We start from the raw sequence: 57244 nt of genomic DNA on the forward strand, positions 1-57244 counted from the left end.
GCAGTTGTACATCGGATCGCTCACGGGAGACGCGGAGCAGGTCGAGTCCGAGGGCGGGCTGTCGAATCTGCGGCGGAAGGCCGAGTGGCGGTCCGCCGGTATCCCCTACGACGAGTTGCCGGAGGCGCTCCAGCAGAAGCTGTCCGTGCAACACGACGTCGTCGACCTGACCTCGGTGCTGGCACTCGTCGAGGGACTCGGACGGAGCGACGAGGAACTCGCGCAGGAGGCCCAGGCCATAGAACGGGACCCGAGCGTCGAGGTCCCGGCGATCATCGCCCGCCGCGAGCCCGAGCTGCCCGGCCCCACGGAGGAACTGGCGGCCGAACTCCTCGTGCACGACACGGCGTGGCTGCGCGAGGTACGCGATCTGCTGGCCGACGACCGCCAACTGGTGCTGTACGGGCCGCCAGGCACCGGCAAAACGTACCTGGCGCTGAAGCTCGCCGAGTTCCTCGGCGGCGGGCCCGAGCAGGTCAAGCTCGTGCAGTTCCATCCGTCGTACGCCTACGAGGACTTCTTCGAGGGCTTCCGGCCGCAGGAGGACCCGCAGACCAGGGAGGTCGCCTTCCGGCTCACCGCGGGCCCGCTGCGCGAACTCGCCGACCTGGCCTCCCGCGAGGGCAACCGGCACATCCCGCACTTCCTGATCATCGACGAGATCAACCGGGCCAACCTGGCGAAGGTCTTCGGCGAGCTGTACTTCCTGCTGGAGTACCGCAACAAGTCGGTTCGGCTGACCTACTCCGGCGACGACTTCGCGTTGCCGCCGAACCTGTTCGTCATCGGCACGATGAACACCGCCGACCGGTCCATCGCCCTCGTGGACGCGGCGATGCGCCGCCGCTTCGCCTTCGTCGAACTGTCGCCGCGTACCGAGCCGACACGCGGTCTGCTGCGCCGCTGGCTGGCCAAGGAGGGCAAGGGCGCGGAGCCCGCCGACCTGCTCGACGCGCTCAACTCCCGTATCGACGAGGCCGACTTCCGTATCGGGCCCTCGTACCTGATGAAGAAGGGCGTGTACCGGGAGGGCGGCCTGGAGCGGACCTGGCGGACGAAGCTCCTGCCCCTGATGGAGGAGCATCACTACGGGGAAGGCGTGGACGTCGAGAAGCGGTACGGGCTGGCCGCACTGAGGGAGTCACTGGGGTGACGTCCGCAAGTGACGCGTCCGCGGTGGACGCCCCGCGCTCCGTCGAGGACGCCCCGCGTTCCGTCGAACTGGTCGAGCACGCGCCGGCGACCCGTCTCGTCCTGCCGGATGCCGTCGGCCGTGCCCTCGCCGCTTCCGGCATCGTGGACGCGACCCCCGACCCGTACACGCCTGGGCACTGGTTGCTGCGGGCCGGGAGCAAGGTCGGGGCCGTGGCCGTCACGGGACCGGGCGGCGGCGAACCGGTCACCGTACGCATCACCCCCAAGGTGCCCATCGTCCGGCTCTTCTTCCTGCTCGGCTACAGCCTTGATCCGAGAAGGAGTTGGCGAGACGGCGAGGTCGAGGTCGCCGAGCACCGCGATCTGCTGCCCGCGCTCGCCCACGCCGTGGAACGGCTGGCGGACCGGGCACTGCGACAGGGCCTGTTGCAGGGCTATCGGGCGACCGAGGAATCCGCGCTCGTCGTCCGCGGCCGGATCAGGGAGGCCGAACAGATACGGCGGCGGTTCGGGGCGATGCTGCCGATCGAGGTGGCGTACGACGAGTTCACCACCGACATCGCGGAGAACCGCATCCTCCGTGCGGCCGTCGAACGTCTCCTACGCCTGCCCGGCATACCCCGCGACGTACGCCGCAGGCTGGCGCACCAGCGCGCCCGCCTGACCGACGTCACGGCGATCATGCGCGGGCAGCCGATCCCCGACTGGCGTCCCACACGCCTCAACTCCCGCTACCACCGGGCCTTGCGTCTCGCGCGCGTCATCCTGGACGGTGCCTCCGCCGAGCACGGCCCCGGCGATCTGCGCATCGACGGCTTCCTCTTCGACATGAACAAGCTCTTCGAGGACTTCGTGACAACCGCCCTGCGGGAGACCTTCCAGGGACGGGGCCGGGGTTCGGGCGGCCACACGGCCCGTCTCCAGGACTCTCACCACCTCGACGAGGCCGCCGCGATCCGCATGAAGCCGGACTTGGTGCTGTACGGGCCGGACGGCACCCCGTGCGCGGTGGCGGACGCCAAGTACAAGGCCGAGCGACCGGGCGGTTATCCCGACGCCGACCTGTACCAGATGCTGGCGTACTGCACGGCCCTCGGCCTGCGCGAAGGGCATCTGGTGTACGCGAAGGGCAATGCTCCGCACGCCGCACACCAGGTGCGCCACGCGGGCATCGTCATCCATCAGCACGCCCTCGACCTGGACCAGGAACCCGTCGGACTGCTCATGGACATCGAGGAGGTGGCCCAGCGGCTGGCGAACACCCCGCGCGTATGATCGACTGCGGAGTGTCCGTCCAGGGTGGGGAGTTCGCCTCGTGCCGCAGCTCGCGTTCGCCAACAGCTTCTGGGAGAGCTACGACGTCCTCGAGAAGCCCGTCAAGGCAGGCGTACGCAAGGCGATGCAGAAGTTCCAGCTGCTGACCGTGCCCGAACTGCACGCGGACAAAGGGCTCCACCTCGAGTCCGTGCAGAACGCGCAGGACGCACGCATGCGGACCATCCGCATCAACGACTTCTGGCGCGGTGTCGTCCTCGCCCCGGACGACGGCAGTGATGTGTTCCTGCTCGTCAACGTCGTACGGCACGACGACGCGTACACCTGGGCCGCCAAGCGGCTGTACACGACGAACTCCGCGACGCGCGCGCTCGAAGTCCGCAACGTGGTCGCCATCGAGCAGCTGACCCCGGCCCTGGAGAAGGCGGCTGCCGCCGCCGTGTGCGCGTGCGGCCGACCTCCTGGCCGCGTCGGCGCCCACGCACGACCACGTCGTGGTCGACGAGGCGCAGGATCTGCACCCCGCGCAGTGGCGTGTCCTGCGCGGCGCGGTGGCACCCGGCAGCGACGACCTGTTCATCACGGGTGACCCGCACCAGCGCATCTACGACTCGAAGGTGTCGCTCGGCTCCCTGGGCATCTCGGTGGCCGGCCGCACCCACCGTCTGCGCATCAACTACCGCTCCACGGAGGAGATCCTCGGCTGGTCGACCGGCATCCTCAGCCCGGTGTCGGTCGACGATCTGGGCGGTGAGGGAAGCGACAGCCTGGCCGGTTACCGCTCCCTGCTGCACGGCCGGAGGCCCCACGTGGACGGGTACGGCACGGAGCAGGCGGAAGTCGCCGCGCTTGTCGAGCGCGTCGAGGGCTGGATCGGCCAAGGCATCCGGCCGTCGGAGATCGGGGTGTGTGCCCGCTTCAACGTGCTGCTCGACAAGGCGTACGACAAGCTGACCGCGGCCGGGATCCCGGTGGTCCGGGTCAGGGACAGCCCGGGGCCCGGCGCGGACGGGGTGCGGCTTGCCACCATGCATGCCATGAAGGGGCTGGAGTTCCGCTGCGTCACCGTCCTGGGAGTGACGGCAAGCGCGGTGCCGTTCGCCCGCGAGGTGACGCCGGCCTCCGTGGACGCGCTGCAGCGCGACTCGGATCTGCTGCGGGAGCGGTGCCTGCTGTTCGTGGCGTGCACGCGTGCGCGGGAGGCGTTGGCGGTTACGTGGAGCGGGTCGGCCAGTTCGTTCGTGCCGTAACCGCATCGGCGTACAGGGCAAGCGATGTGACGGCTCTCCGTCAGCTGTCCGGGGCGAGCGCGCCGTTGCCGAGCCCGTCCCTTGCCAGTGTCGCCGCGTCCCGGCTCAGCTCCACCACTCTCCGCGCTCGCTCCTCGAACTCCTGAAGCGCGCGGAAGGCTGCCCCGTACCGCCGTTGCTCGGTGATGTCCATCTGCGGGATTCGGGCGCCCTTGCCGTCGAGGCGGTAGGTGCCGCTGGTGCTCGTGGAGCGCCGGGTGTTGGCCGCGCTGCGCAGGAAGCCCTGAAGGTAGTCGGTGTCGAGCTGGTCGCTGATCGAGACCGGTTCCGGATCGCCGTACTCGACGAGCCCTGCGCGCGCGAGGTCAGCGACGCTGACGGTGGGTCCGTCCAGAGAGCTGGGGCCGTCGCCCGCGACCAACGCCGGCAGCAACTCCGCCAACAGCCTCACCTGCACGGTCAGCTCCCGTCGCAAGGTGTGATATTCGACCGCGTAGTCGCGCTGGGAATCCTCGACATGGCGGCCGGGCGTGAGGTCCACGGCATCGTCCAGCAGATCGATCAGGGGTACTTCCGCCAGCTGCTCGGGGTCCGGTTCCAGTGAGCCGTCCGGATCGCCCGCCGTCAGATCGACCATGCGGACACTGGTGACGGCATCCCCCGGGGTCAGCGGGCGCCGCAGCTGCCAGAGGTGGACCGGAAGCGCATGCGAGGCCGCCGTGCCGGACGGAAGGGCGGTGACCTGGGTGAGGATGCCCCGTCGTACGAGCTCGGCGCGGATACGGCGGCCCGCCTTGCGGTAGGCGACCGAGGCGGGCAGGACCATGAGGACACGACCGCCGGGCGCGGTGTGCGCATAGGCGTGCTGCAGCCAGGCGAGTTCGCCTTCGGCACGAGACGGGGTGCCGAACTCCCAGCGCGGGTCGAGCAACAGATCCTCACGTCCCCAGTCGGGTTCACCGACCGGGGGATCACAGACCACCAGGTCGGCCTTGAGGTCCGTCCACCGGTCGGCGCGCAGGGAGTCCCCCGTGACGATCCCGGCACCGATGTGCCCGGTGAGGTCGGCCCTCAGTTGCGCGAACACGGCCCTGCGGGCGTCGGACTCCTGCCCGCAGCGCCTGGGGCCCTGCTCGGGACCGACGGCGAGCAGGAGGGAGCCGATGCCGCAGGCCGGGTCGAAGAGGGTCGCCTCAGGGGCCACCTCACCGGCGAAGTGGCGTACGGCACGGACGATCCGCGGTGAGGTGACCTGGTCCGACCCGGCCCGGCGTACGGAGTCGGTGAAGCGCTCCGCGAGGACGCTCACCGCCTCTGCCGCGCCCCCGCTCTCGGCCAGATCCCGCGCGAGCCGGACGATGTCCGCCGGAAGCACCCCAGGTGCCTCTCCCTCGGTGAGGAGACGGGCTACATCCACGAGCCCGCCGAGCATGTCGTCGCCGTACACTCCGCGCAGCGCCTGCCACAGCTGCACCTCCACGGAGACTTCCTGCCCCTTGCGCTGCCTGTCCAGCCAGGCCTGCACCTGGGCCAGGTCGAACAGCGGACTGTTGACACCCCCGCCGGTCGGCGTGGGGAAGTCGTCGTAACGTCGCCGCCAGTTGGAGACGGCGGCGCGGGTGACGCCCGCAAGCCTGGCGATCTCGGAGCCGGTGACCAGCGGGCCGGCCTCTGGGGCGGGAGTGTCCGTCATACGGGCAACCGTACACAGAGTCCCCCCTTCCATCAACGCTGCATTCGTTGACGGCGTTAACGATAGAATGCAGGTACCTACCCCGTGTACGAGTGTCGTAGCTATTTTCTGGGGCCAGGCGTCCAAGGCCGCGGTCGACGAGGACCAGCAGCCCGCTGCTCACCTCGCGTGCCGCGTCCGCCCCGGCCAGTACCTCGTCCGCGTCCCGCTGCACGCGTTCCTGCCGTGCAGGTCAAGGGCTCATGGTTCACGGGCGGGGTCCAGGGTACGGAAAGGGGCCCCGGCCGCGCACCGAGACCCCCGTCACTCCGTGGCGCCGGTCAGTCCACCGCGGTGGGCCGCCGCGATGCCGTCATCGCCTGCCCGACGTTCCGCAGCGGCCGCAGCCGGTACGTGTACGCGTAGTCCCGGTTGGCGAACAGCTTGTACTCGTCGTGGGTGTGGGCGCCCCAGCTGTTGTCGCCGCCCACGCCCATCTGCCGGTACGCGAGCCGCAGGACGACCTCGTCGCGCGGGGTCAGCTGGTAGTCGTGCCGGGCGCCGACGGACAGGTCCTCCGGGGTGAAGTGGGAGGCGTTGACCTCCAGCAGGGGTTCGCCGGAGACGAGGAGGCCGGTGCCGGTGCCGTCGGTCAGGGCGATCCAGCGGACGTCGGTCCTGCCGCCGTTCTCCTGCGGGCGGATGTAGGGCTCCCACTGGCCGCAGACGGTGCCGGAGTAGCGGCCGACGTCGGTGCCGTTGTTGCGGTCCCACTGGTTCTCTTCGGGGCCGCGGCCGTAGTAGTGCAGTTTCTCCAGGCGGCCGGGCAGCAGGAGCAGGGTGCCGACCTCGGGGATGTACGGAAGTGAGGACGCGCCCGGGTGCAGGGTGTTGTCGACCTTGATCTCGCCGTTGCCGAAGACCGTGTAGGTGGTGGTGTACGTCGACTCCGTGGTCGTCGGCAGGGTGCCGCCGACCTTGATCTCGACCGCCCTGTCCCGCAGTGCGCGCACGTCGACGGACGTCACCTTGCGGTTCGTGCCGGCGTCGCGCCAGGTCTGGTTGCGGATGTGCTGGCCGTTGCCGTGGTCGTTGTCGGTGGGCGCCCGCCAGAAGTTCGGGGCGGGGCCGGAGGTGATGAGCTGTGTGCCGCGGGCCTTGTACGAGGTGATGACGCCGGTCTTCTTGTCGACCGTCACGGAGAAGCCCCTGCCGGTGACGGTGACCGTCGTGTCGCCGTCCTCGTGGGTGAGCGCCGGGACGCTGTCCAGCGGTGCCGGCGTCACGGCGGGGCTCTTCGCCTCTACGGCGAGTTGCGCCCTGCCCACCTCGAAGCCGGCCCTCGCCCACTTCGTGGATTCCTTGGTGGTGAAGGACAGTTCGAGGAAGTACTCCGTGCCCGGCGCCGGGGCGGCCGGAACCTTGAACGGCACGGTGATGTCCTTGGTGGACAGCGGCGGCACGTCCAGCTGCGCGCGGCTCAGCCTTCCGCGCTGCACGGCCTTGCCGTCGGCCACGAGGGTCCAACTGCCGTTTAATTCACGGAGGTTGGTGAACAGGTTCTCGTTGGTGAGGGTGACCATCCCCCAACCGCCGGAGGTCCATGCGGCGTTGACCGTCTGGTGGATCCGCTTGATCTCGGCGGCCTTGCCGGTGTGGCCGCGGTCGGCGGTGACGATGCCGTCAGCGACGAAGTTGCCGTCGTTGGGGTTGTCGCCCCAGTCGCCGCCGTACGCGAAGAAGGTCTTCTCGCGCGGCCGCTTCTCGGTCAGGCCGACCGTGGCCGCGTCGAACCAGAACCGCACCGCGTCGTCCCCGGGACCGCGGCCGTCGGAGGACAGTTCGGCGGCGCTCAGGGCACGGGCGTAGACCCGCGCGCGGCGGATGGTGCCGCTGAACTCGCGGCTGGGGTTGTCGACGTCGGTGGCGAGGGCGAGCGGTGCGGTGTTCCTGCTGGGGCGCTGGGTGGTGGTCCGGGTGGCCTTCGCCTCGCCGTCGACGTAGAGGGTCAGCCTGCCCGCGTCCGCGTCGAAGACGCCCGCGATGTGGTGCTCGGTGCCGGTCCAGTTGTCGGGCACGGCCCAGCCGGCGGTGATCCACTGGCCGCCGCCGTGGATGAAGAACTCGACGCTCTTGTTGGTCTGCTTGAGGGCGTACTGGGTGTCGCCCTTGGCGAGGATGGGCTGGTGGTAGCCGGTGACATGCGGGGTGATCCACGCCTCCAGCGTCAGGGAGCCGGTGAGGTCGAGGCTCGCGTCGCGGGCGAAGACGGTGCCGCCCAAGACGCCCTTGGCGCGGTCGAAGGTGCCGCTGGGGGCCATGATCTCGCCGCGCAGCCTGCCGGGGCCGGTCTCGGTGAGCAGCCTGCGGGTGGGGGTGGGCCAGCTCAGGGACTGGTCGACGAAGTCCCAGATCCAGCCGCCCTGGAGGACGGGGTAACGGCGGACGAGGTCCCAGTACTTCTTGAAGTTGCCGTTGGAGTTCCCCATCGCGTGGGAGTACTCGATCATGACGTACGGCCGGGTGTCGGCGGTGTCCTTGGCGCGGGCCTCGACGCGTGCGGGGCTGTCGTACATCTCCGAGCGGATGTCGCTGATCGTGGGGCGGTCGTCGCCCTCGTACTGGATGACGCGGGTGGTGTCGTACGACTTGATCCAGTCGTGCATGGCGACGAAGGTGCTGCCGCCGCCCGCCTCGTTGCCGAGGGACCAGATGACGGCCGAGGCGTGGTTCTTGTCGCGGTGGACCATGTTCTGGGCGCGGGCGACGCAGGCCTCGGTCCAGTCGGCGTGGTTTCCGGGGTACTCGCCGCGGATGCCGTGGGTCTCGAGGTTGGTCTCGTCGACCAGGTAGAGGCCGTACTCGTCGGCGAGTTCGAGCCAGACCGGGTTGTTGGGGTAGTGCGAGGTGCGGACGCTGTTCATGTTCAGCCGCTTGATGATCGTGATGTCCTCGATCATGTCGGCGCGAGTGAGGGACATGCCGCGGTCGGGGTGCATCTCGTGCCGGTTGGTGCCGCGGAAGGAGACGGGCTTGCCGTTGATCCGCATCAGGCCGTCCTTCAGGGCGAACTCGCGGAAGCCGACCCGGTGCGAGAGGGTCTCGATCACCTTCCCGGCGGGGTCGCGGAGGCGCAGGACCGCCGTGTAGAGGTTCGGGTGCTCGGCCGACCAGAGCCTGGGCGCGGGTACGGCCTTGACGGACTGGACGGTCACGTCCTTGCCGGCTTCGTCCACTTGGGCCTGCTGCTGCAGCGGGCGCGACCAGACGGCGTGTCCGGCCGCGTCGTACAGCTGGGTCTCGACGGTGTACCGGCCGGCGCCGCTCCCGCCGTAGCCGCGCACGCTCGCGGTCACCGACAGTTCGGCGGACTTGTAGTCGTCGCCGAGCGGGGTGTCCAGGCGGAAGTCGCGCAGGCGCACGGCCGGGGTGGAGTACAGGTAGACCGAGCGGAAGATGCCGCTCAGCCGGATCATGTCCTGGTCCTCGAGCCAGTCGCCGTCGGAGTAGCGGTAGACCTCGACGGCGATCTGGTTGGTGCCGGGCTTGAGGTGCTCGGTGATGTCGTACTCGGCGGGCGTGAAGGAGTCCTCGTGGTAGCCGACGAGTTCGCCGTTGATCCACACGTAGTGGGCGGACTTGACGCCCTCGAAGTGCAGGAAGGTCCGCCGTCCCGACCAGTCCTTCGGCACCGTGAAGGTACGTCTGTACTGGCCGACGGGGTTGTAGCGGGTGGGCGCGGCGGGCGGCTGCGGCTCCTCGCCGAGGCCGTTGGGGCCCCAGTAGGGGTAGGTGATGTTGACGTAGATCGGGAAGTCGTAGCCGTGCAGCTGCCAGCAGGAGGGGACGGGGATGGTGTCCCACTCTCTGTCGTCGACGTCGGTGCGGTGGAAGTCGGCGTCCCGGTCGTCGGGGCGGTCCGCGTAGGCGAACTTCCACTTGCCGTCCAGGCTCAGCCGGTACGGGGAGCGGGTGCGGTCGGCGGCGAGGGCCTGCCTGACGTCCGCGTACGGCATGAGGGTGGCGTGCGGCGGCTCGGTGCCCAGTCGGAAGATGTCGATGTTGCCGTTCCACTCCGGGGAGCCGGCCGCTGTCCCGGCCCCCTCGGCCCCGTGCGCGGCGTAGGACGATCCGGACAGGGCGAGCGCGCCGAGGACGGCGGCTCCGCCCTCCAGGAGACGACGTCGGCTGACGGCCACGCCCTGGGGGCGGATGGGGTGACCGGCGGGAGACTCGGGAGAGTGCGACATGACCGTGGCCTTCCTCGCAACGACTGTGCGCTGCACGGCTTGAGGGAGCGTCAGATCTTGTGCGGTGCTGTTGGTAAACCGAACGAACCCTAGGATGCGAACCCGAGTGAAGCAATGATGCTGTCGTTCTTTGTGTGATCCTGCGGGGTTGACTCGCGTCCCTCGAACTGCGTCCGGTACAGCTCGGCGTAACGGCCGTCGGCCGCGAGGAGTTCGTCGTGGGTGCCGCGCTCCACGATCCGGCCGGCCTCGACCACCAGGATCAGGTCGGCCGAGCGCACGGTGGACAGCCGGTGGGCGATGACTACGGCGGTCCGGCCCGCCAGGGCCTCGGTGAGGGCCCCCTGGACCGCGGCCTCCGAGGTGTTGTCCAGGTGGGCGGTGGCCTCGTCGAGGATGACGACGCGCTGGCGGGCCAGCAGCAGCCGGGCGATGGTCATCCGCTGGCGTTCACCGCCGGAGAGCCGGTAGCCGCGCTCGCCGACCACGGTGTCGAGGCCGTCGGGCAGGGACCGTACGAGGTCGTCGAGGCGGGAGCGGCGCAGGGCGTCCCAGAGTTCCTCCTCAGTGGCGGTGGGGCGCGCGAGGAGGAGATTCGCCCCGACCGTGTCGTGGAACAGATGGCCGTCCTGGGTGACCATGCCGACGGTGCCGCGCAGGGACTCGGCGCTCAGGTCGCGGACGTCGACGCCGCCGACGCGTACGGCGCCCTCGTCTACGTCGTAGAGACGCGGGAGCAGGCCGGCGACGGTCGACTTGCCCGCGCCGGAGGAACCGACCAGGGCGATGGTCTGCCCCGGTTCGGCGCGGAAGGAGATGCCGTGCAGGACCTCGTCGCCGCCGCGTGTGTCGAGGGCGGCGACCTCCTCCAGGGAGGCGAGGGAGACCTTGTCGGCGGCGGGGTAGCCGAAGCGGACGTCGTCGAACTCGACCGCGACCGGGCCGTCAGGGACCTTCTTGGCGTCCGGCTTCTCCGCGATGAGCGGCTTCAGGTCGAGCACCTCGAAGACCCGCTCGAAGCTGACCAGCGCGCTCATCACCTCGACACGCGCCCCGGCCAGTGCGGTCAGCGGCGCATACATGCGGGTCAGGAGCAGCGCCAGCGCGACGACGTCGCCGGGCTTGAGGGTGCCGCGCAGGGCGAACCAGCCGCCGAGGCCGTAGACCAGGGCCAGCGCCAGGGCGGACACCAGGGTCAGCGCGGTGATGAAGACCGACTGGGCGGTGGCCGTCCGTACGCCGATCTCCGCGACCCGCCGGGCCCGCGCCGCGAACTCCTCCGACTCCTGCTCGGGGCGCCCGAACAGCTTGACCAGCGTGGCGCCGGGCGCGGAGAAGCGCTCGGTCATCCGGGTGCCCATCGCCGCGTTCAGCGTCGCCGCCTCCCGCTGCATCCTGGCCATCCGGCTGCCCATGTGCCGGGCGGGGATCACGAACACCGGGAGCAGCACCAGCGCGAGCAGGGTGATCTGCCAGGACAGCGTGAGCATGACGGCCAGGGTGAGCACGAGCGTGACGAGGTTGCTGACGACTCCGGACAGGGTGTTGCTGAAGGCGCGCTGGGCGCCGATGACGTCGTTGTTGAGACGGGAGACGAGCGCTCCCGTACGAGTGCGTGTGAAGAACGCGACCGGCATGCGCTGCACATGATCGAACACAGCCGTCCGCAGATCGAGGATGAGTCCCTCCCCGAGCGCCGCCGACAGGCGCCTGCCCAGCACGCCGAGCACCGCCTCCACGACCGCGATGAGGGCGATCAGCAGGGCCAGGCATACGACATTCCCCGCGTCGCCGCCCGTCACGATCGCGTCGACGACCAGTCCGGCCAGTACGGGCGTGGCGACCGCGAGCAGTGCGGTCAGCACCCCGAGCACCACGAACCGTGTGATGCGCGCGCGGTGCGGGCGGGCGAACGCGCCGATGCGGCGCAGTGTGGCCCGCGCGAGCGGGCGGCGCTCCTGCTCGGCGTTCATGACGCTGTGCAACTGTGTCCACGCTGTGGTTTCCATGCTCATGTGGGAGAACGTAGAACCTCAAGCATCATTGAGGTCAATGCCCGGCCCCCGTCGCCCACCCGACCCTCCCTGCGTTGCCCCCACGCGAAGGACCCGATGACCGTACGTAACGCACTGTCCCCGCTTCCGCAACCCGCAGTTGGCGCGGGGCGGAAACCCTCTTCTGATGTGACTGCGGTACACCTCCCCGATGCCTCCGACGTCCCCAAGGGGCGACTCCCCCGTCGCGTCCCGGTCCGGCAGATCCTGTGTCTGCTTCCGCTCCTGCTGGTCGCCGTGGTGGCGGTCCAGCACCGCGCCGTGCTCGCCGACGGCTTCGCCCACCTCGGCACCGCCGAGTGGCCGTGGCTGCTGGCGGCGGTCTGCGCCACCTGTCTGACCTGGGTCGCCGCGGCTTGCACCCGGCAGGGCGCGGTCGTCGAAGGTCTGCCCAAACTCCGGCTGCTGGCCACCCAGTTCGCGGCCGGCGCGGCCAACCATCTGCTGCCGACCGGGCTGGGTGCGAGCGCGGTCAACCTGCGCTTCATGACGGTGTGCGGGCTGCCGCTCGCCCGCTCCTCGGCGGCCCTCGCGCTCTATCTGCTGGCGGAGACGATCGGCCGCCTGACCCTGCTGGCGGCGCTGCTCATCGCGTTCCCCGAGGCGCTGCGGCTCGGCACGCTGATCCCCGAGGGGGCGATGGGCCCGCTGCTGCTCGGCGCCGCCGCGCTCGTCCTGGTGGCGGCGGTCACTCTCGTCGTCGTGCGGCGCCTGCGCGCGACGGTGATCTCCTTCCTGCGCACCGCGCTCGGCGAGGCCCGCTCGGTGCACACCCGCCCGTCCCGGGCGCTCGCGCTGTGGGGCGGTTCGCTGGCCTTTCCCGCGCTGCAGGCGACCGTGCTGGTCACGGTGGGGCAGGCGTTGGGGCTGCCGGTGCCGCCGCTGCACATGGCGGTCGCGTATCTGGCCGCGACGGTCGCGGTCGCCCTCGTCCCCACCCCGGGCGGGATCGGCTCGGTCGAGGCGGCGCTCGTGGTGGCCCTGGTGGCGGCGGGCGGTCCGGCGGCGGTGGCGACGGCGGTGGTCCTGGCCTTCCGGATCATCACGGTGTGGCTGCCGCTGCTGCCGGGCGCGCTGACGCTGGGCGCGCTGGTGCGCTGGAAGGTCATCTGAACCGCTGGGTAGCGTGCGGGGTCCGACGCCACGGAAAGGGGCCCCGCCATGCCGGTCCGAGTCGAACGCCAGGGCCACGTCACCACCGTCGTCCTCGCCCGCCCCGAGGTCCGCAACGCGGTCGACGGCCCGACCGCCACCGAACTCGCCGCCGCCTTCCGTGAGTTCGAGGCGGACGGGGAGGCCCGGGTTGCGGTGCTGTGGGGCGAGGGCGGCACGTTCTGCGCGGGCGCCGACCTCAAGGCCCTCGGCACCGACCGCGGCAACCGTGTCACGGAGGACGGCGACGGTCCGATGGGGCCGACCCGGCTGCGGCTGTCCAAGCCGGTGATCGCCGCGGTCGCCGGGCACGCCGTGGCCGGAGGCCTCGAGCTGGCGCTCTGGTGCGACCTGCGGGTCGCCGAGGAGGACGCCGTCTTCGGGGTGTTCTGCCGCCGCTGGGGCGTTCCGCTGATCGACGGCGGCACGGTACGGCTGCCCCGGCTGATCGGCACGAGCCGCGCCCTGGACATGATCCTGACGGGCAGGCCGGTGCCGGCCCGCGAGGCCTACGAGATCGGCCTCGCCAACCGCGTCGTCCCGACCGGCACCGCCCGCGCCGGGGCCGAGCAACTGGCGGCCACGATCGCCCGGTTCCCGCAGGCGTGTCTGCGCGCCGACCGGGCGTCCGTGCTCGACCAGGAGGGGCTGGACGAACCGGCGGCGATGCGGGGTGAACTCCGTTACGGCATGGAGGTGTCGGCGGAGAGTCTGGAGGGTGCGGCGCGGTTCGCGTCCGGGGCCGGGCGGCATGGGTCGTTCAGGGACGTGTGATGACGCCCGGCGGGGTGCGCGGGTGCGGTGACGTCGGATCCAGGCCATTTTCGGCGCGGCGGAGTACGGGGCGAGGGGCAGGCCGGTCGGCTGCCGTACCTCCTCGGTGTGCGGGGCGGGTTCGGCGCGGCGGTCCGGCCGGACGAGGGCGCCGGTCAACGGGCGGCCGGTGCCTGGGTCCCGGGCGAGTACGGTCTCGCCCGGGTTGGCGAGGCCCAGCGGGGAGTGCGCGGGTAGCCGGCGTCGACGACCGAGGCGTACAGCTCGTGCGGGTCGGCCTCCGCCGGGCGCCGGGGAGATGGCGGGGGTCGACGGCGAGTAACTCGCTCGTCACCGCGCCTCCTCGTCCCGTCGAACGCGCCGGCGATCACCGCACGCCGGCCCGCCGCCGAACCGCGCACCGCGTCAAGCGGCTCCGGCCGAGAGGCGCTATCCGGACTCGGCGCTGGTACGAACTCCTGTGCGGGATACCGCAGAATGAACCGGCGTGCCGGCCTCGGGGGCAAGGGGTGGTCGGCGCGACGTTACATCCCGGAATTCGAGCAGGTGACGACGTGACGAAACTTCACATGCGGCTGTCGGCGAAGGTGTTCGCCGCCGCTTTTCTCCCCGGGGGTGACCGGTGAAGCGGGCGCTCACCGTGGATGACCTGGTCATCGCCGGAATCTGGCTGGCCGCGGGCCTGGTGGCGGCGTTCCTGCTGCGGATGCTGCTGCGCTGGCTGCGCAAGCACGCCGACCGCACCCGCTGGAGCGGCGACGACGTCGTCGTGGACGCGCTGCGGACGGTGGTGCCGTGGGCTGCGGTGGTGGGCGGCGTGGCGTCCGCGGGGGCGGCGCTGCCGCTGACGAAGGCGGTCCAGCACACCGTCAACCAGATCCTGACCGTGCTGCTGATCTTCGTGGTGACGGTGGCGGCGGCCCGGGTGGTGGCCGGTCTGGTGCGGACGGTCACCCAGTCCCGTTCCGGGGTCGCCGGGTCGGCGACGATCTTCGTCAACATCACCCGGATCCTGGTCCTGGCCATCGGTTTCCTGGTGGTGCTGCAGACGCTGGGCGTCTCCATAGCGCCGCTGCTCACCGCCCTGGGCGTGGGCGGTCTGGCGGTCGCGCTGGCCCTGCAGGACACGCTCGCCAACCTGTTCGCGGGCATCCACATCCTCGCCTCCAAGACCGTCCAGCCCGGTGACTACATCCGGCTGAGCAGCGGCGAGGAGGGCTATGTCGAGGACATCAACTGGCGTCAGACGACGGTCCGTTCGCTCTCCAACAACCTGGTCGTCATCCCCAACGGGGAGCTCGCGAAGACGAACATGACCAACTTCATGCGTCCCGAGGAGCAGTTGACGATCCTGGTGCAGGCGGGCGTCGCCTACGACAGCGACCTGGACCAGGTCGAGCGGGTGACCTGCGAGGTCGTCGCCGAGGTGATGACCGAGATCACCGGCGCGGTCCCGGAGCACGAGCCGCTGGTCCGTTTCCACACCTTCGGCGACTCCCGGATCGGCTTCACGATCATCCTGGGCGTCGGCGAGTTCAGCGACCAGTACCGGATCAAGCACGAGTTCATCAAGCGCCTGCACAAGCGGTACCGCGAGGAGGGCATCCGGATCCCGGCGCCCACGCGGACGGTGTCCCTGCAGCAGGGGCCGCGCCAAGGGACGACGGCGATCCCGCAGCAGCGGGTGGGCGGCGACGAGGCCGTGCAGGGCGGGCAGGCCGCCGCCCTGCACGACTGAGAGGTCAGAGCGTCGCCGAGTTGCCGTGGTGGTGCCCGCCCCGCAGGCTGTGCGGGGCGGCCAGGGACGGGTTCACCGGCGTGACCGCCCAGTCGGGGTGGCCGGGCATGCGCGGCGGCGAGGAAGACCCGCTCGATCGCGTGGAAGGTGTCCTCGCCGACGAACCGGCGCAGCGCGTACAGGACGAGGACGCCGCCCAGATAGCGCTGACTGTCGAACAGGTTCGTGGCGTCGGGCGCGGCGACCGGCCCGGAGTCGTGACGCCACTGGTCGCCCTTGGCGTAGGTGTCCTTCATGCGGGCTTCCATGGTGGTCAGGCCCAGGGAGTCGGCCCAGCCGCGCTCGTAGCGGTACAGCAGCCCGTAGAAGTCGGCGTGGCCCTCGTTGAGCCACAGGTCGGCCCAGGTGGCGGGGCTGACGCTGTTGCCGAAGTAGGAGTGGACCAGCTCGTGCATCATGTGCGAGCCGATCTTCTTCTCCTCCTGGAGCAGGAAGTTCGGCTTGTACAGGGTGAGGGTCTGGGTCTCCAGGCCCGTGAAGTCGAAGGCCTGCGGATTGTCGGAGTTGCAGGGCAGCAGTCCGTACGTCTCGAACGGGTAGGCGCCGAGCCGCGTCTCCAGCCACGCGACCAGCCCCGGGGTGAGTGCGAGGGCGGGTTCGAGGGCCTCGGCCCGCGTGACCGGCACGACGTCCCGCAGCGGCAGCCCATGCGGGCCCTGCCGGTCCTTCACCACGTAGTCGCCGACCGTGATCTGCACCAGCTCGGTGGCCATCGGTTCGCGGGAGCGGTAGGTGTACGCCGTACGGCCGCCGTCGAGGATCTCGGTGCGGACGAGGAGGCCGGTCGCGACGCCGCGCAGACCGTCCGGGACGGTGAGGCGGAAGGTGAAGTCGGCCTTGTCGGACGGGTGGTCGTTGCACGGGAAGACGGTGTGCGCGGAGTCCGGCTGGCAGCACACCGCAAACCCGTCCGGTGTGTCGACCCAGCCGGTGTGCGCGAGCTCGCGGCGCGGGTCGGCCGAGTACTCCACGCAGACGGTGACCCGGGCGCCTGCCGGCAGGGTGCCGGCGGGGGTGATACGGAGCTTCTCGGCCACCTGCTCGCAGGTGGCCGTACGGCCGTCGACGCGGACGGCGTGGACGTCCAGGCCGAGGGCGTCGAGGGAGAGGCGGGTCAGGGCCCGGGTGGTGCGGATCCGCAGGGTCGCGGTGGCGTCGACGAGCCCGGTCGTGGCGTCGTACGCGAAGTCGAGGTGGTAGGCCGAGACGCGGTAGCCGTCGTTACCGAGGTCCGGGAAGACGGGGTCACCGAGGGTCTCGGGGCCGGGGGTGCCGTGGTGGGCCGGGGTCGCGTGGGCCGTCGGGGCGAGGGTCAGGGCCGCGGCGGTGCCGATCAGCGCGGCCGCGGGAGCCGTCACTCTGCTGCGATATCTCATGGTCAGCTTTCGGTCAGGCGGCCGGGTGGTCGGGTCCGGCCGCCGGATCAGTGGGCGATCGTGGACGATCTCCCTCCATGACCGCGGAATCGCGCGGACCGGTTGCCTGGAACCGTCAATTCCGCACGCGTCCTGGACGTCTGTGCGGACCCCTGTCGAGCAGGGGCCGGTCACGAGATATCTTGATGTCGAGCAATGTTGCAGACGTGGAGCGGAGCACCCGGTGACTGACTCGACCATCATCTATACGCACACTGACGAGGCCCCGGCCCTGGCGACGTATTCCTTCCTGCCGGTGGTCCAGGCGTACGCCTCGCAGGCGGGTGTCACTGTGGAGACCCGTGACATCTCGCTGGCCGGCCGCATCATCGCGGTGTTCCCGGAGTACCTGACCGAGGACCAGCGCATCCCGGACGCCCTGCACGAGCTCGGTGAGCTCGCCAAGACGCCCGAGGCCAACATCATCAAGCTGCCGAACGTCTCGGCGTCCATCCCGCAGCTCAAGGCCGCGATCGCCGAGCTGCAGGCCCAGGGCTACGCGCTGCCGGCCTACCCGGACGACCCGAAGACCGACGAGGAGCGGGACATCCAGGCCCGCTACGACAAGATCAAGGGTTCCGCGGTGAACCCGGTGCTGCGTGAGGGCAACTCCGACCGCCGCGCCCCCGCCTCGGTCAAGAACTACGCCAAGAACCACCCGCACCGCATGGGCGCCTGGACCCCCGAGTCCAAGACGAACGTGGCGACCATGGGCGAGAACGACTTCGCCAGCACCGAGAAGTCCGCGGTCATCACCGAGGACGGTGCGCTCCGCATCGAGCTGGTCGCCGAGGACGGCACCACCACCGTCCTGCGCGAGTCCGTACCGGTCCTCAAGGACGAGGTCGTCGACGCCTCCGTGATGCGCGTCGCCGCGCTGAACGAGTTCCTCAAGGCGCAGGTCGCCCGGGCCAAGGCGGAGGGCGTCCTGTTCTCCGTGCACCTCAAGGCGACGATGATGAAGGTCTCCGACCCGATCGTCTTCGGCCACGTGGTGCGCGCCTTCTTCCCGAAGACCTTCGAGCAGTACGGCGCGGCCCTCGCCGCCGCCGGTCTGTCCCCGAACGACGGTCTGGGCGGCATCCTCAAGGGCCTGGATACGCTGCCGAACGGCGCCGAGATCAAGGCGTCCTTCGAGGCGGAGATCGCCGAGGGCCCGACGCTGGCCATGGTCGACTCCGACAAGGGCATCACCAACCTGCACGTGCCGTCCGACGTCATCGTCGACGCCTCGATGCCGGCCATGATCCGCACCTCCGGCCACATGTGGGGCCCGGACGGCCAGGAGGCCGACACCCTCGCGGTGCTGCCGGACTCCAGCTACTCCGGCGTCTACCAGGTCGTCATCGACGACTGCCGTGCCAACGGCGCCTTCGACCCGTCGACGATGGGCACGGTCCCGAACGTCGGTCTGATGGCGCAGAAGGCCGAGGAGTACGGCTCCCACGACAAGACCTTCGAGGTCCCGGCCGCGGGCACGGTCCGCCTGGTCGACCAGGCCGGGAACGTAGTCCTGGAGCAGGCCGTCGCCGCCGGTGACATCTTCCGCGCCTGCCAGGCCAAGGACGCGCCGATCCGCGACTGGGTCAAGCTCGCCGTCACCCGCGCCCGCGCCACCGGCGACCCGGCGGTGTTCTGGCTGGACGAGAACCGCGCCCACGACGCCGTGCTGATCGAGAAGGTCAAGCAGTACCTGCCGGAGCACGACACCGAGGGCCTGGACATCCGCATCCTGTCGCCGGTCGAGGCCACCAAGCTGTCGGTGGAGCGCATCCGCCGTGGCGAGAACACCATCTCCGTCACCGGCAACGTGCTGCGTGACTACCTGACCGACCTGTTCCCGATCCTGGAGCTGGGCACCAGCGCCAAGATGCTGTCGGTCGTCCCGCTGATGGCGGGCGGCGGCCTGTTCGAGACGGGCGCCGGCGGTTCCGCGCCGAAGCACGTCCAGCAGCTGGTCAAGGAGAACTACCTGCGCTGGGACTCCCTCGGTGAGTTCTTCGCGCTGGTGCCGTCCCTGGAGCAGTTCGCGAAGACCACCGGCAACGCCCGCGCCCAGGTCCTCGCCGACGCCCTCGACCGCGCCACGGCGACCTTCCTCAACGAGGACAAGTCCCCGACCCGTCGCGTCGGCGGCATCGACAACCGCGGCAGCCACTTCTTCCTGTCCTTGTACTGGGCGCAGGAGCTGGCCCGGCAGACCGACGACGCGGAGCTGGCCAAGGCCTTCGCCGCGCTCGCCGAGACGCTCGCCGCCAACGAGCAGAAGATCGTCGACGAGCTGCTCGCCGTCCAGGGCCAGCCGGCCGAGATCGGCGGCTACTACCAGCCCGACCCGGCGAAGGCCTCCGCGGTCATGCGCCCGTCGGCCACCTGGAACGAGGCGCTCGCGTCCCTGAGCTGACGCGAGCGGCCCGACAGGGCCGTATGAGCGATCCCGCCCCGGTCGGCACACTGCCCGGCCGGGGCGGAGCCGTGTCGACCGCCTACTCGGGCCGTATCAGCTCCAGGTCGAGCCAGCGCGCCAGGTCCGCTATCTCGTGTCCGACCTCCGCGGTCATGTCCTTGCTGAACGGTTCGTCCTCGTGTGTCGCGTTGACCTTGAATATCCCGGCCTTGCGGTCGGCGGTGGCGTCGAGCTTGCCCACGAGCCTGTCGCCGTACAGTACCGGCAGTGCGAAGTATCCCCACCGGCGCTTGGCGGCCGGCTTGTACATCTCCAGCTGGTACTCGAACCCGAAGAGTTCGAGGGTGCGCCTGCGATCGTGGATCAGCCGGTCGAAGGGCGACAGCAGGGCCGCCCGCCCCTCGAACGGCTGCCCCAACTGGGCTGGATCGACACGCCACTTGCCCCGCACGCCCTCGACGACGGCGGGTTCGCCGGCCTCGCCGACGTCCGCCGGTTCGACCGGGCACTCCGGTCCCCGGGCTCGGGCGATGCCGAGGGCGCGCAGCCGCCGCTCGTCGCGGACGCGCAGCGCCTCCGTCACCGGGACCGCCGGGGTGCCGGGACAGACCCGTGCGGCCAGGTCCCACAGCCGGTCGCCGTTGCGCCGTCCCGCGACGGCGACCTCGCCGCGCTGCACCATGAGCTCCAGGAGCTTGGTGACGTTGCGGTTGTTGGTCCACCCGCTCGACCGCCACGGCAGCTCGCAGGTGTCCGGGAGCTCGCGGGAGGGCAGCGGCCCCGAGGCGCCGAGCCGGTCGAGGATGTCCCGGCGGCAGGCGTCGTTGGCGGCCACCCACTTGCCGTGGTACTCCCGCCACGAGGAGGGCGTCCCCCGCTCGGGCCACTCGGCCATCTCGGCGCGGTACAGCGCGAGATCCTCGGCGGGCCGGATCATCGCCTGGAGCTCCAGCAGCGTCCGGTCCCGCAGCGCGGCGGTCAGGTCGGCCGGTGCGTACGCCGAGGATCCGAGCCGGCTCCACGCCACGAGGTCGGCGGTGGGCGCGACGGCGGCGGTCGGGTCGATCTGCAGCAGGGTCAGCCGGCGTACGACGTCGAGCAGCCCGGCCGGCCGTGCGGCGTCGAGCAGCTGGGCACGCACGGCGATACGGCGGGCGTCGGTCCGGGAGAGCTCGTGCACGGTCACGCTCCGAGGCTGGGGGGACGGCATGACAACGTCCGTCCGTTCACCAGTCCCGGGTGGCGATCAGTTCCTCCACGTCCGCGTCCACGAATCCGTAGGCGCTGGCCACGAACCAGAAGTTCTCGGCTATCTCCTCGCGGGCCACCGTCTCGATCTCGCTGCCCGCGGCGTCGAACTCGCCCTCCAGGTCGTTGAACTCGTCGGTGGCGGCCTGGGTCAGGACGTACAGCGCGGCCAGGTCGGCAGGGTGCTCGGTCTCGATGCGCTCGCACAGCCTCAGCAGGATCTCCCTGCCTCGGTCCACCACGTGGTCGGGGTAGTAGTCGTCCTCGTACATGGCGCGCAGAAACGGGTACGCGGTCACCTGCTGGTTGCTGATCGGCATGGTGCTCCCCTGCCCCTTGCTGTTCGATATGGCACCTTGATCATGCCGCACCCCACTGACAACGCCCCCGGAGCAGCCTCATGACCGACGCCCCGTCCTCCTTCGAGCTGCTTCCCGGCGCCGCCCGCTCCCCCGTGATCCTCCATGTGCCGCACTCCGCACGGGAGGTACCGTCCGCCGTCCGTGCGGGCATCGTGCTGGACGACGCGGCGCTGGAGCGGGAGCTCGATCACATCACCGACGCGCACACGGCAAAACTCGCCGACGTCGCGGCCGAGTTGTCCGGCGTGACGCCCTGGCGGTTCGTCAACCGGCTGTCGCGGCTGGTCGTCGATCCGGAGCGGTTTCCGGACGAGCGGGAGGAGATGCTCGCCGTGGGGATGGGCGCCGTGTACACCCGGACCACGCACCTGGCCGAGCTGCGGCCCGCCGATACCGATCCCGAGCCGTTGGTCCAGCGGTACTTCCGGCCGTACGCGCGCGCGATGTCCGCGGCGGTCGCCGACCGGCTCGCCGCCACCGGGCGGGCCGTGATCATCGACGTCCACTCCTACCCGACCGCCCGGCTGCCCTACGAGCTGCACGGCGAGGGCCCGCGCCCGCCGGTCTGTCTCGGCACCGACGCCTTCCACACGCCGCCCGAGCTGTTGGCCGCGGCGCGGAAGGCGTTCGCCGCGTGCGGGGAGACCGGGCTCGACAGCCCGTTCAGCGGGACGTACGTCCCGCTGGAGTTCCACGGGACCGAGCCGAGGGTCGGCGCCCTGATGGTGGAGATCCGCCGGGACACGTACATGACCGAGCCGGGCGGCCCCGCCGGGCCCGGGCTCACCCGGCTCGCGGAAGCCCTGGCTGCCCTGGTCGACGCCGTGGCCGGGTGACCTCGGCTGGAGCACTCCCGCACGACCGGCGGCCGGGGCGCGGTGAGGAGTTGGGGCATGACCGAGGAGACCACCACCCTGACCTGGACGGGACGGCGAGGGCTGGGCGTGGCCGGCCACCCGCTACGACGACGTCAGGATGATCACCAACGATCCGCGGTTCGGCCGTGCGGAGGTCACCACACGTCAAGTGACCCGGCTTGCCCCGCCCTTCAAGCCCGGCCGGGCTCGCTCACGTTCGCCGACCAGCCCGACCACAACCGGCTGCGGCGGGCGGTCGCCGGCGCGTTCACCGTGGAGGCGATCGAGTGGCGGCGCCGGACGATGATCCGCGGGCCGCGGACCCTGCCCTGCATCTGGTAGTTCAGGCCCGCAGCCACTCCGTGACGACGACCTCCCCGCCGGTCCGCAGGCGCAGCGCGAACGGGCCGGACAGCGGTGCGTCGGTGGTGAAGCGGCCCATGTCGTCGGCCAGCAGCGGGGCGGCCGACTGCGGGCCGCTGAGCACCTCGATCCGGGCGGGCTGCGGCGGCAGCACCTGCCCCATCAGCCCTTGTGCGGTCACCTCTACGTCGACGGTCACCTCGCCCGCCCGGAAGGTCAGCATCCGGGGCACGTCCCCGGCTCCCCGCACCGGGATGGCGTCCACCACCGAGTCGAAGGTCAGCTCGGCGATCCGGGCGTCGAGATCGTGCAACGCGTAGGCCTCGACCGCGATCTGCCGCAGCTCCGCCGGGAGCGGGTCCAGGATGACGGCGGCCCGGCGGAGCTCCTCCTCCAGCAGTCCGGCGTCGAACTCCTCGTCGTCCAAGGGAACTTCGTCGTTCATGGCGTCGTCGTTCACAGTGCACCCCGTGCGTCGAGTCGGGCCCGCAGGCGGCGCAGACAGCGCTGGCGCAGCGGCCCGATGCTGCCCACGGCGATGCCCAGCGCGGCGGACACCTCCTGGTAGCTGGGCGGCGGCGAGGCCATCAGGACGCGCAGCAACTGCCGACAGCGGTCTCCGAGTTCCTCGAACTCCTGCCACAGCCGCCGGATGCGCTCGCTCTCGGCGGCCGCCTCCTCCGAGTCCAGCAGCGACTGCTCCGGCGTACGGTCCTCGCTGATCCGGTCGAGCACCTCGGGATCGCTCGTGACGGTCAGCCGCCTCAGGCTCTTGAGCACCTTCAGGCTCTCGTGCCGTGCGGTGCTCGCCAGCCAGGACCCGGCCTTCTCGGGTTCGCGGATGCGCCCTAGATGCTGGGCGAAGCGGAACCACACGGTCTGGTACACCTCGTGGCCGTCGGCGTCGGACAGCCGGTGTGCGCGCACGACGGACCACACCAGTGGGCTCAGCCCTTCCACGAGCGCCTTCCAGGCCGCCGCGTCCCCGTCGACGGCGGACCGGACCAACGCGCCGACATCTGCACGGTCCACAGCCCCACCCCTCGTGTACGGCAAGTCATCGTACGCCGCGGAGGGGACGGTTCCGGCCGTCATGCCGGAGGAGTGAGCTGAACGACGGGGACCGGGCGCCAGGTGGCCGGACGGAGCGCCGGTACGTGCGCTCCTCGCACCTCGGCGAACTCGGTGTTCCCGGAGAGGAGTTGGGTGCGGGCGGCGCGCGGGTCGGTCTCCTTGTGCGCGGTCATGTGGGCGGCGATCATGCCGGCCACGACGGGGGTGGCGAACGAGGTGCCGCTCCAGTGCGCGAAGCCCTCGAACATGACCTGGTCCGGCTTGGCCGTGGTGGTCTCCCGCTCCTCGGTCAGCACGCCGGTGTGACGCGGGGACTGGCAGGTGCAGGAGTAGGCGAAGCCGAACCGGCAGGCGTCGTACGTGGAGTGCTGGTACACGTACGGGACGGGTGCGTCGAAGCCGGTGAGGGCGCTGGTGAGGCGCTCGCCGGGGGCGTAGGCCTTGACCCAGGAGCCGTGGTTGCTGAAGCAGGCGCCGTACTCGCCGTCGCCGCGCAGCGCGCCGACCGACAGGACGGCGTTCTCGTACTCGGGCAGGGAGGCGTAGGCGGCGGGCCAGAAGGGCGTGGCGCTGGCGTTGTTGCCGGCCGCGGCGACCAGCAGGGTGCGCTGGTCGCGCAATTCCTGCATGAAGGCGTCGACGCCCAGCAGGCCGTCCGTACGGCCGTTGGAGGTGCCCGCGGAGAGGCTCATGACGTCCGGCCAGCCGTTCGCGTCGACGGACTCGAAGAGCTTCTCGCCGAACTCGGACTCGAGGATGGCGCCCGCGTCGTTGAGGGTGTTGCGGACCGTGATGTCCGTGTTGGGTGCGACGGCGGCGACGAGTCCGGCGATGAACGTGCCGTGGCCGACGTACTGCTGGAGGATCCCCTGGTCGTCGCACTCGTTGAGCTGGGCGTCGCCCTGGGCGCGGGCCAGCGGCGGGTAGGAGCGGTAGTCGCGCATCAGGCCGGTGTCGACGACGAGGACTCCGATGGCGGTGTCCGCGTCATAAATGCCGTCCACGAGCGCCGGGTTGGGCGCGCCGGTGATCGGGGCGGGCACGGGTTCGTCGCCGGGGCAGCAGTTGACCGCGATCGACACGACGTGGTTGCGGCTGACCAGGCGCCGTCCGGCGCGTCCCTCGGCCTCCCGGAGCGCGCGCAGGGCGCCCGCCACGGCGCGGTCGCCGCGCCGGTCGCCGTGGCCGGGGTCGCCGACCTGGATACGGGTGATGCCGGAGCGGTTGGTCTCCGGGCCCGCGCGGCGCACGTGGTCGGCGGTCAGGCCGGTGAACGCGGTGAAGTGCTCCCGCACGCGGTCCTCGACGAGGCGGGCCTCCTCGCCGTCGCGGGCGAGGACGACTCCCTTCTCGTAGACGAACTCGGCGGAGTCGTCCGGTCCCATCGCCAGGGGGACGTCCGGCATGGAGCGCTGCATCTGCTCGAACTGCTCCTGGAATCGCTGAGGTGCCATGGCGTGTCCTCCCGTTGAGGCGACCGTCGTCAATCAGAGTCGTGGAGCCCTTGATTGATACAGCGCCAAACCTGTGTGGGGTGCAACCCGGAGCACTACCATCCGTGGAGTGACAGCGGGAAGCGACCCGGTTCTCGAACTGCTGCCGATGGTGTTCGCCGCCCCCAACGAGGCTCTGGCTCGGGCGGAAGGGGTGCTCGACAACGATCCGTCGCCGTTGCACGCCTCCGTCGCCCATCAGGTGATCGGGATCTGGCAGCGGGACTTCGGCGACATACGGCTGGCCCTGGCCCATCTGCGGCGCGCCCGCGGCTTCGCCGTGCGTGCGGAGTCGCCCGACCAGGAGGCGGACGTCCTGTCCGCGCTCGGGGTGGCGCTGATCCACGCGGGCCGTACCCGGCAGGGCCTGGCGGAGATGGAGCGGGGTGTCGGGCGGGGCAGCGCGCACACGCGCGCGCGTGTGCTGTTCCGGAGGGCCTACGCCCAGTGGGTGCTGGGCCAGCACCGCCAGGCACTGGACGACGTACGCCGGGCGATTCCCGCGTTCCGGCAGGCGGACGACGTCATCTGGACGGCACGGTCGCTGACCCTGCGCGCGACCGTGCATCTGGCGCTCGGCGCGGTGGACCGGGCGGACGCCGACTTCACGGCGGCCGAGGCGCTGTGGGACACCACCGGCCAGGAGCACGACAAGGCCGACGCCGTGGAGAGCCGGGGGCTTGCCGCGTTCCGGGCGGGCGACATCCCGGTGGCGCTGCGGCTGCTCGACGAGGCGGAGGAGCGGTACGCCAAGCTCGGCACGCCGACGTTCATGCTCAACATCCGGCGCTGCGAGGTGCTGATGGCCGCGGGGCTGGCCCCTGAGGCGCTGGCCGAGGCGGACGCGGCGATCGCGGTGCTCGACGGCATCGGCGGTCAGTCGACCCGCAAGGCGGAGCTGCTGCTGGCCGCGGCGCGGGCCGCGCGGCGGGCGGGTGACGCGCACACGGCGATCGCGCGCGCGGACATGGCGGTACGGCTGTTCGCGGGGCAGCGGCGCACCTGGTGGGAGACGCATGCCCGGCTGGTGCTGATCGAGGCACGGGTCGCCGCCGGGCGCAGTTCGGGGCGGCTGGTCGCGGACGCGGCCGCGGTCGCCGACCGACTGGCGTCGTTCGGCGCGCCGGCCGCTCCAGAGGCGGCGCTGCTCGCGGGCCGGATCGCGCTGACGCTGGGCTGGAGGGAGGACGCCGAGCGGCATCTGACCGTCGCCGCCCGCAGCAGACGCAGCGGGCCGCCGCTGGCGCGGATGACGGGCTGGGCGGCGCAGGCGCTGCGGGCGCGGGCCGCCGGTTCCGGCCGGGGTGTGCTGGAGGCGTGCCGGCGCGGTCTGGACGTGCTCGACGATCACCGGATGACGCTGGGGGCCTCGGAGTTGCGGGCCCGCGCCACCGAACAGGGCGCGGAACTCGCCGCGTTGGCGCAGCAGGCCAGCCTCGACTCGGGCAGCCCCCGGCGGCTGCTGGTGTGGAGCGAGCGCTGGCGGGCCACCGCGCTGTCGGCGCCGCCGACCCGCCCGCCGGCCGACCCGGTGCTGCAGGGCAGTCTGACCGCGTTCCGGGAGATCGCGGCCCGCGCGGGCGCCGCCCGTATGGAGGGCCGTCCCATCTCGGTGCTGGACCGTGAACAGCGGCGTCTGGAACGGGAGATCCGCTCCCGCACTCTGCACATGCGCGGCGACTCGCCCGGCGACGGTGGCCGCTTCGACCTCGGGCGGCTGCTGGACCGGCTGGGCGGCGACGTACGGCTGGCCGAACTCGCCGTGCTGGACGGGCGGGTGCAGGTGCTGTTGTGCGGGCAGGGGCGGGTGCGGCGGTTCGAGGCCGGGCTGCTGGCGGCGGCGGAGCGTGAGGCCGAGCATGTGCAGGCCGCGCTGCGACGGCTGGCGCATCCGGGCGCGGAGGGGCGGCTGCCGGTGGTGGAGGCCATGGGGCGCCGTCTGGAGGAGCTGCTGCTCGGTCCGGCGGCGGCGCAGCTGGGCAACGGCCCGGTCGTGGTCGTACCACCGGGTCGGCTGCACCGCGTGCCGTGGGCGCTGCTGCCGTCGCTGCGGGACCGGGTGCTCAGTGTGTCGCCGTCGGCGAGCAGCTGGCTGCGGGCCCGGGAGACGGAGCCACCGGCCGGTGGGCGCCATGTGCTGGTGCGCGGACCGGGGCTGGCGACCGGTGGCGCGGAGGTGCCCGAACTGGCCGGCCGGTACGGCGGTTCGGTCGTGCTGGAGCACGAGGACGCGCGCGTGGCACGCGTGCTGGAGGAGCTCGACGGTGCGGCTCTGGCGCACATCGCGTCGCACGGCGACTTCCGCGTGGACAGCCCGCTGTTCTCGTCGCTGCGGATGGCCGACGGGCCGCTGATCGTCCATGACTTCGAACGCCTGGACCGCAGCCCGTACCGGATCATCCTCTCCTGCTGCGACACCGCCCGCTTCGCCTCGGTCGGCGCCGACGAGCTGCTCGGCCTGGTCACCGCCCTGCTGCCGCTGGGCACGGCCGGCGTGGTGGCGTGCAGCGCGCCGGTGAACGACGCCGCGGTGGTGCCGCTGATGCTCGCGCTGCACAAGGGGCTGAGCGCCGGCCTGTCGCTGGCGGAGGCGCTGCGGGACGCGCGGGCGGCGATGCCGGGGGACGCGCCACATCAGGCGACGGGGTGGGCGTTCTCGGCGTTCGGGGCGGCTTGACCTGCGGTTACGCCGGTTGCGCGGTCGGCAGTTCGATCAGCCACGGCAGTGCGCCGCGGTCGCCGGCGCCGAGGCGGGCGTACGCGCTGTAGAGGTGGTTGCCGACGGTACGGACGGACAGGGTGAGCTTCTCCGCGATCTGCCGGTTGCTCAGGCCGGCGGCCGCGAGGGTGACGATCTGCCGCTGGCGGGCGGTGAGTTCGCCGAGGACCAGTCCGTTCAGTGCCGGCGTCCTGGCGCCCTGGCAGCGGCGGGCCAGCGCGACGGCACGCGTGCGTGCGGTGCGGGCGGCGCGCGGGTCACGGTGGGCGCGTACGGCCTGGGCGTGCGCCTCGGCAGCGAAGAGCAGGAAGCCGCGCTCCGCCAGCTGTGCGGCGGCCCGGTCCAGGGCCGGACCGTCGCCGCGGGCCAGCGCGTCGGCGTGTGCGGCGAAGACGCCGGTCAGCCGGCCGGCGGCCCGCTCGGGGACGCCGAGGCGTACGGCGTCGTAGGGATCGCCGTTGATCGTCCGCACGGCCGCGTCGAGGTCGCCGCGCGCCGCCGCGAGCCAGGTGGCCGCCCCACCCCCGTGGGGGCGGCCACCCAGTACCTGGTGGGCGAGGGTCACCTCGCCCGACTGTGCTGCGGCGAGGGCGAGTTCGAGGCGGCAGGACGGATGGTCACCGCCGCCCCGCAGCCCCTCCCGCGCCCACGCCGCGGCCTCCCGCAGCTCCCCGCGCAGCCGCGCAAGCCGCGCACGTACGGCCGCGTAACCGCCGGGCACCGGCGCGCCCTCCGCCACCAGCCACTCCCCCACGGGCGCGGCCGTCTCCCTGACGTCCGCCAACTCGACACGCCGGGTCAGCGCGGCCGCCTCGGTGTCCAGGGCGGGCCCGTACTGATCCGGCGTACGGGACAGCCGCCTCGCCCGCAGCCGGCCGGCGGCGGCCCGCAGCACCGGGCCGTGCAGGGCGTGAGCGAGGCGGACGGCGCCGTGGTCGTCGACGCGGACCAGGACATCGGCCTCGAGGTGTTCGAGGGCGTGCAGGTCGAGTTCGTCCAGGGGCAGCGGCAACGGCTCGGCGAAGGCGAGGCGTTCGAGGGTGTCGCGCTCCTCGGGGCGGGTGCGGTCGAGGAGGTGCGCGGTGCGTTCCCGTACGGTCGCGGTGAGCGGCACCAGGCCACGCCAGGCCCATGTGTCCGACTCCGGGAGACTGGTGAGCAGTCCGCGCTCGCGCACGGCGCCCACGAGGTCGCGCAGCAGCCGCAGGTCCCCCTCGCACAGGCGGTGCAGCCGGTTGACGGTGAGCGGCTCCGGGCCCGCGCCGCCCGCGGCTCCCGTGGCCAGCAGCTGGGCCGTCTCCTCGCGGGGCAGCGGCTCCAGGGCGAGGCGGGGCAGCAGTTCTCCGGTCCACAGCCGGGAGACCGCGCCGGGCACGGGGGCGCCGTCGGTGGCGACGACCAGGAGGCGGGTGCGGCCGTGCACGGCCAGCTGGTGGACCAGTGCGGCGGAGGCGTCGTCGAGCAGATGGGCGTCGTCGACCAGCAACAGCCGTACGCCGGACAGGAGTTGGACGGCCCGGTGCAGGGAGACCGTCTCGGGTACGAGGTGCGCGAACGCGGCGAAGGGGAGCTGCCGGGTCTCCGGGGTGCCGGCCACCTTGGCGCAGTCGGTACCTCGGGCAGCCTCGGTGACGAGCCTGGTCTTGCCGCAGCCCGCCGGGCCGGTGATCACGATGCCGTGCCGGCCCGCGGCCAAGGACCGGCGGACCAGGTCGAGTTCGCTGTCCCGGCCGGTGAACGGCCAGGGCATGTCCAGCGTCTTCGCGTCCCGCGCAAAAGTCGTCACGCATACAGGAGCACGCATACTCACGCCTGATACACCACGACTTGAGTAGCCCCCGACTCAGGCGCCCGGCGACGCCCGACGGCACCCTTGGCGCATGACCGCACGCTACTGCTCCCTCGCGCAGCAGCCGGCCCCCGCCTTCGCACCGGGGCTGGCCGCCGAGCGGCTCAGTGCGCTCGTCGGCGGGCACCGGATGTGGGTCAACGGCACCGTGCTCCACTACCACTTCTTCGACCACGACTCCGACGCGTCCGTGATCCCCGACCCGGAGACCGGGAAGGCCCGGCGGGTGCCGTGGGCCGGCGCCAAGGAGCAGCGGGACGTCGTCCGCGAGTGCTTCCAGGAGTGGCAGGACCTCTGCATCGGGCTGACGTTCGCCGAGGTCGGCGACCGGTCGGAGGCCGAACTGCGCATCGGGTTCCAGCTCGGCGACGGCTCCTGGTCGACGCTCGGCAAGGACGCGCTCCACCTCGGCCTGAACGAACGCACCATGAACTTCGGCTGGGACCTGACCGTGCCCGGGGAGCGCGGGACGGCCCTGCACGAGATCGGGCACGCGCTCGGCATGCTGCACGAGCACCAGAGCCCGTTCGCCGGGATCCACTGGGACGACGAGGCCGTGTTCGCCGACCTCGCCGGGCCCCCGAACTTCTGGAGCCGGGACAAGACGTTCTTCAACATCCTGCGCAAGCTCGACCCGCGCGAGGTCAACGGGTCCGTCTGGGACCCGCATTCGATCATGGAGTACCCCTTCTCGGCCGGGCTGATCCTGGAGCCGGAGCAGTTCCGCGCGGGCCTGAACCCGCCCGGCACGCTCTCCCCGGCCGACAAGGAATTCGTCCTGCGCTGGTATCCGCCGGTGGGTCCTCCCCCAGTCTCGAACACGCTCGACCGTGGGGACCCCCATCGGCCGCCCGCGCTGGCGCCGTTCCGCTCGGCGCCGCTGCGCCTCGGCCCGGGTGAGCAGGCCGACTTCACGGTGGAGCCGCCGGAGACCCGCGAGTACACCGTGGGCACGTTCGGCGACAGCGACACCGTCGTCGTGGTCTTCGAGGAACGGGACGACGAGCCCCGCTTCCTCACCGCCCAGGACGACGGCGGCACCCCGCACAACGCCACCGTCAAGGCCCGACTGGTCAAGGGCCGCCGCTATTTCGTCCGGGTGCGCCTGTACTCCAGCTGGGGTTCTGGAGAGACAGCGGTCATGTGCTGGTGACAGCACGGACCCGCCGCACCCGGACGCACGGACCACTGTCCGGCACCGGGGGGAGCGGCCGCGGACGTCGCCTTCGGGGGAGGGAGACGTCCGCGGCCCATGCCGTGGTCATCGAGCTCGGGGACCGGTTGAACGGGCCCCGGCAGCCGGACGGTACAACCGGAAGACAACCCAGCAGGGTGTCAGTCAGTGGCAGAGCCACGACCACCGGAACCCGCCATGAGTATCAATGTCAGTGGTGGCCGATACCTTCGGGGCATGAGTGCATCGCACGTGATCACCGGATACCTCATCGGCGAGAGCCTCCGCCCCGGCGCCGCCTTCGAGCCGCCCGGACTGCGCCTGCGCAAGGTCAGCCGGGTGGACCTGTCCGCGAGTTCGGCCGACGGGCAGCCGCAGGTGTGGACGTTCGTCGAGTGGGAGACCGACGGCGACGTGGACGGGCTCGCGGAGGCGTTCGCCGACGCGCTGGCGCCCGAGCTCGGCTGGTACGTCGACTTCGGCGCCGGGGACGACCACGTGGTCGTCTTCGCCGGCAAGGTCTTCCGCTACCGGCGCGGAGACGAAGCGGGCCGCGCCGAAGCCGTCGCGTACGGGAGATCGGTGGGCACGCCCGAGCATCAGCTCGACTGGCAGGACTGACCTCGCGGCGGGTCGAGGTGAGCGGCCAGGCGGCGGGTGCAGGACCGGAGGGCGGGGTGGTCGGCGATGCGGCGCGCGGCGGTGCCGTCGAGGCGGTGGTGGTGCACGGTGTCGAGCCGGACCAAGGCGACCCACAACTCGACATCGGCGGTGAGTTGCGGCGACCGTGTACTCCCCGGCCGCCTGCACCTTCGTACAATTTGAGTCCGAACGACACCGCCGTCCGACGCCCCCGCGGCCGAAGGAGTGCCCATGCCCGGCCAACGATCCATCACCGAAGCCGAGAAGCTGGCCGCGGCCAAGCTCGGCGGCATCCCGTTGCGGCGGGAGCAGATGGCCGTCGTCGCCAACATCTACCGCGCCGCCTCGGCAGTCCGGCAGCACCTGGAGAATTCCGTGCTGCGCGGGGCCGATCTGACCTGGACGGCGTTCGTGGTGCTCTGGGTGGTCTGGGTCTGGGGCGAGTCGGAGACCCGGCATGTCGCGGAGGAGGCCGGTATCTCCAAGGGGACGCTCACCGGGGTCGCGCGGACACTGGAGGGGCGGGGCCTGCTGCAGCGGGCCGGGCATCCCAGCGACGGCCGGCTGGTCCTGCTCAGCCTGACCGAGGAGGGCGAAGAGCTGATGCGGCACCTGTTCCCGGCCTTCAACGAGGAGGAGGCCTTCGTCGCCGGGCGGCTCAGCGACGAGGAGTGCCGGACCGTCGCCGAGGGGCTGCGCCGGGTGGTGCTCCAGGTGGAGGAGCAGGGCGAGGAGCGCAGGCTCGCCCTGCTCGACGGAGCCGAACCGGCACCGCGGCGCAGCGGGCGCAGGCCGAAGGCCTGAGGCTCAGCGGTCGGCGGCCCGGACCAGCGCGTCGAAGAGGCACTGCTGTACGGGATCGGTGTGCGCGGTGTCCTCGGGGTGCCACTGGACTGCCGTGAACCAGCCTGCCCCGCCCGGGAGTTCGAGCCCTTCCACCGTCCCGTCGGCGGCGTGTGCGGTGACCGTGAGTCCGGTGCCGAGGCGGTCCACGCGCTGGTGGTGGTAGCAGGAGGCCTCCACCTTCTCCGCGCCGGCCGCCTGCTCCAGCAGGGTGCCGCTCCTGATCGCCACCGGGTGCACGACATGCCGGTGCTCGCGCTCGGGGCCGCCCATGTCCTGCTCCAGGCTGCCGCCGAGGGCGACGTTCACGACCTGGAGACCACGGCAGACCGCCAGCAGGGGCAGGCCCAACTGCAGTGCCTGGCGGGCGACTTCGAGATCGAAGGCGTCCTGGAGGTCGTCGACGTCGTACACGGCGGAGTGGGTGTCGGTCGCGCCGTACCGGTGCGGGGCGAGGTCGCCGCCGCCGGGGAGCAGAACGCCGTCGAAGCGGGCGAGCCGGGCCGCCACGTCGGCGGCGTCGGCGTCCGCCGGGTGGAGGCTCGCCGGTTCGCCGCCCGCCCGCCACACCGCCTCGATCAGGGCGCGGGCGTTGACCTCGGCGGCGTACCGGAGCGCGGACGTCGTGGCGGCGAAGCGGGCCGGGATCGCGATCAGGGGCCGGGTCACAGCTGGATCCAGGTGGTCTTGAGCTCGGTGTACTTCTCCAGGGCGTGGCCGGACTTGTCCCGCCCGTTGCCGGACTGCTTCATGCCGCCGAAGGGGACGGTCAGATCGCCCTCCTCGTAGCAGTTGACCCAGACAGTCCCGGCCTTGAGGGCGCGGGAGACCTGGTGGGCGGTGGAGAGGTCGGAGGTCCACAGGCCGGCGGCGAGACCGTACTCCGTCGCGTTGGCCAGCCGTACCGCCTCGTCCAGGTCGTCGAAGGCGAGGACGGACAGCACCGGGCCGAAGATCTCCTCGCGGGCCAGCCGCATGCCGGGGTCGACGCCGTCGAAGACGGTCGGCTCCAGGTAGGTGCCGCCGGTGTCGGTGAGGGTGCGCTCGCCGCCGGTGCGCAGCCGGGCGCCCTCGGCGAGGCCGGTGCCGATGTGGTCCTGTACGCGGCTCAGGTGGGCCTCGCCGACCAGGGCGCCCATCTCGGTGGCCGGGTCGAGGGGGTCGCCCACGCGCAGTTCACGGGCCCGGCGTACGACGGCCTCGGTGACGCGGTCGCCGATGGAGGAGTGCACCAGCAGCCGGGAGGGGGCGGTGCACATCTCGCCCTGGTTGAAGAAGATGCCCCAGGCGGCGGTGGCGGCGGCCCGTTCCAGGTCGGGGGCGTCGGGGAGGATGATGTTGGGTGATTTGCCGCCCAGTTCGAGCCAGACGCGTTTCAGGTTGGAGTCGGCGGCGTAGTGCAGGAAGTGCCGGCCGACGGCGGTGGAGCCGGTGAAGGCCAGGACGTCGACGTCGGGGTGGAGCCCGAGGGCCCGCCCGGCGACCGGTCCGTCGCCGTTGACGACGTTGAGGACGCCCGGCGGCAGCCCGGCCTCGGTGGCGAGGCGTCCGAGCAGGAGGGCGGACAGCGGTGAGTTCTCCGACGGCTTCAGGACGACCGTGCAGCCGGCCGCGAGCGCGGGGGCGACCTTCCAGCCGGCCAGCGTCAGCGGGAAGTTCCAGGGCACGACCGCGCCGACGACGCCGGCCGGTTCGCGGGTGACGAGGGCGAGGGTGTCGGGGGCGGTGTGCGGGGACTCGTCGGTGAGCTTGTCGGCGAGCTGGCCGTACCAGCGGAAGGTGGTGATGGCGGCGCGCAGTTCGATGTCGTACGCGTCGGTGATCGGTTTGCCCATCTCCAGGCTGATGGTCAGCGCGAGTTCCGCGCGCCGCTCTTCGAGCAGGTCGGCGATCCGGAGCAGCGCCCGGCCGCGCTCGGCGGGGGCGAGGCGCGGCCAGGGCCCGGCGTCGAAGGCCCGGCGGGCGGCGGCGACGGCCGCGTCCACCTCGGCGACGCCGCCGTCGGCGACCCGCGCCAGCACCTGGCCGTCCCGGGGCGAGACGACGGCGTAGCCCGCTCCCCCGCCGGGCTCGTCGGCGCCGTCGATGTGGTGGGCGCCGGACACCTCCAGGGACTTGGCGCGGCGCAGCCATTCCTCGTGGGTGACGTCGGGCATACGAGGCCTCCAGACTGAACATTTGAGTTCAAACGATATGATCGGCATGAGACAACGACAAGGCCCCGGAAGGAGCACCCACCGTGCGCGCACTCGTCATCCGGCACGAACACGTCACGGAGCCCGGCCTGGTCGGCGACCGGCTCGCCGAGCGTGGCTACGACCTCACCACCGTGACGGTCGTGCCTGAGGACCGGCATCACACCCCGGACGTGTCCTTCGACTTCCCGGACGCCGACGGCTGGGATGTGATCGTGTCGCTCGGCGCGCCCTGGTCGGTGTACGACGAGACGGCGGTCGGCCGCTGGCTGGGCGGCGAGCTGGCACTGCTGCGCGAGGCGCACCACCTCGGTGTCCCCGTGCTCGGCGTCTGTTTCGGCGCGCAGGCGCTGACGACCGCCCTCGGTGGCTCGGTCGCACCCGCTCCCCAGGCCGAGATCGGCTGGACCGGGATCGATACGGCCGACCCCTCCCTGGTCGGCTCCGGCCCGTGGTTCCAGTGGCACCACGACCGCTGTGTCCCGCCGCCCGGCGCCGAGGTGCTGGCCCGGAACTCCGTGTGTGTGCAGGCGTTCCGGCTCGGGCGGAGCCTCGGTGTGCAGTTCCATCCGGAGATCACCACCGCGATGGTGGGCGGCTGGCTCGATCTCGGCGGTGCGGAGGACTGTGTACGGCACGGGATCGACCCCGACGAACTGCTCGCCCACACCCGGACCATGGAGCCGACGGCCCGAACGAACGCCGGCCACCTAGTCGACGGGTTCCTCGACCAGGTGGCCCACGCGGCCTACTGACGCACCGGCCGTTTCAGCCGGCCCGCGGCGATGCCGAGGACCAGCACGGCCGGGACGGTCAGTTCGAGCCAGAGGGCAGTCGTCCGGTCGCCGCCGATGAGGGTCGTGAAGTTCTCGAGGATCAGCCAGATGGCACCGGCGATCCCGACGGCCCCCAGGAGCGGGGCGATCAGCGTGTTCCAGGGTCGGGTGTCCAGACGCTCCCGCCGGAAGAAGGCGACGACCGAGGCCGACGTCAGGAAGTACAGGAGCATGATCGACAGCACCGCGACCCCGCTCCCCCACGAGAACAGCGTCAGCACCGGGTCCTTGCCGGCCAGCGCGAACGGCACGACCAGACAGACGGCGACGGCGGTCTGTACGCCGCCCGCGGCTCCGGGCGAGTGCCGCCGGTTGATCGCCGACAGCCTGCCCGGCAGCAGCCCCTCGCGGCTGAGCGAGAACAGGTAGCGGTTGGCGGAGTTGTGGAAGGCGAGGATGCCGGCGAAGAGGGAGGTGGCCAGCAGGATGGGCAGGACGTCGTTGACCCAGGTGCCGAACTGGGCGGCGATCGGGGCGAAGACGAACGTGGTCGAGTCGCCGCCCGCCAGCGCCTGCCCGGCCGCCTCGGTCGCCTTGGAGGCGCCGTACGAGGAGATCAGCATCCAGGACGCGAAGGCGAAGAAGCCGGTGACCAGCGCGACGGCGGCGTAGGTGGCCCGGGGGACGGTCCGGCGGGGCTCACGCGCCTCCTCGCCGTAGATCGCGGTGGCCTCGAAGCCGATCATCGACGCCACGGCGAACATCAGCGCCACACCCGGGGCGCCCTGCAGGGCCGCGCCCGGCGAGAACGTGTCCGCGAAGCCGAGCCCCTCGGGTCCGCCGCCCTTGGCGAGGGTGACGACCGCGAAGGCGCTCAGGATGCTGAACTCGGCCAGCACGAAGACGGCCAGCACCTTGGCGCCCATCTCGATGCCCGCGGCTCCCAGCACCTGGACGATCACCATGGTGACCAGGGCACACACCCACCAGGGCGCGTCGAACCCGGTGTAGTGCGCGAGCAGGCCGCTCACGGTCGCCCCGTACAGCCCGTACATCGCGGCCTGGATCGCGCAGTACGCGAACAGGGCGATCCCGGCGCTGCCGTTGCCGAGGTTCCGGCCGAGGCCCCTGCCGATGTACCGGTAGAAGGCCCCGGCGTCCACCACATGCCGGCCCATGGCGACGAAGCCGACCGAGAACAGCAGAGTGATCAGACCGGCGGCGAGATAGGCGGCGGGGGCGCCGGCGCCGTTTCCGATGGCCACCGCGATGGGGACGGCGCCCGCGACGCCGGTCAGGGGCGCCTGGGCGGAGAGGACGAAGAAGAGGATGCCCAGCACGCCGAGCGAGTTGGGCTTGAGCTTGCCTGCGGTGGGGGCGTCGGGCGCGGTCTGCTTGATGGGGACCGCCGTCTGACTGTCCACTCGGATCACCTGCCAGGGAGGGGAAGGGGGACTTCGTTTCAGGCCAAACGAGTTGCCTCATAATGGGCTGGAACTATCCGTTTGACAAGGGGTGGCACCAAGATTTCCGGGGCCTGGGCCGGGCTCTTACGGGGCTGTCATCGGGGCGTAATACGGCGACGGAAAAGGCCCTGGACGACACACGTCCAGGACCCGGAAACCGCAGGTCAGACGCCGTTCTCCGGGCTGTCGTCGCCGTCGGCGTCGAGCAGCCGGAGCAGCCCGCGCAGCTCCTCGACGGCCGCGTCGGTGGTCTCGGTCTCGCCGAAGACGAGCTGGTGCAGCACGAGGCCGTCCAGGGCAGCGAAGACCAGCCGGGTCAGCGGCTGTCCGGCGTCGTCGGGGAGCATGCGGGACAGCTCGCGCTCGGTTGCGGCGAAGTAGGTGTCGTAGAGGGCGCGGATCTGCGGCAGCAGCTCGGGGCGGCGCCGGGACTCCAGCAGCAGCTCGTACTGGAAGGCCTGGGTGTCCGGATCGGCGGTGACCATGTCCGAGAGGCCGACCGAGAAGTCGGCGACCTTGCCGGTGCCGGGTTCCAGCGCGCTGGTGTTCACCGAGGTGCGGATCGCGTGGGCGAGGGCCTCCTCGATGAGCGCGTCGCGCGAGCCGAAGTGGTGGACGACCAGTCCGTGCGTGGTGCCCGCCTCCTGTGCGACCGCCCGGTAGGTGAGCTTGCGCAGCCCGCCCCGTGCCACGACCCGCACGGCGGCGTTGAGCAGGGCCTCGCGGCCCTCCCCGTAGTTCATGCGCTTGCGCGGCTCGCGGCCCTCGGCCCCCTCGGCGGATGCGGTCATGTGCGCGACCCTACCCGCGTCCGGGTGTGTGCTTCAGCGCCTGGGCGGGCGGATGCCACGGAACTCCCAGTCGCCGCCGAGCGCGGTGGACAGCACCTCCTCCGACTCGGTGGGCTGCGCGCCGACGTCGGTACGGATCGCGGTCGGACCGGTCACGATGTGGTTGGTGAGCCTGCCGAGACCCTCGGCCTCCACCTCCACGACGTCGCCGGGCCGGACGGGCCGGGAGTTGGCCGGGGTCCCGGACAGGAGCACGTCGCCGGGGTACAGGGTGATGGTGCGGGCGATGTCGGCGACGAGATAGTGCATGTCCCACTTCATCTCGTCGGTCGAACCGTCCTGGACGACCTCGCCGTTGACGTACGTCCGCAGCCGCTTGCCGTGGAAGTCCCAGTCGGTGACCAGGCCCGGGCCGAGCGGGCAGAGGGTGTCGGAGCCCTTCACCCGCAGCATGGAGCCGGCGTCGGTGTCGCGGAAGTCGTGCAGGCCGTAGTCGTTGGCGACGGTGTAGCCCGCGATGTACTCCCCCGCCTCGCGCTGCGAGATGTTCCGCGCGGTCTTCCCGATGACGATGGCGACCTCACCCTCGTAGTTGAGCCACTTGCAGCCCTCGGGCCGGACGATCGCGCCCTGGTGGGAGTTGAGGGCGGAGGTCGGCTTGTGGAAGTAGGTCGGGGCATCCGGGAGTTCGATCCGGAACTCGTCGACACGGCTGCGGTGGTTGAGGTGGACGGCGATCACCTTGGAGGGAACCACCGGAGGCAGATGCCGGGCGTCCTCGATCTTGACGCGGCGGCCGTCTCCGGCGACGAGTTCGTCGCCGTCCCGGACGGTTTCGACGACGGCGCCGTCGAGGAGGATGCGGCGGTACTCAGGCATGGGCGGGCTCCTGTACGGGGTTGAGGGGTGCGGTCCAGCCGTCGGCGGGCCGGTCGAACCACAGGTGCACCTGACCGGTGCCGATGGAGTTCTCGTACTCGCCGTACTGCCGGGCCTTGGCGACGCAGGCCTGTTCGCCGAGGGCACCGGCCATCATCAGGTAGTGGAAGAACTTCGCCTCGGGCTTGTACGTCCAGAACTCGTCCATGGTGTCGAGGACCTTGTCGTGGCGGCCTTCCTTGAACCAGGCGATGCGCTCCTGATCGGCCTCGCGGGCCTCCGGCGTGAAGATGTGCGCCGGGTCGCTGGCCTCGTGGTCACGCAGTTCGCGCAGGGGCCAGAAGGTGTGCGAGAGCGCCCCGGAGGCGATGAGCAGGACCCGGCGCCCCGGGGTGGCGGCGATACCGTCGGCCAGGGCCCGCCCGAGCCGCAGATGGTCCTCCATGTCACCGGTCTGGCAGACACCGATGGTGACCCACCGCTTGTCCGGCAGGCCCTCGCCGAGGAACTTCCAGAGATTGATGGTGGCGTAGTAGATCGGCAGGTAGTCGTCGTCGATCGCGGTGATCCAGGTGCCGTGCTTGTCGGCGAACTTCTCCACGTTGCGGGCGAGTTCGGGGTCACCCGGGAAGTCGTACGGCATCCGGCACATACCGCGCGGCAGTTCCTCGGAGGTGAACAGACCGGCGCGGCGCTGCTGGGCGGCGACGACGAACTCGACGGTCGTGGCCCAGTGGGAGTCGAGGACGACGACGGTGTCGTATTCGTTGGCGGCATCGCGCTCGAAGACGTCCTTCCGGAGCTGCTGGAGCCCGGTGACCAGGGTGATCTCCTTGCCCTCGTTGAGGTCGAGCCGGTCGGCGTCGGGCAGCACGATGGTGGGGACATGGGCGAGCAGCCCCGCCCCGACGATCTCACCCATGGTCCGTCCATCCCTTCGGCGCGGTCACCGTGTTCTTCAGGTCGCAGTAGAAGTCGAAGCTCCAGGTACCGCCCTCGCGGCCGACCCCGGACTGCCGGGAGCCGCCGAAGGGTGCCTGGAGGTCGCGTACGAAGAAGCAGTTGACCCAGACGGTGCCGGCCACGAGCCGGGCACCGACCCGGTCGGCGCGCGCCTGGTCGCCGGTCGCGACGGTGGCGGCGAGCCCGAACCGGGTGTCGTTGGCGAGCCGGACCGCCTCGTCCTCGTCGGCGAAGGTCTGGAGGGTGAGGACCGGCCCGAAGACCTCCTCCTGGACGATCTCCGAGTCCTGGGCCACGTCGGTGAGGAGGGTCGGCGCGTAGTACTGCCCGTCGCTGCGGTGCCCGCCGATGACCGCACGGGCCCCGGCCGCGACAGCCCGCTGCACGAAGCCGTCGATCTTCTCCAGCTGGCGGGGGTGGATGTTGGGCCCGACGTCGGTGGCCGCGTCCCGCGGGTCGCCCTGCGTGAGCCGTGCGGCCTTCTCCGTGAACCGGCGCGTGAACTCCTCGGCGACCGGCTCCTCGACGAGGATGCGGGTGGCGGCGAGACAGACCTGACCGGCGTTGTCGTACTGCTCCACCGCGAGGTCGACGGCCAGCTCCAGATCGGCGTCCGCGAACACCAACAGCGGTGACTTGCCGCCGAGCTCGAGACTGAGCGGGGTGAGGTTGGCGGCGGCCGACGCGGCGATGCGCTGAGCGGTCGGCACCGATCCCGTGAAGCTGATCCGGCGTACATCCGGGTGCGAGGTGAGGGCGTCGCCGATCTCGGCGCCGTACCCCTGGACGACGTTCAGCACCCCGGCGGGCAGCCCGGCCTCGGCGGCGATGTCGGCGAGCAGGGAGGCGGTGAGCGGGGACCACTCGGCGGGCTTGAGGACCACGGTGTCACCGGCGGCGAGGGCCGGTGCGACCTTCCAGGTGGCCAGCATGAGCGGGGCGTTCCACGGCGTGATCAGCACACAGGGGCCGGCCGGGTCCCATGAGACGTGGTTGGTGTGGCCGCGCCCGGCGGCGGAGCCGCCTGATGGAAAGGTGTCGAAGTCGTCGTGGTCCAGGGACAGCAACCAGTCGGCGAAGAAACGGAAGTTGTGGGCGACGCGGGGCATGACACCACGACGGTGGGAGCGAAGAAGGGCACCGTTGTCGGTGGTCTCGACGATGGCCAGCTCTTCGAGCCGCTTCTCCACACCATCAGCGATGGCGTGGAGGATGCGGGCACGTTCGGCACGTGGGGTGGCGGCCCAGGCGGGAAAGGCGGCCTTGGCGGCGGCGACGGCAGAGGCGGCCTCCTTCGGCGTACCTCGGGAGATCTCACCGAGGGTGGTGCCGTCGATGGGCGAGACGTCGGGGAAGGTGCCGGAGGAGGCGACGCGCCGGCCGCCGATCCAGTGCCGGGTGTCGACGGAAACACCGCCAACAGCGATCTTGTCAGCCATGAGAAGGGCTCCAGTTGAAACGAAGGGGTAGATCACTCACCTGAGGGGCGCGGGGCTGTATCGACATGCGGCTCCGCCGTGTGGGCGCGACCAGCCACAACGGACCCGCAGGCACCCACCGGCATCACCCGGCAGACGCTCCGGACGTCCCGGACTCCAGCAGCCGCCCCCCGTCCCAGACGACCCCCACCTGCCGGTAATACGCAGCAATCGGCTCCCGGACCTCCAGCCGAGCCAACTCCTCAGTAGGCGCCTCAAACAGCTCCAACTCGGCATCCCCAACCCACGGTTGACCGCCCTCGAAGGAGTCCGCCCCCGACTCGATCAGCTCATCAAGAGCGAGCCCCTTCCCCTTCTCGATCGACGGCAGCCAGCGATGGTGAACCATCGGATGCCCGTTGACGAACCCGTTGGTCTCGGACGGCTCCCGCAGGGTGACCACGACCTGGGACAACCGCCGATCCGCCGCCGCCAGCGTCGCCCCGAACCGCGCCCCCGCCTCGATCCGCGGAGCGGGCCCATAAGGATGCGGCCGCGTCTGATGAATGGACCCGAGCTTCTTCGGATACCCCTGATGCAGCCCCCGCGCGATGGCGAAGTCCTTGTCCACCCAGATGTACACGCACCGCGAGTACGTCCGCCCCTCGTACTTGCACCGGACGACCGCGAAGGCCTCCTTGTACTGGGACAGCACAGGATCGAGCAGCTCGCTCCCCGCCCCCGAGCACGACTGCCAGTCGGCCCAGATGAGAGCGACCGCACCGGGATCCTCGTCGGCCAACTCCAGCGGCTCGGGCAGCAGTTCCCGCACCCGCGAGGGATCCGTGCGGTACTCGACGGTCAGCAGATCACCGGAGTAACGCCACGGCGGCGACGGAATCAGCGACGAGGCACCGCTCGCCGTCTTGGGATGGAAGTAACCACGAACACCGGCCACTTGAGGCTCCTTACACAGTGAGGGCGGGCTGCTTCAGCAGCTGGGCGCGATACTTGGCGGCGCCCATCGCGGCCGCCTGGCCGCCGAGCGCGACGACGCCGACGAGCCGGCCGTCGACGTGGTAACCGACGAGAACGTCACCGTCCGGGCCGCCATCCAGGACCCGTACGTCATCGAGACCCAGACCGGGCGCACCGAACGACTGAAGCCGGAAGTCGTGCTGATCGCTCCAGAAGGTGGGCAACGGCGCGAAGGGCGCCAACTCCACGTCCCCACCGCCCAGATGAGCGACCAGCGTCTTCGCCGCGTGCCTGGCCGTGTCCGTCGGGATGGACCAGTGCTCGACCCGGCGGGGTACGCCGTCATAGCGGGCGTTGGGGAAACGGGCCACGTCACCGACCGCGACCACATCGGGACGCCCGCCGGCCCGCAGCCACACGTCGGTGAGCACCCCGTCGGAGAGATCGAGCCCGTTGCCGTCCAGCCACTCCACATTGGCGACCGAACCGACCGACTCCACCACGACGTCGGCGGGCAGCACGGTGCCGTCACTCAGCACCACCCCCGTCACACGACTGAGGCCCTCGAACCCTGCGACACCGACACCCAGCCGGAACCGCACCCCGCGTTCCTCGTGCCGCTTGAGCAGCGCGCGGGCGAGCAGTTCGCCGAGCGGCCCGACCATGGGCAGGGCCAGCGGATCCACGACGGTCACCTCGGCGGCACCGAGCCCGACAGCCGTGGCGGCGACCTCGCAGCCGATGAATCCGGCGCCGACCACGACCACGCGCACGCCCGGCCTGGTCAGCTCGTCCCGCAGGCCCTGCGCGTCGGCGAGGGTACGGACCGTGTGGCGGCCGGTGACCGGCCCGGGACAACGCAGTCGTCGGGGCCGCATGCCGGTGGCGACGACGAGTCCGTCGTAGGAGAGAGACGTACCGTCTTCGAGCACAACCGCCCGCTCGCGAAGGCGCGCGGAGACGACCTTCGTGCCGAGCCGCCACTCCACATCGGCGGCAGCCGCCTTCGGTGTGAAGGCCAGCGACTCGAAGGGCGCCTTGCCGGCGAGGACTTCCTTCGACAGCGGCGGCCGGTTGTAGGGCATGTGCGGCTCGTCGCCCACGACGGTGACCGCGCCGGTCCAGCCCGCCGCGCGCAGTTGTTCCGCCGCGCGCAGGCCGCCCATCGAGGCGCCCGCGACGACTATGCGTCCGGTCACGGGGCTCAGCCCTCGATCCGGATGGCCTGCAGGGGACAGACGTCCGCGGCTTCCTCGACCTCGTCGCGCAGTGCGTCGTCCGGGTCGGGGACGTAGGCCAGGTGTCCGTCGTCGTCCATCGAGAAGACGTCGGGGGATGCGAAGACGCACTGGCCGTGGTCCTGGCACTTGTTCATGTCGACGACGACCTTCATGGCCGGTCCTCCTAGGGGGTGGGAGGGCCCGGCCGGCCTGCGGCCGGCCGGGCCCCGTGGCCAAAGGGGTGCGAGAACCGGAAGGGAACCGAACCCCTGACTCGTTTGGCTTCAAACAAGATAGGAACCCGCCGAGTCCTGGTCAATACCTGTCCAGGTGGATAAATTTCTTGGGCCACCCCCTTGCGGGACGACGAATCCCCTCCATACCGTTCGGGTTCAAACGACAGCCCCCGTCGTTCTCACGCCGCCTTCCCCATCCGCCCGAGGAGACATCGGTGAGCTCTCACGACACCCCAGACATCCGCCGGCACATGGAGCGGCTCGCCGCCGAGGGCGTGGACGTGGTCCGGGTCGTCTACCCCGACCTCATCGGCACCGATCGCGCCCGTGACGTCCTGCTGGACCATCTGGCGTCGGCCTGCGCGCACGGCCTGGCCTTCTGCAAGGCGGTGTACCACACCTCCCCGCAGGGCGACGTGGTCCCGGTCGCGGGCGGCCTGGACGCGGGCCTGCCGGACGTGACCGTACGCCCCGACCTGTCCACGCTGGCCGTGCTGCCCTGGGAGCCCGGCGTCGCCACCTGTCTCGGCGAGGTCACCGACCCGGCGACCGGGACGCACGCCCCCGAGTCACCGCGTGACCTGCTGCGTTTCGTGCTGGCCCGGTGCACCGAGCTGGGGCTGCGGCCCGTGGTCGGACCCGAGCTGGAGTACTTCCTGCTGGAGCCCGCGCCCGGCACCCCGACCGGCTGGCGCCGGGCCCCGGAGACCACCGGCGCCGTCTACACCGCCGGTCTGCGCGCCGACCCGGAGAACCATCTGCTGCGCACCCTGCGGAGCCTGCGCGACCTGGGGATCGGTGTCGTCGCCGGGAACCACGAGTTCGACGGCGGCCAGTACGAGATCAACCTGACCCACTCCGACGCGCTGGACGCCGCCGACCGGGCGTTCCGCTTCAAGGCCTCCGTCAAGGAGCTGGCCCGCAAGGAGGGCAGGCTCGCCACCTTCATGGCCAAGCCCTTCGGAGACGCCGGCGGTTCCGGCTTCCACCTCCATCTGTCCTGCGAGGACACCGACGGCCGCAACACCTTCGACGACCCGGCCGGCGCCTACGGCCTCTCGACCACCGCACGGCACGCCGTCGCCGGCGTCATCGCCCACGCCCCCGCGCTCGCCGCGCTGGCCAACCCGACGGTCAACTCGTACAAACGCTTCGGCCCCGACACCCTCGCGCCCTGGCTGATCGACTGGGGTCTGGACAACCGCAGCGCCATGCTCCGCATCCCGCCGGAGCGCGGCTCGGGGGCCCGGCTGGAACTGCGGCTCGGCGACGCCAGCGCCAACCCGTATCTGCTGATCGCGGGCACGGTCGCTGCCGCGCTGCTCGGCGTCCAGGCGGGCGAGGAGCCACCGGCGCCGCTGGAGGGCTACGGCTACGACACGGCCAGGTCGGCCGTGCTGCCGACGGACCTGTCCGCCGCGCTGGACGCCCTGGAGGCGGACACCGCCCTGACCGATCTGCTCGGCAAGGACTTCACCACCTCCTTCCTCACCTACAAGCGCAACGAGGTCGAGCGCTTCCAACGGCATGTCACCGACTGGGAGTTCACCGAGTACGCCTACCACCTGTGACCGCCACCCACGTCCGCCGCCCGTGACGCCCTGGAGCCACCGATGACCGAGATCCTGACCCCCGCCGTGAACGAACCGATGCCGCTGGCCGACGTCGACCTCGCCGACCTCGACAACTTCACCGACGGGGTCACCCCGTGGCGGATGTTCCACACCCTGCGCCACGAGGACCCGGTGCACTGGCAGCCGGAGGAGGCGCCCAACTCCGGTTTCTGGGCGGTGACCCGGCACGCGGACATCGCCCGCGTCGACCGCGACGCCGAGACCTTCACCTCGACGAAGTTCGTCAACCTGGAAGAGGTCGACGAGAACCAGATCAAGAAACGTGCCTCGATCCTCGAACTGGACGGCGTCCGCCATCGCGCCCTGCGCAGCGTGATCCAGCGCCAGTTCGGGGCGAGCGTCATCAACAGCTACACCGACTTCCTGCGCGGCCTGACCGCGACCACGCTGGACGCGGCCCTCGCCAAGGGCGCCTTCGACTTCGTCGCCGACGTCTCCGCGGACTTCCCCATCAACGTCCTGGCCCGCCTCCTGGACGTACCGCCGGAGGACAACCAGCAGCTCATCGACTGGGGCAACCGCATCATCGGCAACACCGACCCCGACTACGCGGACGTGCTCCTGCACAGCGCGGAGAGCGAGAAGTACCGCGACCTGCCGTTCCGCTCGCCCGCCTCGATCGAAGTCTTCGAGTACGGACGTGAGCTGGCCCGGCAGCGGCGCGGCGGCGACGGCACCGACCTGGTCTCACGCCTCGTCAACGCGACCCCGCGCGACGGGGTCCCGCTCTCCCCGCAGGACTTCGACAACTACTTCCTGCTCCTGGTGGTCGCCGGCAACGAGACCACCCGCCACACCATCACCCATTCCATGCTGGCCCTCCTCCAGCACCCCGAGCAGCTGGCCCGTCTCCAGGAGGACCCCTCCCTGATCCCGGTGGCGGTCGAGGAGTTCCTGCGCTGGGCCTCCCCCGTCTACCACTTCCGCCGCACCGCCACCCGGGACGTCGAACTCGGCGGCAAGCGGGTCAGGGCGGGCGACAAGGTCGTCATGTGGTTCGCCTCCGGCAACCGCGACGAGGAGGTCTTCGGCAACCCGTACGACTTCGACGTCACCCGCGCCGACAACGACCACGTCACCTTCGGCAAGGGCAGCCCGCACCTGTGCCTGGGCAACCTGCTCGCCCGCACCGAGATCCGCATCATGTTCGAGGAACTGATCCCACGGCTGGCGGACATCAGGCTGGTGGGCGACGTGCCGCGGGTCCGCTCCAACTTCGTCAACGGCATCAAGAGGCTGCCGGTCGAGGTGACGCTCGCCTGACCGGGCGAAAGGCGCTCCGGGCTTCACAGGATAGGGCGGGCGACGTACGACGCCTGTCTGGCCCGTGCCGAGGCGGTGCCACTGCTCCCCACGCGCATGCTGAGGGCCCCCTGGCCCGCCCGGCCGCTCGCCGTTCTGAAGGACCACGACAGGGTGTTCGCCCTGCTCGAATTTCCGCGGACGTGCGGGCAGTGGCTTGTGCGGCGTTTTCCAGCGGAATGAGTACGCGCGATACGCGCGAGACACAGGGCGCAAGAAAGGCAAGGTACTATGCCTGACAGGCACTGCCTCCCTGTTCAAGGCGGAAGCCTTGAAGGATGTTCTGGCCGCCCGTGAGAACGGACAATTGCCTGCGGCGGACGGCGTGTACGACACACGTCGGGTCGCTTCTGTGGTTCGTCATGACCGGTGCCGGCGTCAGGATCGCTCCCTTCGGGATAGCCCTTACGGGGCTCTACGCGATAGAGCGCGCGATCACCGTGAAAGCGCGAGGGTGGCGCGTGGCCATGACGTCGATGCTGGTCGCACCCGAGTGGTTCTACGACCTTTTCCCTCCAGGGTGTGCACAACCGCGCACTGGCAGAGACAGCCTCCGAAGGGAACGCAACTGGTAGGCAGCGGACCGCGGCGGCGCCGTGGGCCCAGATGCGAATGGGCCTCCACGGGCATCCGCCCGCGAAGACCCTTCACGGGGAACTTTCCGGGACGCCTGCGCAGTCGACGAAGACCAGCCGCCTCTTGGGTCACCGAGTACATGGATGCGGATCGCGCCCTGTGTGGTGCATCGTCAGTCCGCCCTCACTGGATGCGTAAGGTTCGCTCCGGTCGCCGGGTCGAACACGTGAACCTTGGCCATGTCGACCTGCAGCTCCACCGGCTCGCCCTCGCGGGCACGCGTGGCGGCGTCCAGGCGGGCCACGAGCTGCTGGGTGTCGGCGCCGGTGTCGCGCAGGCCCGATTCCTTGGCGAGCTCCTCCAGTTCGGCGGTCGTCGCGGGCCCGCCCTCCGCGGTGAAGTAGACATACACATCGGAGCCCAGCGACTCCAGTACTTCCACAGTGGCGGTGAAGACCGGCCCCGTCCGGTCCCGGTCGTGTGACAGGGCCACGTCCTCGAATGCCTCCGGTCGTAGCCCGACGATGACCTCGCGGGGCGCGTTCTGCCGTTCCAGCGCCCGCCTCGTACGGTCGCCGAGGGTCAGGTCGCCCAGGGACGAGCGCAGGGCACCGCCCGCCAGAGTGGCGTTCAGGAAGTTCATCGCCGGGGAGCCGATGAAGCCCGCCACGAAGATGTTGCGCGGCGAGTCGTACAGCTCGGCAGGTGTGCCGATCTGCTGGACCAGACCCTGTCTCATGACCACGACCCGGTCGCCGAGCGTCATCGCCTCGGTCTGGTCGTGAGTGACGTACACGGTGGTCGTGCCGAGACGCCGCTGCAGCCGGGAGATCTGGGTGCGCATCTGTACCCGGAGTTTGGCGTCCAGGTTGGACAGCGGCTCGTCCATCAAGAACGCCTTGGGATCACGGACGATCGCCCGTCCCATGGCCACCCGCTGGCGCTGACCGCCGGAGAGGTTGGCGGGCTTGCGGTCCAGGTGCTCGGTGAGGTCAAGGATCCGGGCGGCTTCCGTCACCTTGGCGTTGATGGTGTCCTTGTCCACCTTGGCCAGGCGCAGCGGGAAGCCCATGTTCTCCCGGACGTTCATGTGCGGGTACAGGGCATAGCTCTGGAACACCATGGCGACGTCGCGTTCCTTGGGAGCCAGGTCGTTGACGACTCGGTCTCCGATGCGCAGGGTGCCCTCGGTGATGTCCTCAAGTCCGGCGATCATGTTCAGGGTGGTGGACTTGCCGCATCCCGACGGACCGACCAGGATCACGAACTCGCCGTCGGCGATCTCGAGGTCCACGTCCTTCACGGCGAGGGCCCCGTCGGGAAAGCGCTTGGTGACTCCCTCAAGGATGATCTCGGCCATGGATGGTGCCTCCTTGCCTTCATGCCTTCCGGGTCCGAGTACTGCGGTCGGTGGCCCGGACCGGTGGCCTGTCTGCCGCGGTCGGCCCGTTCACCCCTTGACTGCCCCGGAGGTCAGTCCGGCGACGATCCGCCGCTGGAAGAACAGGACGAAAACGATGATCGGGATGGTGATGACCACAGCGGCGGCGGCGATCGACCCTGTGGGCTGCTGGAACTGGGAGCTCCCGGTGAAGAACGCGATCGCGGCAGGCACGGTGCGCGCGGACTCGGTGGACGTCAGCGAGATCGCGAACAGGAAGTCGTTCCAGCAGAAGATGAACACGAGAATGGCCGTGGTGAACACGCCCGGCGCGGCCAGCGGCACGATGACCATCCGGAAGGCCTGCGCGGGCGTCGCCCCGTCGACCTTGGCGGCCTTCTCCAGATCCCAGGGGATCTCCCGGAAGAACGCCGACAGGGTGTAGATCGCGAGCGGCAGGGAGAAGGTCATGTACGGGATGATCAGCCCGATCCAGGTGTCGAAGATCCCGATGATCCGCTCGATGTTGAACAGCGGTGACACCAGGGAGATCGGCGGGAACATGGCGATCAGCAGTGACATGCCGATGAGCACCCGCTTGCCGGGGAACCGCAGCCGGGCCACCGCGTAGGCGGCCATGGTGCCCAGCGCCACCGCGACCACCGTGGCGATCAGGGCGATGCCGATCGAGTTGATCAGCGCACGGGTGAACTCGGTGGTCTCGAAGATGCCCTGGTAGTTCTCCCAGGTCCAGTCCGTGGGGATGTAGTTGCCGTCCGTCAGGGTGCTGGGGTCCTTGAACGACAGCGCGGCGATCCACCACACCGGGAACAGGGCGTACAGCACCACCACCACGTTCAGGACGCCCCATCGGGTGGCATGTGTCTTTCCCACTGCGGCCATCAGCGCTTCACCTCCGCGCCCGGTGCTGCGGTGCCGAACAGTTTGACGAAGGTGAAGGCGATGATCCCGACGCAGATGAAGATCAGGACCGAGATCGCCGACCCGATGCCCAGGTTCAGCGCGGTGAACAAGTTGTCGTACCCGAGGATCGACAGAGAGCCGGTCCCGTGGGCGCCCGTGGTCAGGATGTAGATGTTGTCGAAGATCCGGAACGCATCAAGTGTGCGGAAGAGCAGTGCCACCAGGATGGCCGGTTTCATCAGCGGCAGCATGATCTTGGTGAAGCGCTGCCAGGCGGTGGCACCGTCCACCATGGCCGCCTTCAGGGTCTCCTCGGGGACCAGCGCGAGACCCGCGAGCAGCAGCAGGGCCATGAACGGCGTCGTCTTCCACACCTCGGCGAGGATGATCAGCCAGAGGGCGGGCCACTGCTCGGTCAGCGGGGCCTCCCCGCTGGGCAACAGCTCGGCGAGGTATCCGAGCTCCGGGGTCCAGGCGTACTGCCAGGAGAAGGCGGCGACGACCGTGACGATTCCGTACGGAATGAGGACCGACGTGCGGACGACGCCGCGCCAGAAGATCGTGCGGTGCATGACCAGGGCGAGCCCCATTCCGAGGGCCAGTTCGATCGTCACGGACACGGCGGTGATGAACAGCGTGACCCAGAAGGCGTCCCACCAGAACGGGGAGGACAGCACCGCCCCGTAGTTGTTCAGACCCACGAACTCCGCCTGTCCGGGAAAGCGCAGGTCGTACCGCTGGAGGGACAGATAGACGGCGTACCCGATGGGGTATGCGGTCACGGCGATCATGACGACGACCGCGGGCGCGCAGAGCAGCCAGCCGAGCCGCCGCTCCTGCCTGGCGCCCGCCGAGAGTGCCGCCCGGTCCGGCCCGGCCTGCTCCGTCTCCACCTCGGGGGGCGGCGGGGTTCCGGCCGGTTGCGCCCGCGTGCTCATCTCGGGCCGTCCGAGGACGAGGCCCGCGCACCGCGGCGCCGGCTGACGGAGTGGTGCGGGAGGAGGTGGTTCACGGGATCACACCCTCGGATCGCAGGGCATCGTCGATCTGCTCCCTGATGGTGTCGACGGAGCTCTCCGGATTGATCCCGGACGGCGGAGACAGCGTGTGGGAGACCGCGATCGACACGTTCTGGTAGGCAGGAGTGAGCGGGCGCACGCTCGCCGACTCCAGGGCGGCCAGCACCTCCCCCGAGAAGGGGTACTCCTTCATGAACGCGGGATCGTCGTACAGGGCGCGCAGGGTGGGCGGCAGACCGCCCTCGAGCGCGGCGGTGAGCTGGTTCTCCCGGTTGCGCAGGCACAGCGCCGCCTCGAAGGCCAGGTCGGGGTGGCGCGAGTAAGCGCTCACCGCCAGATCGATGCCGCCGATGGTGGGCCGTGCCGGGCGGTTCGCGTCGACCCGGGGGTACGGCGCCCAGCGGAAGTTCTTGAACAGCTCGGGGTTGTTCGCCTTCATCGACGGATAGACGAACGGGTAGTTGAGCTCGAACGCCGCCACCCCCGACTCCATGGCGAGGCGGTTCTGGTCCTCCATCTGGTTGGACAGGGAGGGGTCCGCGGCCGGGGACCTCGCCAGATCACGCATGATCCCGGCGGCCCGCACGGCAGGAGGGCCGAGGGAGGGCTCGGTCGCGCTCGCGTTGAGGATGGAGCCGCCCGCACTGTTGATCAGCGTGTTGAACCAGACGGTCAGGCCCTCGTACTGGGCGCCCTGAATCTCCACGAAATGCGGTTTGCCCTGCCGGGCGAGGGCGCCGACCATGTCCAGCATCTCGGCCCAGGTCCTGGGTGGGGTGGGCACCAGGTCCTTGCGGTACCACAGGAGCTGGGTGTTGGTGTTGTACGGGACGGCGTACAGCTTGCCCCTCCAGGTCGAGGTCTGCAGCGGTACGCGCAGGGTGCCCTCTACGGCCTGCCGCCTCGCCGTCCCAGTCCATTCCCGGATCCAGCGTGCCTCGGCGAACTCCGCCGCCCAGGTGACGTCCAGGCCCAGGATGTCGAGCGAAGCGTCCTCAGCGGCGAGTCTGCGGACAAGCTGCTGGCGCTGGCCGTCCGCGGCACGCGGGAGCTTGTTGTAGCTGATCCTGTAGCGGCCGCCCGACGCCTGGCTGCACCGGTCGGCCGCCTTCTGGAGCGCACCGGAGTCGTCGGGGAAGTTGTACCAGTTGAGGGTGGGACTACCGGAGCCCTCGTCACTGCCACAAGCGGCGAGCACCGACGCCAGCAACGGCAGTACGGCGAACGCCCGCAGCCATCGCGTCCCTCTGGGACGTCCCTTCTGACCCGAAACGGGCCGGCAGCCGCACCTCGCGTGCACGCGCTCCACACCTCGCTTCCGGACGGTGACACGGAACTCGGACCTCGCAGCGTTTCCCTCCCGGCGAACACTAAAGACCACATAATGCAAGATCAAGCACAAATCGAATCATCTATTCGCCCAGCCCGGCCCACTGGTGGGACCGACTCGGCGAACCTGCGGGCGCGGAAGGGGGGACGATCAGCTTCGTCTACTTCCCGCTGCTCTACGGCAGGGTGCACGGTCTGTTCGACATGGAAGAGTCCACCGAACAAGGGAAACGTTTACATAACCGCCCCATCGCACCCGGTCCCCATCTGGCCCCCAAGAACGACGAAGACGCCACTTCCGATCAACCGGAAACGACCTCCGACCTGCTGTCGCCACCGGCCCGTTTCCACTCGGGGCGAGCGTATGGCGCCAGCGGTGGGCATGCACCAACCCGTCGACGCCGCGGTCCAGCCAGAACCGCAGCACCTGCTCGAAGTAGCCGCCGACCTCGGGGTTGCGCCAGTTCAGGTCGGGCTGCTCCGGCCCGAACAGGTGCAGGTACCACTGGCCCGGTGTCCCGTCGGGCTCGGCGACCGGGGTCCAGGCGGGTCCGCCGAACATGGAGTGCCAGTTGCTGGGCGGCAGTTCGCCACCTGTGCCGCGGCCCTCGGCGAAGTGGAAGCGGGATCCGTCCGGGCCGTCCGGGCCTTCGGCCAGGGGATCGACCGCCACGAGGAGCGCTGGTTCGCCGCGGGAGCGGCGGCGGCCCGGAGCACGGGAGCGGCCGTGGCGGTGCACACCGAGATCGGGACCGCCGCGCACGCCGCCCTGGACCTCCTGGACAAGCACGGCATCCCGGCCGGACGGGTCCTGTTGGCCCACACCGACCGCAACTCCGATCCGGAACTCCACCTCGACCTCATCGCCCGGGGCGCGTACCTCGTCTACGACAGGATCGGGCGGATCAAATACCGGCCGGACTCAGTTGTCCCCGACCTCATCGAGCACATGGCCGAGGCCGGCAAACTGGGCCAGATCCGCTTGGGAACCGACGCCGGACGCAAGTCCTCGCTCATCTCCTACGGTGGCGGGCCGGGCATTGATGTGCTCGGCCGGGACTTCGTCCCGCGGTTGCGTCGGCGTCTGGGCCACGAGGCGGTCGAGACCGTACTGCGGCATGCCCCCAGACACTGCTGGCCAAAGCACCGCCTTCGCCGGTCTCGGAGTAAAGGTACCGATGAGCGACACGCCCAACTGCGAAGCCGGAAACGCCCCACGCGGAAAAGGGCCCCCACAGACTCTCGCCTGCGAAGACCCTCGCACCGTCGGGACGACAGGATTTGAACCTGCGACCCCTTGACCCCCAGTCAAGTGCGCTACCAAGCTGCGCCACGTCCCGGTGCGTTGTGCGCGGTGAACCGCGTGAACACGCAGGTAAACCCTACCCCATGTGCAGCACGACCCCGCGCGGGACATGATTGCCTAACTCAAGTAAATTCCCGTGGGAATGGAGTCGCATGTCCCTCCTCGCCAGGCCGGCAGTGGCCGCCTTCGTCGCCAAGGCGCTGCAACGTATGACCACGATGGCGGACCGGCGTTCCGGGGGTCGCGGCTCCGCCGCCGCCTCGCACGCCCGGTTCCCCGAATTCCCGCGCAACGTCAGGGAGTTGACCATCCCGACGTCGGTCGCCCCGGCCCGGGCGGTGGTCTATCTGCCCGGGACCGACGCCCCGGCACCGCCCGTGCACGTCAACTTCCACGGCGGCGGGTACGTCATGGCGCTGACCGAGCTGGACGACCCTCTGTGCCGGTTCCTCGCCGCCGAGGCGGGCGTGGTCGTGATCAACGTGGACTACGTCGTCGCTCCGCAGCATCCGTTCCCGGCCCCGGCCCGGCAGGCGTACGAGGTCGTGCGGTGGGTCGCCGAGCAGGGTGCCGAGCACGGCTGGGACGGCGGGCGGCTCAGCATCGGCGGGCAGAGTGCCGGCGGCGGGCTCGCGGCGGCCGTGGCACGGCAGGCGATGGAGGAGGGCGGGCCGTCGATCACGCTCCAGGTCCTGCACTATCCGCCGCTCGACCTGGCGACCGGCATCCGCAACAAGCGCGCCGCCGTCCCCAAGCCGATGCTGCGGCCCTGGATGGGCGACGTCTTCGACTCGTCGTACGTCCCGGACGTACGACTGCGCCGCGACCGGCTGGTGTCGCCGGCGCATCCGTCGGACACGGCGGACCTGAAGGGCATAGCCCCGGCACTGGTCATCACGGCCGCGCACGACGTACTCAGGGCGGAGGCCGAACGGTACGCCGAGCGGCTGCGGGAGGCGGGGGCGCTGGTCGGGTACCACGTGGTGGCCGGTGCCGATCACGGCTACGACGGGAAGGACGACGCGCGAGCTCGGGAGGTGTACGCCCTGATCGCACGGGAGGTGCGGGGGGCTGCGAGCGGGTGAGGAACGCGGCGCCAGCCGGGCCGCTCCACCGGCCAGTGCCCGCGCGCGCCGAGCAGGCACCCACCAGCCTCCAGGCAGACGGCCACCGTCGGGCGCCCCTGCACTCACACAACTGCGACGACCACGTGACCGTCCTCGACGGCGAGGCGGAGGTGGTGGTGGACGGCGAGGTGACGAAGCTGGAGCGGTTCGACACGACCTACATCCCGTCGCCGGTCCCCCACCTGTTCCGCAACATCGGCGACCGCCCGCTGCGCATCCTGTGGGTGTATTCCTCGGGCCATGTGACCCGCACGTTCACCGAGACCGGTCGCACGGTCGAACACCTGTCGGCCGAGGACCGGATGGGCTGAGGACGAGCTCAGGCGGCCCCATGCCGCCGCGCGATGGCCCGGATCTCGTACACGGCGGCCGGATCCTGCAACTGCATCGTCCCGGCCTCGCGGCCCTCGTGGTGCAGCCGCAGCCGCGGTCCGTCGACGAGCACCCGCAGCTCCGGCCACGGGTGACGCCACAGCAGGACGGAACGCTCCCACATCTGCACGCCATGGGTGGTCACGAGGAGCTGGTACTGCGGGCCCTGGTGCAGGTCGGGCGGGGTGTGTTCGGCGTACGGGGGCCGGACCGTGTAGGTGCCGAGCACCGTCTCCCCCGGCTCCAGGGCCTGGTCGCGGATGCCGCGTCGGCGACCGATCCGCACCCCGGTCCAGGCGGCGAGCCCCGCCGTCGGAACGCACACGGCCGCCATCGCCCACCACGGCAGCCCGAGCCGGATCCCGAATCCGCCGACGGCCACCACCGCGAGGAGCGCCGTCGCGACGGCGCCGGACCACTCGGCGCGCCGCAGGCGCCGGTCCCGGCCTTCGCCCATCGCTCCTCCTTCGGACAGGTTTTCGTGCGGCCGTAGAAAGTACCAGGCCACCCGCGGCGGCCGGTCAGTGGGCGACGACCAGTTCCTGCTCGCTGCCGCTGCGCGGCCCCTGCTTCGGGCCACGCAGGGCCGCGATGCCGATGAAGACCATGGACGACAGTCCGGCGAGGGCGAAGGCGGTGACCCCCCAGTCACCCTGGTCCGCGGCGAGCAGCCGGCCGCCCGGCAACGGTCCGAAGACGGCGCCGAAGCGGCCCATGCCGGAGGTCCAGCCGACCGCGGTGGCGCGGTTCCCGGCGGCGGAGCGGATGGACACCGTCGCGTAGATCATCGTCTGGGCGCTGCCGAGGAACACGCCGGTCAGGAAGACGACCAGGAAGGTCACGCCCAGCGGCATGTGGACGCAGGAACACACCGGCGGCCGTGACCGCGAACCAGGTCGCCGAGATGCGCGGGGCGCCGAAGCGGTCGGCGGCCCGGCCGGCGACGACCATGCCCACGATGCCGCCGAGGTTGAACAGCACCACGAAGGTCAGGGCCGAGCCCAGGTTGTAGCCCTCGCCGCGCATCAGGGTGGGCAGCCAGGTGGCGACGCCGTGGACGAGGAGCAGTCCGCCGAAGGAGGCCAGCCAGTACAGCAGCGTCTGGATCCACTCGCCGCCGCGGAACAGACCGGCGCGCGAGTTCCAGCGGTCGCCGGCGGCCTTCTTGCCGGGCGCGGCGGGCAGTTCGACCTCGTAGCGGTCGGCCGGCGCACGGGCCTCCTCGGTGCGGCCCGTGGCGACCAGGAAGCTCAGCGACTCGGGCAGGAACCTGGCCAGCACCGGCGCGAAGAGCAGCGGGACCACGCACACCCAGAACGCGGCACGCCAGCCGACCGGCTCCACCAGCCACTTGGCGACGTAGGCGGAGAGGATGCCGCCCGCGTGGTGGGCGGTCATCAGCATGCCGATGGTGAGGGCGGCGCGGCCGCGCGGGGCGTAGTCGGAGACCATGCTGATCGCGGTCGGCAGCAGTCCGCCGAGGCCGATGCCGGCGAGGGTCCGGCCGAGCCTGAAGAGCGCGACGCCGAGGTCACCGGCCTGGCCGGCGGTGAGGCCGAGGGCCTCGGTCGCCGGCATGTGCGGCAGCGCCGAGCCGTAGATGAACATGTCGAGGCCGTCGAAGAGGACGGCCAGCCAGCACAGGCCGACGACCAGGACGGCCAGTCTGCTGCCGCGAGCGGAGGGGACAATCAAGGCGTCCCATGCGTGTGGAACGACTCGATGGTCTTCAGTCCCCAGGCCTGTCCCTTGGCCCGCTCCGCCTCGGTCCAGGTGATGAGCGGCCAGTCGGGGGCCAGCACCAGCCGGGTGAGCGGGTTGCACAGTTCGATGCGGTTGCCGCCCGGCTCGTAGACGTAGAGGAAGAACGTCTGCTGGATGGCGTGCTTGTGCGGTCCCGTCTCGATGAACACGCCGCTGTCGATGGCGAGATCGGCGGCGCGCAGGATGTCCTCGCGGGTGTCGGTCGCGAAGGCGATGTGGTGCAGCCGGCCGGTGGAACCGGTCCAGTCCGAGGTGTAGACGACGTCGTACGACTTGTCGGTGAAGGTCAGCCAGCGCGCCGCGATCTTCCCGTTGTCGAGCCGGATCTGCTCGGTGGGCCGGGCGCCGAGGACGCTCTCCTGGAACTCGGCGTTGGCGAGCACGTCGGCGGCGAGGAAGTTGACGTGGTCGATCCGCCGTACGCCGACGCCCCGGTTGGGCTTGGCCTGCGGCTGGTTCTTCAGCGCGGGCCGCAGCTCCTCCGGCGCCCGGTAGTGCTCGCTCTCCCAGTAGAGGGCGTGCTCGTGCCCGTCGGGGTCGGTGGTGAGGTAGAGCCTGCCGATGCCGGGCTCGTCCTCGACCCACTTGCCGGAGCCGCCCGCCTCCTCGATCGCCTTGATGCGGCGGTGCAGTGCGTCCTCGCTGGAGGTGCGCAGGGCGAGCCGGCCGAGGCCGGGCCGCTCGCGGGCGGTGAGGACGAGGCTGTGGTGCTCGTAGTCGTCGAAGGTCCGCAGGTAGACGGTGTCGCCGTCCTGCCCGTTGACGGTGAGGCCCAGATAGTCGGTGCAGAAGGCGACGCTGGCGTCCAGGTCGGGGGTGAAGAGCTGGGCGTGGCCGATGTGGGCGATGTCGCCGAGCGGCGGGGTCATCGGGGGCCTCCAGGGGTTGCTGCGGGGATCGGGGCCGTCTCGGTGGACCTGGGGAAGACGGTGCCGTCGAAGATCTTGCGGGCCGTACGGACCACGGCCGTGCGGCGCGCGGAGGGCAGGCCGTCGGAGCCGGTGCCGAGGCTGCTCTCGAGGTCCAGGAATCCCGTGGGGTGTTCGATGCGAACTCGGTCACCCTCGGCGGGCAGTTGGGCAAGCTCCGCACCGACGCCGCCCTCGATCCGCAGTCCGGCGGCGACACTGGCCGCGCCGAGCACGCCGATCGACGTATGGCAGCGCACGGGAATGAAGGTGCGGGTGGTGACCGCGCCGCCGGCGCGGGGCGGGGTGAGGAGGGTGAGCTTGGGCACGGTGGTGTCCGCCACGTCACCGAGCCCCATCAGCCGACCCGCCGCCAGACGGATCTCCCGGAGCCGGTCGGCGAGCGCGACGTCCTCCTCCAGGTCCTTGGGCGACTCGTAGCCGGTGACCTTGAGCGAGGAGGCCGCGATGAGGACCGTCGGCATGCCGTTGTCCACACAGGTCACCGGTACGCCGTCGATCTCGTCGCGGACGTTGCCGGTGGGCAGCAACCTCCCTGCCCCCGCCGGGAATTCGATCACCACGGGAGCGGCCGTGCCCGGTACGCCGGGGATCTCGGCGTCACCGGTGTAGTCGACCCGGCCGCCCGGGGTGGGAAAGGTCGCCGTGGCGTGGTCGCCGCTGTTGACCATGCGGATGCGGACGGAGGTCCGCTCCTCCCCCGCCGGGACCAGTCCGCGCTCGACGGCGAACGGGCCGATGCCGGCGAGGATGTTCCCGCAGTTCTGACGGTCACTCACCTCGGGCTTGTCTACGGCGACTTGGAGGAAGAGGTAGTCGACGTCGGCCCGCGG

The 57244-nt window shown here is 70.9% G+C and carries 43 protein-coding genes, 1 tRNA gene and 5 pseudogenes (2 of these 49 running past the window's edge); 19 read left to right on the plus strand and 30 right to left on the minus strand.

Annotation, left to right across the window (positions count from 1 at the left end):
* The 3 genes and pseudogenes from AQJ91_RS37610 to AQJ91_RS37620 all read left to right on the plus strand — a co-directional run.
* A protein-coding gene (locus tag AQJ91_RS37610) for a DUF4357 domain-containing protein (RefSeq protein WP_067031163.1) crosses the window boundary here: on the plus strand, window positions 1-1153 show its 3' portion. Its footprint begins 659 nt before the window's first position; the window shows 1153 of its 1812 coding nt (coding positions 660-1812); its start codon lies beyond the left edge, outside the window; it ends in the stop codon at window positions 1151-1153.
* A gap of 23 nt (window positions 1154-1176) precedes the next feature.
* Window positions 1177-2430 carry an McrC family protein gene (locus tag AQJ91_RS37615; RefSeq protein ID WP_067031165.1) on the plus strand — a complete coding sequence of 418 codons (1254 nt, stop codon included), beginning with the start codon at window positions 1177-1179 and terminating at the stop codon, window positions 2428-2430.
* 40 nt (window positions 2431-2470) lie between these two features.
* A pseudogene (locus AQJ91_RS37620) lies at window positions 2471-3680 on the plus strand (3'-5' exonuclease).
* Window positions 3681-3720: 40 nt separating this feature from the next.
* Here AQJ91_RS37620 and AQJ91_RS37625 read toward each other — a convergent pair.
* From AQJ91_RS37625 to AQJ91_RS37635, 3 genes are all read right to left on the minus strand, one after another.
* Window positions 3721-5373 (minus strand): N-6 DNA methylase, encoded by a 1653-nt coding sequence (locus tag AQJ91_RS37625; RefSeq protein ID WP_067031018.1) that lies wholly within the window; start codon window positions 5371-5373, stop codon window positions 3721-3723.
* Between the two features lie 320 nt (window positions 5374-5693).
* Window positions 5694-9602 carry a glycoside hydrolase family 2 TIM barrel-domain containing protein gene (locus AQJ91_RS37630; protein WP_067031021.1) on the minus strand — a complete coding sequence of 1303 codons (3909 nt, stop codon included), beginning with the start codon at window positions 9600-9602 and terminating at the stop codon, window positions 5694-5696.
* Window positions 9603-9691: 89 nt separating this feature from the next.
* Window positions 9692-11611, minus strand: a complete 1920-nt coding sequence (locus tag AQJ91_RS37635) for an ABC transporter ATP-binding protein (RefSeq protein ID WP_067031168.1) — start codon at window positions 11609-11611, stop codon at window positions 9692-9694.
* A gap of 174 nt (window positions 11612-11785) precedes the next feature.
* Here AQJ91_RS37635 and AQJ91_RS37640 point away from each other — a divergent pair, with 174 nt between their 5' ends.
* The 3 genes from AQJ91_RS37640 to AQJ91_RS37650 all read left to right on the plus strand — a co-directional run bounded on the left by AQJ91_RS37640 (window position 11786) and on the right by AQJ91_RS37650 (window position 15320).
* On the plus strand, window positions 11786-12769 hold the full coding sequence (locus AQJ91_RS37640) for a lysylphosphatidylglycerol synthase transmembrane domain-containing protein (protein WP_407696985.1): 984 nt from the start codon (window positions 11786-11788) through the stop codon (window positions 12767-12769).
* A 48-nt stretch (window positions 12770-12817) separates the two neighbouring features.
* Complete coding sequence (locus AQJ91_RS37645; protein WP_067031024.1) at window positions 12818-13582, plus strand: crotonase/enoyl-CoA hydratase family protein; 765 nt, start codon at window positions 12818-12820, stop codon at window positions 13580-13582.
* Window positions 13583-14204: 622 nt separating this feature from the next.
* Window positions 14205-15320 carry a mechanosensitive ion channel family protein gene (locus AQJ91_RS37650; protein ID WP_067031027.1) on the plus strand — a complete coding sequence of 372 codons (1116 nt, stop codon included), beginning with the start codon at window positions 14205-14207 and terminating at the stop codon, window positions 15318-15320.
* A gap of 4 nt (window positions 15321-15324) precedes the next feature.
* On the opposite strand, the pseudogene AQJ91_RS37655 reads toward AQJ91_RS37650, so the two are convergent.
* Window positions 15325-16756: pseudogene (locus AQJ91_RS37655) on the minus strand (M1 family metallopeptidase).
* Between the two features lie 223 nt (window positions 16757-16979).
* Here AQJ91_RS37655 and AQJ91_RS37660 point away from each other — a divergent pair.
* Window positions 16980-19199, plus strand: coding sequence for an NADP-dependent isocitrate dehydrogenase (locus AQJ91_RS37660; protein WP_067031030.1), 2220 nt, complete (start codon window positions 16980-16982; stop codon window positions 19197-19199).
* Between the two features lie 82 nt (window positions 19200-19281).
* On the opposite strand, the gene AQJ91_RS37665 is transcribed toward AQJ91_RS37660, so the two are convergent.
* Both AQJ91_RS37665 and AQJ91_RS37670 read right to left on the minus strand, forming a co-directional pair.
* A complete protein-coding gene (locus AQJ91_RS37665) occupies window positions 19282-20388 on the minus strand; it encodes a DNA glycosylase AlkZ-like family protein (protein WP_234383279.1) in 1107 nt (368 codons plus the stop codon).
* A 40-nt stretch (window positions 20389-20428) separates the two neighbouring features.
* Entirely contained in the window at window positions 20429-20770 is a 342-nt protein-coding gene (locus AQJ91_RS37670; RefSeq protein WP_067031036.1) for a DUF5713 family protein, read from the minus strand.
* Window positions 20771-20850: 80 nt separating this feature from the next.
* On the opposite strand from AQJ91_RS37670, the gene AQJ91_RS37675 reads away from it, so the two are divergent.
* Both AQJ91_RS37675 and AQJ91_RS50845 read left to right on the plus strand, forming a co-directional pair.
* Window positions 20851-21648, plus strand: a complete 798-nt coding sequence (locus AQJ91_RS37675) for an N-formylglutamate amidohydrolase (RefSeq protein ID WP_067031039.1) — start codon at window positions 20851-20853, stop codon at window positions 21646-21648.
* Between the two features lie 94 nt (window positions 21649-21742).
* Window positions 21743-21951, plus strand: a pseudogene (locus AQJ91_RS50845) (cytochrome P450); the annotation flags it as partial.
* Window positions 21952-22012: 61 nt separating this feature from the next.
* Here the strand turns inward: AQJ91_RS50845 and AQJ91_RS37680 are convergent.
* The 3 genes from AQJ91_RS37680 to AQJ91_RS37690 are packed head-to-tail and all read right to left on the minus strand — an operon-like array spanning window position 22013 to window position 24560.
* The gene (locus AQJ91_RS37680) at window positions 22013-22477 is read right to left on the minus strand and encodes a hypothetical protein (protein ID WP_107122642.1); all 465 of its coding nucleotides are present in this window, start codon (window positions 22475-22477) and stop codon (window positions 22013-22015) included.
* Between the two features lie 11 nt (window positions 22478-22488).
* On the minus strand, window positions 22489-23127 hold the full coding sequence (locus AQJ91_RS37685; RefSeq protein WP_079085522.1) for an RNA polymerase sigma factor: 639 nt from the start codon (window positions 23125-23127) through the stop codon (window positions 22489-22491).
* Window positions 23124-24560 (minus strand): S8/S53 family peptidase, encoded by a 1437-nt coding sequence (locus AQJ91_RS37690; RefSeq protein WP_067031052.1) that lies wholly within the window; start codon window positions 24558-24560, stop codon window positions 23124-23126. Before AQJ91_RS37690 ends, AQJ91_RS37685 begins: the two co-directional genes overlap by 4 nt.
* Before the next feature lie 148 nt (window positions 24561-24708).
* On the opposite strand from AQJ91_RS37690, the gene AQJ91_RS37695 reads away from it, so the two are divergent.
* Window positions 24709-27276: a CHAT domain-containing protein gene (locus AQJ91_RS37695; protein ID WP_067031174.1), complete on the plus strand. Its 2568-nt coding sequence runs from the start codon at window positions 24709-24711 to the stop codon at window positions 27274-27276.
* 7 nt (window positions 27277-27283) lie between these two features.
* Here the strand turns inward: AQJ91_RS37695 and AQJ91_RS37700 are convergent, their stop codons facing one another.
* Entirely contained in the window at window positions 27284-29122 is a 1839-nt protein-coding gene (locus AQJ91_RS37700; RefSeq protein WP_067031055.1) for a LuxR family transcriptional regulator AbsR2, read from the minus strand.
* A 76-nt stretch (window positions 29123-29198) separates the two neighbouring features.
* On the opposite strand from AQJ91_RS37700, the gene absR1 reads away from it, so the two are divergent.
* The 3 genes from absR1 to AQJ91_RS37715 all read left to right on the plus strand — a co-directional run bounded on the left by absR1 (window position 29199) and on the right by AQJ91_RS37715 (window position 31787).
* Window positions 29199-30320, plus strand: a complete 1122-nt coding sequence (absR1, locus tag AQJ91_RS37705; RefSeq protein WP_067031058.1) for a beta-glucuronidase AbsR1 — start codon at window positions 29199-29201, stop codon at window positions 30318-30320.
* A 258-nt stretch (window positions 30321-30578) separates the two neighbouring features.
* Window positions 30579-30962 (plus strand): hypothetical protein, encoded by a 384-nt coding sequence (locus tag AQJ91_RS37710; RefSeq protein ID WP_234383280.1) that lies wholly within the window; start codon window positions 30579-30581, stop codon window positions 30960-30962.
* Window positions 30963-31214: 252 nt separating this feature from the next.
* The gene (locus AQJ91_RS37715; RefSeq protein WP_067031065.1) at window positions 31215-31787 is read left to right on the plus strand and encodes a MarR family winged helix-turn-helix transcriptional regulator; all 573 of its coding nucleotides are present in this window, start codon (window positions 31215-31217) and stop codon (window positions 31785-31787) included.
* A 3-nt stretch (window positions 31788-31790) separates the two neighbouring features.
* Here the strand turns inward: AQJ91_RS37715 and AQJ91_RS37720 are convergent, their stop codons facing one another.
* The gene (locus AQJ91_RS37720; protein WP_067031068.1) at window positions 31791-32495 is read right to left on the minus strand and encodes a gamma-glutamyl-gamma-aminobutyrate hydrolase family protein; all 705 of its coding nucleotides are present in this window, start codon (window positions 32493-32495) and stop codon (window positions 31791-31793) included.
* Window positions 32492-33982, minus strand: coding sequence for an aldehyde dehydrogenase (locus tag AQJ91_RS37725; RefSeq protein ID WP_067031071.1), 1491 nt, complete (start codon window positions 33980-33982; stop codon window positions 32492-32494). Before AQJ91_RS37725 ends, AQJ91_RS37720 begins: the two co-directional genes overlap by 4 nt.
* 83 nt (window positions 33983-34065) lie before the next feature.
* Here AQJ91_RS37725 and AQJ91_RS37730 point away from each other — a divergent pair, with 83 nt between their 5' ends.
* Window positions 34066-34776: a type 1 glutamine amidotransferase gene (locus tag AQJ91_RS37730; protein WP_067031074.1), complete on the plus strand. Its 711-nt coding sequence runs from the start codon at window positions 34066-34068 to the stop codon at window positions 34774-34776.
* On the opposite strand, the gene AQJ91_RS37735 is transcribed toward AQJ91_RS37730, so the two are convergent.
* The 8 genes from AQJ91_RS37735 to AQJ91_RS37770 form a co-directional block, all read right to left on the minus strand.
* Window positions 34770-36221 carry an APC family permease gene (locus tag AQJ91_RS37735; protein ID WP_067031077.1) on the minus strand — a complete coding sequence of 484 codons (1452 nt, stop codon included), beginning with the start codon at window positions 36219-36221 and terminating at the stop codon, window positions 34770-34772. The two genes, AQJ91_RS37730 and AQJ91_RS37735, sit on opposite strands and share 7 nt — an antisense overlap.
* Window positions 36222-36427: 206 nt before the next feature.
* Window positions 36428-37054, minus strand: coding sequence for a TetR/AcrR family transcriptional regulator (locus tag AQJ91_RS37740; protein WP_067031080.1), 627 nt, complete (start codon window positions 37052-37054; stop codon window positions 36428-36430).
* 33 nt (window positions 37055-37087) lie between these two features.
* Window positions 37088-37933, minus strand: coding sequence for a fumarylacetoacetate hydrolase family protein (locus AQJ91_RS37745; RefSeq protein WP_067031083.1), 846 nt, complete (start codon window positions 37931-37933; stop codon window positions 37088-37090).
* Window positions 37926-38855 carry a 3,4-dihydroxyphenylacetate 2,3-dioxygenase gene (locus tag AQJ91_RS37750; protein WP_067031085.1) on the minus strand — a complete coding sequence of 310 codons (930 nt, stop codon included), beginning with the start codon at window positions 38853-38855 and terminating at the stop codon, window positions 37926-37928. The genes AQJ91_RS37745 and AQJ91_RS37750 overlap by 8 nt, the downstream gene beginning before the upstream one ends.
* A complete protein-coding gene (locus tag AQJ91_RS37755) occupies window positions 38848-40335 on the minus strand; it encodes an aldehyde dehydrogenase (RefSeq protein WP_067031088.1) in 1488 nt (495 codons plus the stop codon). Before AQJ91_RS37755 ends, AQJ91_RS37750 begins: the two co-directional genes overlap by 8 nt.
* Before the next feature lie 124 nt (window positions 40336-40459).
* Complete coding sequence (locus AQJ91_RS37760; RefSeq protein ID WP_067031091.1) at window positions 40460-41272, minus strand: acetoacetate decarboxylase family protein; 813 nt, start codon at window positions 41270-41272, stop codon at window positions 40460-40462.
* 10 nt (window positions 41273-41282) lie between these two features.
* Complete coding sequence (locus AQJ91_RS37765) at window positions 41283-42491, minus strand: NAD(P)/FAD-dependent oxidoreductase (RefSeq protein WP_067031094.1); 1209 nt, start codon at window positions 42489-42491, stop codon at window positions 41283-41285.
* A 5-nt stretch (window positions 42492-42496) separates the two neighbouring features.
* Window positions 42497-42685 (minus strand): ferredoxin, encoded by a 189-nt coding sequence (locus AQJ91_RS37770; protein WP_037676691.1) that lies wholly within the window; start codon window positions 42683-42685, stop codon window positions 42497-42499.
* A 314-nt stretch (window positions 42686-42999) separates the two neighbouring features.
* On the opposite strand from AQJ91_RS37770, the gene AQJ91_RS37775 reads away from it, so the two are divergent.
* Together AQJ91_RS37775 and AQJ91_RS37780 are read left to right on the plus strand one after the other, a co-directional pair.
* Window positions 43000-44319 (plus strand): glutamine synthetase family protein, encoded by a 1320-nt coding sequence (locus AQJ91_RS37775; protein ID WP_407696986.1) that lies wholly within the window; start codon window positions 43000-43002, stop codon window positions 44317-44319.
* A gap of 42 nt (window positions 44320-44361) precedes the next feature.
* Window positions 44362-45645 carry a cytochrome P450 gene (locus AQJ91_RS37780; RefSeq protein WP_067031101.1) on the plus strand — a complete coding sequence of 428 codons (1284 nt, stop codon included), beginning with the start codon at window positions 44362-44364 and terminating at the stop codon, window positions 45643-45645.
* A gap of 787 nt (window positions 45646-46432) precedes the next feature.
* On the opposite strand, the gene AQJ91_RS37785 is transcribed toward AQJ91_RS37780, so the two are convergent.
* The 5 genes and pseudogenes from AQJ91_RS37785 to AQJ91_RS54035 form a co-directional block, all read right to left on the minus strand.
* A complete protein-coding gene (locus AQJ91_RS37785) occupies window positions 46433-47620 on the minus strand; it encodes an ABC transporter ATP-binding protein (protein ID WP_067031104.1) in 1188 nt (395 codons plus the stop codon).
* Between the two features lie 90 nt (window positions 47621-47710).
* The gene (locus AQJ91_RS37790) at window positions 47711-48544 is read right to left on the minus strand and encodes a carbohydrate ABC transporter permease (protein WP_067031107.1); all 834 of its coding nucleotides are present in this window, start codon (window positions 48542-48544) and stop codon (window positions 47711-47713) included.
* Window positions 48544-49503, minus strand: a complete 960-nt coding sequence (locus AQJ91_RS37795; protein WP_067031110.1) for a carbohydrate ABC transporter permease — start codon at window positions 49501-49503, stop codon at window positions 48544-48546. The genes AQJ91_RS37790 and AQJ91_RS37795 overlap by 1 nt, the downstream gene beginning before the upstream one ends.
* Window positions 49504-49573: 70 nt before the next feature.
* Complete coding sequence (locus AQJ91_RS37800; protein WP_234383281.1) at window positions 49574-50794, minus strand: ABC transporter substrate-binding protein; 1221 nt, start codon at window positions 50792-50794, stop codon at window positions 49574-49576.
* A 435-nt stretch (window positions 50795-51229) separates the two neighbouring features.
* Window positions 51230-51571 (minus strand): annotated as a pseudogene (locus AQJ91_RS54035) (alpha-amylase family glycosyl hydrolase); the annotation flags it as partial.
* Here AQJ91_RS54035 and AQJ91_RS52815 point away from each other — a divergent pair.
* A complete protein-coding gene (locus AQJ91_RS52815; protein ID WP_159054740.1) occupies window positions 51530-52198 on the plus strand; it encodes a phosphotriesterase family protein in 669 nt (222 codons plus the stop codon). The pseudogene AQJ91_RS54035 and the gene AQJ91_RS52815 sit on opposite strands and share 42 nt — an antisense overlap.
* On the opposite strand, the gene AQJ91_RS37810 is transcribed toward AQJ91_RS52815, so the two are convergent.
* Window positions 52180-52253, minus strand: a tRNA-Pro gene (locus AQJ91_RS37810). The genes AQJ91_RS52815 and AQJ91_RS37810 overlap by 19 nt on opposite strands.
* Window positions 52254-52371: 118 nt before the next feature.
* On the opposite strand from AQJ91_RS37810, the gene AQJ91_RS37815 reads away from it, so the two are divergent.
* On the plus strand, window positions 52372-53304 hold the full coding sequence (locus AQJ91_RS37815) for an alpha/beta hydrolase fold domain-containing protein (RefSeq protein ID WP_067031115.1): 933 nt from the start codon (window positions 52372-52374) through the stop codon (window positions 53302-53304).
* Window positions 53305-53339: 35 nt separating this feature from the next.
* Entirely contained in the window at window positions 53340-53657 is a 318-nt protein-coding gene (locus AQJ91_RS37820; RefSeq protein WP_234383282.1) for a cupin domain-containing protein, read from the plus strand.
* An 8-nt stretch (window positions 53658-53665) separates the two neighbouring features.
* On the opposite strand, the gene AQJ91_RS37825 is transcribed toward AQJ91_RS37820, so the two are convergent.
* From AQJ91_RS37825 to AQJ91_RS37840, 4 genes and pseudogenes are all read right to left on the minus strand, one after another.
* On the minus strand, window positions 53666-54175 hold the full coding sequence (locus tag AQJ91_RS37825) for a hypothetical protein (RefSeq protein ID WP_234383283.1): 510 nt from the start codon (window positions 54173-54175) through the stop codon (window positions 53666-53668).
* A gap of 64 nt (window positions 54176-54239) precedes the next feature.
* Window positions 54240-55413, minus strand: a pseudogene (locus AQJ91_RS37830) (MFS transporter).
* Window positions 55410-56351: a VOC family protein gene (locus AQJ91_RS37835; protein ID WP_067031118.1), complete on the minus strand. Its 942-nt coding sequence runs from the start codon at window positions 56349-56351 to the stop codon at window positions 55410-55412. Before AQJ91_RS37835 ends, AQJ91_RS37830 begins: the two are co-directional and overlap by 4 nt.
* On the minus strand, window positions 56348-57244 hold the 3' portion of the coding sequence (locus tag AQJ91_RS37840; RefSeq protein WP_067031183.1) for a 4-oxalomesaconate tautomerase. 186 nt of this gene lie beyond the right edge of the window; the window shows 897 of its 1083 coding nt (coding positions 187-1083); its start codon lies off the right edge, out of view — the gene reads right to left on this strand; its stop codon occupies window positions 56348-56350. Before AQJ91_RS37840 ends, AQJ91_RS37835 begins: the two co-directional genes overlap by 4 nt.

Source organism: Streptomyces dysideae (assembly GCF_001514305.1).
GTDB classification, from domain to species: Bacteria; Actinomycetota; Actinomycetes; order Streptomycetales; family Streptomycetaceae; genus Streptomyces; species Streptomyces dysideae.

What these genes read in the sequence shown, in the direction of transcription:
- AQJ91_RS37625 (WP_067031018.1), bottom strand. Translation starts at nt 5,373, where the DNA reads ATGACGGACACTCCCGCCCCAGAGGCCGGCCCGCTGGTCACCGGCTCC.
- AQJ91_RS37630 (WP_067031021.1), bottom strand. Translation starts at nt 9,602, where the DNA reads ATGTCGCACTCTCCCGAGTCTCCCGCCGGTCACCCCATCCGCCCCCAG.
- AQJ91_RS37635 (WP_067031168.1), bottom strand. Translation starts at nt 11,611, where the DNA reads ATGGAAACCACAGCGTGGACACAGTTGCACAGCGTCATGAACGCCGAG.
- AQJ91_RS37645 (WP_067031024.1), top strand. Translation starts at nt 12,818, where the DNA reads ATGCCGGTCCGAGTCGAACGCCAGGGCCACGTCACCACCGTCGTCCTC.
- AQJ91_RS37670 (WP_067031036.1), bottom strand. Translation starts at nt 20,770, where the DNA reads ATGCCGATCAGCAACCAGCAGGTGACCGCGTACCCGTTTCTGCGCGCC.
- AQJ91_RS37675 (WP_067031039.1), top strand. Translation starts at nt 20,851, where the DNA reads ATGACCGACGCCCCGTCCTCCTTCGAGCTGCTTCCCGGCGCCGCCCGC.
- AQJ91_RS37680 (WP_107122642.1), bottom strand. Translation starts at nt 22,477, where the DNA reads ATGAACGACGAAGTTCCCTTGGACGACGAGGAGTTCGACGCCGGACTG.
- AQJ91_RS37685 (WP_079085522.1), bottom strand. Translation starts at nt 23,127, where the DNA reads ATGACGGCCGGAACCGTCCCCTCCGCGGCGTACGATGACTTGCCGTAC.
- AQJ91_RS37690 (WP_067031052.1), bottom strand. Translation starts at nt 24,560, where the DNA reads ATGGCACCTCAGCGATTCCAGGAGCAGTTCGAGCAGATGCAGCGCTCC.
- AQJ91_RS37695 (WP_067031174.1), top strand. Translation starts at nt 24,709, where the DNA reads ATGGTGTTCGCCGCCCCCAACGAGGCTCTGGCTCGGGCGGAAGGGGTG.
- AQJ91_RS37700 (WP_067031055.1), bottom strand. Translation starts at nt 29,122, where the DNA reads ATGCGTGCTCCTGTATGCGTGACGACTTTTGCGCGGGACGCGAAGACG.
- absR1 (WP_067031058.1), top strand. Translation starts at nt 29,199, where the DNA reads ATGACCGCACGCTACTGCTCCCTCGCGCAGCAGCCGGCCCCCGCCTTC.
- AQJ91_RS37710 (WP_234383280.1), top strand. Translation starts at nt 30,579, where the DNA reads ATGAGTGCATCGCACGTGATCACCGGATACCTCATCGGCGAGAGCCTC.
- AQJ91_RS37715 (WP_067031065.1), top strand. Translation starts at nt 31,215, where the DNA reads ATGCCCGGCCAACGATCCATCACCGAAGCCGAGAAGCTGGCCGCGGCC.
- AQJ91_RS37725 (WP_067031071.1), bottom strand. Translation starts at nt 33,982, where the DNA reads ATGCCCGACGTCACCCACGAGGAATGGCTGCGCCGCGCCAAGTCCCTG.
- AQJ91_RS37740 (WP_067031080.1), bottom strand. Translation starts at nt 37,054, where the DNA reads ATGACCGCATCCGCCGAGGGGGCCGAGGGCCGCGAGCCGCGCAAGCGC.
- AQJ91_RS37745 (WP_067031083.1), bottom strand. Translation starts at nt 37,933, where the DNA reads ATGCCTGAGTACCGCCGCATCCTCCTCGACGGCGCCGTCGTCGAAACC.
- AQJ91_RS37750 (WP_067031085.1), bottom strand. Translation starts at nt 38,855, where the DNA reads ATGGGTGAGATCGTCGGGGCGGGGCTGCTCGCCCATGTCCCCACCATC.
- AQJ91_RS37755 (WP_067031088.1), bottom strand. Translation starts at nt 40,335, where the DNA reads ATGGCTGACAAGATCGCTGTTGGCGGTGTTTCCGTCGACACCCGGCAC.
- AQJ91_RS37770 (WP_037676691.1), bottom strand. Translation starts at nt 42,685, where the DNA reads ATGAAGGTCGTCGTCGACATGAACAAGTGCCAGGACCACGGCCAGTGC.
- AQJ91_RS37775 (WP_407696986.1), top strand. Translation starts at nt 43,000, where the DNA reads ATGGAGCGGCTCGCCGCCGAGGGCGTGGACGTGGTCCGGGTCGTCTAC.
- AQJ91_RS37780 (WP_067031101.1), top strand. Translation starts at nt 44,362, where the DNA reads ATGACCGAGATCCTGACCCCCGCCGTGAACGAACCGATGCCGCTGGCC.
- AQJ91_RS37785 (WP_067031104.1), bottom strand. Translation starts at nt 47,620, where the DNA reads ATGGCCGAGATCATCCTTGAGGGAGTCACCAAGCGCTTTCCCGACGGG.
- AQJ91_RS37790 (WP_067031107.1), bottom strand. Translation starts at nt 48,544, where the DNA reads ATGGCCGCAGTGGGAAAGACACATGCCACCCGATGGGGCGTCCTGAAC.
- AQJ91_RS37795 (WP_067031110.1), bottom strand. Translation starts at nt 49,503, where the DNA reads ATGAGCACGCGGGCGCAACCGGCCGGAACCCCGCCGCCCCCCGAGGTG.
- AQJ91_RS37815 (WP_067031115.1), top strand. Translation starts at nt 52,372, where the DNA reads ATGTCCCTCCTCGCCAGGCCGGCAGTGGCCGCCTTCGTCGCCAAGGCG.
- AQJ91_RS37825 (WP_234383283.1), bottom strand. Translation starts at nt 54,175, where the DNA reads ATGGGCGAAGGCCGGGACCGGCGCCTGCGGCGCGCCGAGTGGTCCGGC.
- AQJ91_RS37835 (WP_067031118.1), bottom strand. Translation starts at nt 56,351, where the DNA reads ATGACCCCGCCGCTCGGCGACATCGCCCACATCGGCCACGCCCAGCTC.